Genomic DNA, 57,671 nt, shown 5'->3' with positions numbered 1-57,671 from the left:
GTCACAGTCGGTGTTTTCGACGATGGCGTCGACTACAATCATCTTGATCTGGATGGAAACTTCGACAGCAGCCTGAACCTTGTGACTGGCGGAACCAACTGGGACGCGTTTCCAAATGTGGGGGAAAATGCCCATGGCACGGCGATTGCAGGTATCATCGCAGCCGAAGCAGGGAACAACCGAGGCGGTGTCGGTGTCGCTTATGAGGCCACGCTAGGTGCAGTGGACGTCTTCGACGATATCTATCTCAACGGTCTCGACGAAATCACCGCAATGGAGCATATGCGCACATTCGACATTACGTCGAACAGCTGGGGTTATGAACCGTTGTTCTTCAGCTTCCAGAATTCTGGGGGCGGGTACGGAAGTCTTCGCGATCTTGCGGACGCCTACCAAGGCAATGCGGAACAGGGGCGGGACGGGCTTGGAACGGTCATCGTGCAGGCGGCGGGCAACGATACGCTGAACGTGCAAGGCACTGGTGAGCATACCATTCGTTGGGCGATCACCGTGGGCGCCACGGGAACTACCGATAATGTGACCGACTATTCCAACTTCGGAACGGGCCTGCTGATCAGCGCTCCTGCCGCGACTGTGACCACCGATATTTCGGGGAGCGATGGCTACAGCTTTAGCGATTACACGAGCACGTTCGGGGGTACATCCGCGGCCACACCGGTGGTTTCTGGTGTTGTCGCACTGATGCTAGAGGCCAATGGGGACCTTGGATGGCGCGACGTTCAAACAGTGCTGGCAATGTCGGCGGCCCAGACCGGCTCGACCTTTGGCAATGCCTATACGGGCTACGAGCAGGGCGATTGGTTCGCCAATGACGCAACCAACTGGAACGGGGGCGGGGCGTCGTTCAACCTAAGCTACGGCTTTGGCCTGATTGATGCGCTGGCCGCAGTCCGCATGGCGGAAGCATGGTCCTATATGACGCAAGAGGCGGCTGTTTCGGGCAATGAGTCTGCGGTGACGGTCTCAAGCTCGCCATTTGACACAATACCCACGATCGGCAGCGTCACCTCCACGCTCACGGTCACTGAGGACATCCAGATCGAGTATGTGAACGTCACACTGGACATTACGCACAGCTATGCCAGCAATCTGTCCGCATTTCTGGTCTCGCCATCCGGGCAGGAATATCTGCTGTTTGATGGGATAGGCTTTGACTACCTGATGGATTACGGCTGGGATTGGACATTTGGTATCGCGGCATTGCAGGGTGAAAGCTCTGCTGGCGACTGGAGCGTGCGCATCGACGACAGCACTTACGGCAATGGAGGTCGCCTGAACAGCGTTTCCGTGGAGTTTTACGGATCCGAGGCCAGCGCGGATGATATCCACCACTTTACCAACGATTTCATGGAGCTCGCCAACGCTGACTCCGGCAGGACGACCATTGAAGACACAGATGGTGGCACCGACTGGCTGAACTTTGCAGCTGTTTCGGGAAATGTGGTTCTGAACCTCAACACCGGGGTTTCCGTCCAGGGTGTCGAGTGGGCCAGCTTCAGCGCGAACCAGTTCGAAAATGTCACCTCCGGGGACGGAAATGACCGGCTGATTGGGAACGCGCAGGACAACGAGCTTCACGGCAATCGCGGCAACGATGTGCTGACAGGCGGCGGTGGCAACGACACCATCTACGGCGGCAATGGATTTGACCGAATCGATACCGGCAGCGGTGACGACTTTATTTATGGCGGCGCTGATTCAGCCGACTTGCGTGACGAGATTTCGTCCGGCGGCGGCAATGACTATATCGACTCTGGTTATGGCAATGACGAAGTCTATGCCGGTGCCGGCAACGACACGATAATCGGCGGCTTCGGCACCGACAGGCTCATTGGGCAAACTGGAGATGACGTGATAGCCGGCGGCCCTTTGAGCGATCTGATCTTTGGCGGCGACGGCGCGGACTTCGTGAATGGTGGTTTCGGCCATGACCGAATTAACGGCGGTGCCGGGGCCGACTCATTCTATCATCTTGGCATCCGCGATCACGGCTCAGACTGGATTCAAGACTACAACTCGGCTGATGGCGATGTTCTGGTTTTTGCGAATTCCGATGCGAGCGTGGATGACTTCCAAGTCAACGTGGCCGAGACCGCAAACGCCGGGATTTCGGGGGTCTCGGAGTCTTTTGTGATCTACAAGCCGACCGGTCAGATTATCTGGGCTTTGGTGGATGGCAACGCTCAGGACGAGATCAATCTGCAAATTGGCGGCACCGTTTTTGACATAGCCTGACCTCGCGGCGCGCTGGTATTATCCGGGAGTCGCAGGTCGCCGTTGCGGGGGCTTCTTGCCGAGCAGCATGTTTTCATAATGCTCCACAGCGCGTTCGACGCGTTCGTAGTAAAACAGACGGCCGTTTTCCAACACCGCGCCGGAGGTGCAAAGGGCCTTCATCAATTCCATCGAGTGGCTGACGACGATCGCCCCGGCGCTTTCCATTCGCTTTTTGAAGACCGCCTGACTTTTTGCCCTGAATGAAGCGTCGCCGACGCTCGTGACTTCGTCGACCAGATATGTGTCGAATGGGATACCCATCGAGACACCGAACGCCAACCGCGATCTCATGCCGGATGAATATGACCGGAAGGGTAGATGGTAGTGGTGTCCCAGTCCCGCAAACTTGCGCACGAACTCCACCAATGCATCGGAATCGACGCCATATATGCGTGCGACAAAGCGGGCATTCTGAGCACCGGTCAGGTCGGGGTGGAAGCTTCCGGCAAAGCCGACAGGATAAGAAACGCGACCATGTCGGATGATTTCCCCATGGTCGGGTTTTACTGTGCCTGCAATCATTCCGAGCAATGTCGATTTACCAGCGCCATTTCGGCCGAGCAGTGCGATAGACTCGCCAGATGGAAAAATGTGATTGAGGTTATTGGCCACAAATGTCGTATTCCGACGCCCATGATATGCCTTGGTAACGCCGCGCAGTTCAATCATCTGATCTACCCACGATCCCGGATGCTGTAATAGGCCAGCGAAAGTATGGTCCACAAAAGAAACGCAAAAACGGCGACCATCAGTAGCAGCAATGAGCGCTCCGGATATAAGGAACGTTCCGCCGCCGACGGTTTGAGGTATGCGGCCAGATAGCGACTCTTTCGTTGCGCTTCCGCGATGGAACTGTCGTAGGACGCCAAAGCTGCAAGATAGGTACTCTGGGCGAATTCCAAATCAACATTCAGACGTTCGAACTCACCAATAATTGTGACGTAGTCTTCTCCGCCTTCGATCGTACTGGAGCCAAACTTTAACCGCTCCTCAGTGATGCGTTCCTGGATGACCTTGATGCGGTTCTCGGCCTGCACAATGCGCGGGTCGTTGTCGCGCGTGGTTTCGCGTAAGAGGTCAAGCTCGATCAGAGCTGTGGCAAATTGTTGTTGAAGGTTGTTCAGAATGCCCATTTGCCCCTGAAGATCGGCCTGCGGATCCACGATCTGGGTCCGTGCCCGAAACTCTAGTATCGACTGACGCGCAAGTTTCAAACGGTCCACTGCCAGATCGAGATCTTCCTTGGCGTAGCGCGTGGCGTCCTCGCGGGCGATGGCGTTAAGCTCGTTTATCATCTCGGTGCTGTCGGTAACGATCGCATTCGCGATCTCAAGCGCTTCATTCGGATCGAATGCTTTCACACGCAACTCTATCAAGCCGGACCCGCTATCGTAGTAAATTTTGACCATACGCTCCCAGTATTTGGTCAGATCCTCGATCGTTCCCCCCGGCTTCAGCGAGAAGTAGAAGTCCTCGGAATAGGACCGAGAATATCGATTACGTAGGTCAAGCTTATCGTCGAGCGCTTTAACCAGTTGTTGGCTTTGAATAAACTCATACAGGATGTCTGAATCCGATGAGCTCGCCCCGGACAGGTTCGAAATACCACCAAGGATATCAACCGCAGAGCTGACATCCTCGGTCCGAACGGTGAATGCGACCGTCGAGGCATATTGGTCCTTTGCGATGGCAAAAAGGTAAACTCCGGTGGTCAGCACAGGTAGTAGGAAGAAAAGTACGAAGCTGATGATGAGCCAAAGATGGCGCGTTTTGATTCGGGCAAGCTCGACCGCCGTGTAGGGCAGGTTGCCTGATTGTGCTTGGGACATTTTTTATCGTACTCCATCCGGTGGCTGGCATTCACCGCCAGTCAACGTATAACTGGCTATCATCACGATGCGCAATGACGGCAAGGAGGATTGAATGGCTGACCTAACGCGTTCGCTCCGCCCACGCTTCCAGACTGCAAGAGCCACATTTGCGCTCATGCTTCGTGAGATGTCCTCGACCTATGGCAGGTCGCCCGGTGGCTATGTTTGGGCCATCCTTGAACCGGTCGCCGCAATTGCTGTGCTGTCGTTTATCTTCTCTTACGCATTGCGAGCGCCGTCGCTGGGCACGAATTTTCCGCTGTTCTATGCGACGGCCTATCTTCCTTTCATGATGTTCAACGACATTGCGACTAAGATGTCCCAATCCATCTTATTCTCGAGGCAGTTGTTGTCCTATCCTAGCGTGACCATCATAGATGCGATGCTAGCACGGTTCCTCCTAAGTACCTTTACGCATCTCATGGTTTTTTACCTGGTTATTTTTGGCATCCATCAAATATACGATGTTCGATTAATCGTTGATTTTCCCACTGTTATTCTGGCTCTCTTGAGCGCTGCGATCTTCGGACTGGCTGTCGGAACGATAAATTGTTTTTTGTTCACCAGATTCGTAGTTTTGCGCACAGTTTGGTCGATCCTCATGCGCCCGATGTTTATAATTTCCGGTGTTTTTTTCTTGTATGAAGATGTGCCGGTCGAGTTACAGACTTATCTTTGGTACAATCCGATCCTGCATTTGACTGGCATGATGCGGGACGGGTTTTATGCTACGTATGATGCGACTTACGTTTCTGTGGTCTACCTATACCTGTTAGCAGGAAGTCTGCTCTCTTTAGGTCTGTTACTATTGCGGCGGTATTACCGTGACCTTCTGGAGAGATAAGTCGCGCGGGTTGAGCCTTGTCACGGCAGGTGCTAACCAAACCCATTCATACTGCCGAGTATAGCCTCCCAATGACCAATACACTCTTTGCCAAACTGGCCAGCTTCCTGACGTTTTTCGTGCCTCGGCCGTTTATGGACTACTATGCATTCCGCGTGTGGCGAAGCGGGCTGTTTGATCGCAACTTCTATCGTGGCGTGAACCGTGGCGTTAATCCGATCTATCGCGCATTTCCGATCCGCCATTACGTCCGTTTTGGCGAAAATATCGGCTGGCAACCCAACCCCGATTTCTCGCCGGAAGCCTATAAGCGCCTGAACCCCGACCTTGCCGACCCACAGATTCTGCCCTTGCTTCACTACATTCGGTTCGGCAAGAAAGAAGGGCGTCTGATCAAGGACATCTCATCGGGGCCGCGGGCAGATGACATTTCGATCGCTGACCTTCGCAGTCTTGCAGCTTTGGCACCCAAGATTCCCAGCCGCTTTGCGGTGCATGCGCATATCTACTACCACGAGCTTTGGGACGACTTTTCGCGCAAACTGGTCGACCTGGATATTCCCTTCGATCTTTTCGTGACGATCACCCGGTTTGGTGAGAAAACCGATGCGTTGCGGACCGAGATTCTGGAGCAGTTTCCAACCGCCACAGTGGTCTTCATGCCCAACCACGGCCGCGATATTTTCCCTTTTGTGCATCTGGTAAGCTCTGGCCTGTTGTCGCGCTATGAGGCCGTGTGCAAGGTGCACACCAAGAAATCGCCGCACCGCAAGGATGGTGACATTTGGCGTGATGCCTTGATCTCGGGCCTGCTTCGGGGAAAAGACACCTCGGCCTATCTTGACCGTTTCCTAGCGGATCCGATGGCTAGCCTTTGGGTCGCAGACGGCCAGCACTACGACGATCCGGTTTGGTGGGGCAGCAATCTGGCTGTGGCGGACAGTTTGTTGCGACGGGTTGAAATGGTCGCAGATAAGGACCGCTTATCCTTTGCTGCGGGCTCTATGTATTGGCTGAAGCAAGAACTTGTGGCGACGATGCGAGGCATGTCTTTGACGGCGACCGATTTTGAGCAGGAATACGGCCAGGTCGATGGCACTGTTGCCCACGCGTTCGAGCGGGCGCTTGGCTACATGGCTGAAGATGGCGGCCATCGTATCGTCCAAACCAGCCAGCTGGAGGAGATGGCGCCTGTCGAGACTGCACCGAGGCCGGACTATGTGTCGGCTTTTTACCTGCCACAGTTCCACCGCGTGCCGGAAAATGACGAATGGTGGGGGCAAGGATACACTGAATGGGTTGCCGTTTCCGCCGCAGAGCCGAACTATGACTTTCACCATCATCCGCAGCTTCCGGGCCGGTTTGGCTTTTATGATCTCCGCCAAACCGAGGTTTTGGGCGAACAGGCCGAGCTGGCTAAGGAAATGGGCATCGACGCATTCTGTACCTATTTTTACTGGTTTGATGGAAAGCGTATCTTGGAAAGCCCGATCGATCGGCTGCTGAAGCACCCCGACGTGGATTTCCCATTCTACCTGTGCTGGGCAAACGAAAGCTGGCGGCGCAACTGGGACGGGCTGTCCGGTGAGGTTCTCCTTGATCAAGGCTATGCTGACGAGTTTGAAGAGAAACTTGCCAATGACACGGCGGTCTATATGCGAGACCCGCGCTACCAACGCCCTGACGGGACACGCCCCCGATTTGTTATCTATCGCCCAGAGGACATTCCTGACGCAAAAGCCAGCATTGCCCGCCTGCGCGACGCGTGGCGCGCATGCGGGATAGGGGAGGTCGAGCTGGGTGCCGTGCTATTCCACGTGGAAGGCGAACATCAATTCGATCCCGATCTGTTGGACTTCTGGGTAGAAATGCCACCCCATAATCTGGTCACGCCCGAGCAATATCTGCTGGGCGGGCCGGCCGATACGGAACTGGACTTGCACCCTGTGGCAGGGTTTAGCGGGTTGATTTATGACTATCGGGGCGTCGTGGCCAACAGCAACAATGCTGCATACACCGACAAACTGCCTCACAACACCATTGCGGGCGTGATGCCGTCTTGGGACAACACGGCGCGCCGTGGTGCGAGCGGTCACATCGCCTGGGGGTCAAATCCGATGACCTTTGACGCGTGGATGGCGCAAACCTGCACGCATCGCCTTTCCAAATCATACCGCACAGAGTTGTTCGTAAACTCGTGGAACGAATGGGCCGAAAAGGCTATGTTGGAACCCTCGCGACAGTACGGGGACGCCTATTTAAGGGTGCTCGCGAAATGGAGTAAAACCTGATGAAATGTCAAAAATCGGCCAGAGCTTCTGGCAAGGGGTGCGTCTGAGATGTCAAAGATCATCCTTCACATTGGGACGCATAAGACGGCGACCACGACAATTCAGAAGACCTTCGCCCATAACCAAGAGATCGCGCACCGTGCGGGGCTGGTTTACCCGGTTTTACCGCATCAGCATCACGGCTTGGTCGCAGACTGGATTAAGCTACCGGAGTTTTACCACTATCCGGCAGGGGCAAAGGCGCATTGGCAGAGTATAGCCGAGGTGAATGGTAACTCCGACAACACGGTTCTTATCTCGACCGAGGAACTTTCGCGTGGCTCCCCAGATAACAGAGTAAACTTTGCCGAGCTGCGCGAATGGATTGCCCCGTTCGACGAGGTACAGGTCGTCTGCTCGCTGCGCGATCAGCTTAGCCTTGTGCAGTCGGTCTACTTTGAAGTGTTTCGCAAGAACCCGAACTTCGATTGGCAAAAATTTCTCTCTGCCTGCTTCACGCAACGGCAGGCGACAGGGGTATTTTTAGACTACAACGACCTCTACGACATGTTGCTTGAAGCATTCACCGAGGACGAGATCACCTTCATCCCGTTCCGCCCGAACGGGCAGGGGGTGAACCCGCTCACCAACTTCCTTGACCATATCGGGTTCGGGCATCTGGCAGACTTGATGAAGCAAGAGGACGCCAACCGGTCACAAGAGGCACTTCAGACATGGCTTGCTGTTTTGGTCAATCGCCCAGATGGTTACGATCCAGAGTTGGCGGACGCGATTACGCCAATCTTTGAGGGTCGGCGTACCACGATGTATGCGCGCGCCGAGGCTAAGAGAATCCGCACCGAGTTTGCGCCAAACAATGCGACCTTTTTAAATCGCTACACCAAGCTGACAGACGCGGATCTCACCATGGTCGACTACGAGGAGAGCGACTACTTTTTCCGCGATGATATGACCCCAAAGCACTGGTTAAGCCTCGCTCAAGTGATGCGCCATTACGGTCAGACCTGATAGTTGGGATATTTCTGGCATCGTGTGAGGCGCGCCTTGGGTTGACACCCAGGAGAAAAACGCTCGACGGGTATCGATCCAACAAGCGCCAGTTACTGCGTTCCAGTCGCTTTTCGCCTAGCATGAAAAGCACTTTGCCGAACAGCGGGAAGCCGAAGCGGCTCTGTCCAGAACGGGCGGTAATGTATCGATTTGTCATTCTGGCAGCCACACCCCCGCTCAGGTGAAAGTGGCGACTAAGCCAAATTTCTTGATTTGCTCAACTTCCGAGGGAGCTTCGTTGATCCAACGGGCCTCAACGCGCGGTAAAGGTCGCGGCGCCAATCGAGTACAACACGCCGCTGCATAACGATTTTCGGAACAGTGGGATACACTAGCATTCAAACTGAACCACTGAGTTGGGGCTGCTCATCGGCTTTGCGACCGCACACGTGAGTTTCAAAGCACTATGCCCTCAGATTCGAGCCTGAAAAGCCTGTATCATTTCCTCAATGCCAGACTTGAGATCCTTTTCCGGGATCCAGCCCAAAAGCTCCCGCGCGCGCTGGATGCTCAACACACTGCGCGGCACATCAAATGCGCGGGCGTCTTGATATTCGACATCGGGAGAACAGCCCGCCAAACGAATAAGCTCAAGCAAATGGTTGAGGGAAACACCCTGACCGGAGCCGATATTGACTTCGGTGCCACGGGCAGTGCTATCTGCCGCCAGAACAAACGCGCGCGCCACATCATCAACATGGATGAAGTCGCGCTCGACAGTACCGTCTCCCCAAATTGAGATAGGCAGGTTTTGAACAGCATGGTGGCAAAACGTCGTAAGGGCACCCTGCGCCTTGCTGATATTCTGCCCCGGCCCGTAGGGATTTGCTACCCTCAAGGAAAGCGTCTCGATGCCACCGCTGTCGAGGAAACGCAGATAATGCTCGCTCGCCAGCTTAGAGATGCCGTAAGCCGTGATCGGACGCGTCGGGTGTGTCTCGGGAACTGGCACTTCAACTAGATTGCCGTAGACCGTCCCGCCTGACGAGGCGTAAACAATCCGCCGGACGCCTGACACCTTGGCCATATCTGCCAAGGCAATCGTTCCGAGAATGCTGCTTTCAGCATCGGCAAAGGGGTGCGCATTGGCCTCTTTTGGAAAGTGCGTCGAGGCTAGATGGAAGATACAATCAACACCGAACATCGCTTCGTGCAGCAGATCGTTGTTGGTGAAGCTACCCTGCCAATGTGTCAGGTTCTCGTGAGATATTTTACCCGCAATAAAATCAAGGTTCCGTACGCTCCAACCTGCGCCAAGCAACTGGGTTAGAAGCGCCTGACCGATAAAGCCGCCGCCGCCTGTGACCAATGCGGTACGGTTTGATCCGCTATTCTCGGTAGGAAGTTGTGTCCTAGGCATTTTTCTCAATTTTTGCGAGATTTGTCTTTGTTCCCGAGCAGAAAAACCCGAACGAGATGATGATGACCTATCCAGCAACAAGGTGTCAATGTGCGTTTGAGCCAGACAAGCGCTCTTGTAATGCCTGCATTCCCTGAAGAAAAGGAGCTCTTTTAGGTCGGGCGACTTTCACTGCCCTTCGGAACAGAGTACCCACAAGATGAACCTGCGCCTTGGGGACTAGTTTGGTTATGTATTTTACTTTTTGACTTCGATATATACCAGCCAAATCAAGTGCAAGTAATCTGCGACTACGAACCAATTTGGAGCCGAAATGTCTACTGTCATCACCTATGGAACTTTTGATCTTTTTCATATCGGCCATCTCCGTATCCTCGAGCGGGCGGCGCAACTTGGTGACAGGCTGATCGTCGGTGTTTCGACCGATGAGTTCAACGCCTTGAAGGGTAAAAAATGTGTTATTCCCTATGAGCACCGCTCAAGTATCGTCGGTGCAATCAAATGCGTTGATCTGGTTATTCCTGAGAATAACTGGGAGCAAAAATCCAGTGATATTGAACTGCATGGCGCAGATTACCTTGTCATGGGCTCTGACTGGGAAGGCAAGTTCGACAACTTTTCTAACAAGTGCGAAGTGAAATACCTTGAGCGCACGTCTGATGTGTCGACGACGAGCCTCAAGGAGGCGTTAAGCTCCGTAAGCGAAGAAAAGATTGCTGAAATACAAAAGGGCCTTGACCAAATACGTGGTGTCATCGGGCAACTTGGACAGTGATGGAGACGAGAGACAAATGCACTTGGATTTAGCCAAAACAGTATTTCCGGGTTACGGCTACTTTGGAAACAAGCCTTTCTCGACGCTGAAAATCGATGTCAATAGTCTGATCGACACTATCGAAATGGAAGTGCGCCAGAAGTCCGGCACTTATCTGAATCTGGAATTCATCAAGATTATCGACAAGAACGGCAAGTCTTACGATCTGGACGCTGTTATTGACGAATGTAAAATGTCGAGCTCCTTTACATCGTCCGACGAGACGGACGTGAAGGACCAAATCATCAAGACGGGCCCACTACACAGCGCCAAGCAACCGGCGCCGCGGCTGTCCATTACTCTCCAGAAGCCCATAGAGGTATCCAGCCTCGAAATCGGAAATCGTGGCGGTATCTACGGTGTCAGAGCACGAAACCTCACCTGCACGACATGGCTTGATGCTGATCAGAAAAGTAACTTCCAGAATGCACGGTTTGATCAACTCGAAGCTAAGTTGAACGAGCTCTGTGAAGCGATAGACTTCGACATTCCGAAGACTATTCGCGGACAAAACCACCTACAGATGATTGCCAACGAGATCAGGTCGTGTGCAAGGGCAGAGCTGCTGAAAGGCGACCTGGTTCTGGACAATAATTTGCTTTATTGGTTGCTGCCGGTTTTTGCTAGCGAGCCTATTGTTACAGAATCGACACTCACATTTATCGCGGCGCTTTGGCGCAATTTGGTGGCCTCGTATCCGACATTCGAAACTAAACACATGATTGATTTTCAGCGGATCCTGTCTACGGAAGAGAGAGTCGCCAAGGTTGAAGCCCTCACAGACGCAATGCGGGAGAGCGCTTCAAAGCCCAGCTCGAAAATCGTGGTTGGCAAGCACAATATCGGCACAGCCGCGCTCTTTGATCACAAAGAAGACTATCTGCATTCCATGAAAGCTGTTTCTGACATCCTGCGGGAAAACGGCATGGAAGCCATGATCTGCTACGGAACACTGCTTGGCGCGATCCGCGACAAGGGGTTTATTCCACATGATGATGACGTCGATATGCTATATGTCGACACGTCGTCAAACCGCGAAGAGATGATGCACAATCGCAAGGCTGTGATGCAGCTCTTCAAAGATCTGGACTACAGAATTTGGGACTCCGGAACCAATTTTCACGTGACACCTCCCGGCTTGCGCGGAGGCGTTGACTTATTCCCCTGCTACAGAGACGGCTCGTTGCTTCATCTGATGATGGAACGCTATCTGTATCGTGGTATTCCTGAAGACATCGTCATCCCGACAACTGAAGTCGAGCTTTACGGACGCACCCTGCCTGCGCCCGCCAAGCCGGAAAGACTCATGGCCGAGAGGTATGGCGAAACATGGCACACGCCAAATCCATACCACGAGTGGCCTTGGGAGCTTGGTACACAAGCGACACCCTTAAGTGACCGCGAATTGGCGCCCAAACCCAGCAGGACAATTCGTATCGCGTGGGGGCAGCACCTCGGACCAGGTGGGTACTCTCCGCCCAAAAACTCAGCCGCAGTGATTGAAGAAGCTTTGGAGAGAGGCTTTGACGCAGTAGAAATTGACATTCGGGAAGCTGCCGACGGCAAATTTATTCTGGCGCATGATGATCTTATCATTAACGGCGACGACAAGATTGTGACATCCGAGCATACTGCGGCCCGATTGAAAGAGTTTAAAATCGGAGAGCACAAGGGCAAGCCTCAGTACATTCTCGAGCTGTCCGAAGCGCTCGAGATGCTGCTCGATACTGTCGTGATGCTCGATCCGCGAATTCCTGTCACGTCGTTCAAAAAACTCAGAGCAGCTACCGATGCGGCCAAGATAAGTGCCGCTAAGCTGTTGTTCTGCGGGTATGGCATCGAAGCTATCCGCGAGATCCAGACCCACTTCCCGGAGAGCACAGTTCTCTACAAGTTTCATGCCTGTCACAGCGATCTGGATGACTGGGTTTTGCAAGAGCTTCAGGCGCAGCGCGTTGATGGCGTGATGCTATATTGGCCACTGCATTACGAAGACGTCACCGACTTTATGAAAATGATAAACAAACGTGACTTGAGTGCATTGTTCTATTGCCACGGCGGGTGGCCAAGTCGCGGTGAGCAGGACGACTCCGAAGTGTCGTTGAGAAAAATGATAGATGCGGGCGTTCACTTTGTGACAACAACAGCGTGTGATACTGAGAGCTTCAATTTCTTGAGTGATAAATAGTCACTTTCTCACACCTCTCGTGAGGAAGCATGAGGGCTTCCTTGAGGCTGTCAATCAGCTCGCTTGAAGCATTGCATTGAGTCTGTCTTTCAGCGAACGGTTTGCCTGCCATTTCAAGAGGTCAGCAGCTCTCGACGGGTCGCCCAATGACAGTCGAATATCTCCAGCGCGCTCAGCCTCGTGGTTAACGGGTGTCGGCGCGCCGTCTGCTGCAGCGTCCAGCGTCTGCGTTAGGTCCAGCAGTGAGGTCTGACCTGAGCCCTGAAACTCCGCCACCCGTTACGAGTGAAACTCTTTGCATACTATCTTTCTTACCGAGCGCGCAGACAGTGGGAAACCTTGACCAAACTGCATGATGGCTTCGCATTTGCCTAACGGAGTGAACACCACCACCGTATGGCTGGGAAAGCGTTCAGGCGCGCGCCCTAGCGCTTGGCGAACTTGCGTTTCTTGTCTTGAAAAAGATGATTATATAGGCCGTGTCGGGACACCATTACATCGGCTTGCACAGACTCCCGAACCAAAGAGAACTCTTTCTTCCGAACGAAATGGCAGGTTTCTGGTACAACTTTATGAACCAGACCCTTCGCGATCGTAGAACAGTTCCACGACCAATCTTCATACCCCATCCCTTTGGAGATTTGGTTTCTCACATAGGGGTTATCAACATAGACTTTCTTCCGCGCGAACGACAGGGCTGTCCAGTAGTTGATCACGAGCAGGTTCTCGACTTTAAAGTCAGGGCTGTCCATGTCGTGATGGTGGAAAAACCACTGATGGTTTTCTGCAAAATAGAGGTTCACCTCGGGGTGCCATATACACTCTCGCTTTTCTTTGCGCGCCGCTTCGACAGCGTTTAGCAACCAGTCGGCACCCCAGAGGTCATCACCGTCAATGAAAGCGATGAATTCGCCTTCAGCAAGCTTAACACCTTGGTTTCTTGACTCTGCCAAGTCGCCATTGTCGCCCTCTACTAACTTGACAGGAATTTCATCGAAATCGTTGAGTACGTCTTGTGTGAGATCGTCGCATCGGTCTGCGACAACCATCACCTCCACTGACAATCCACCTTCTTCAGCGCGTTGCACGGCCTTTGACACGCTTTTGAGTGTGCCCGTCAGGATGAGGCCCTCATTGTGGGCATTGATGATTGCTGTAACGTCTGTCTTCTTCATTTCGCCAGCTCTTCTTCTTGCTCTACCAGCTTGACGATGCTCTCAAACTTTTCCCACGAGTGTTGTGTATTCAAGCGTTGGAACATCGCCTCCCTGCGGCGAGAGGCTTCCTTGGATGTGAAGCAGACTTCTTGCAAGCAGCGCGCATACTGGCGCGGATCGTAAATGTCACTAACCAGCCAGCCTGTATCGTTGTCTAGTATTTCGCTGATGCCGCCGCTCGCTGAACCGACAATAGGGATACCGGCAGAGGCCGCGTCAAGCAGCACAGTCGGGATACCATCCCAAAGTGAAGTGTAGAGAAATGCATCATATTTTTCGAACGGTACGCCAACATCAGGATCATAGGGCGGCTCTATCTTGACGTTTGCGGGAAGCCCTAGGCTCTCGGTGCTAATATTACCCGGCACTGAATAGAGATGAAACGAGATACTAGGGCAAAGTTCTGCGATCTTGCCGATCATCTCGGGGAGCTTCTGGCGCGACATACGACCCGACCAAAAGACACGTCGCTGCGTTTTCTCTGCCCGTTCGGGAAGCTTTTTTTGCTCTACAGGTGTTCGCAATACCTGAAGCCGTTTTTGCTGGTTGGCAGGTATCGAGAAGTCTGAAATCAACTGGTCTACAAATGTTTGGTTGTCGATGAGAAAATGATCGATCAATGTGAAGGCCTGCGGAAATTCCGTAGCTGCGTAACCCACCGGAGCGCCCTCTGCCGTGTAGTCATAGCAGAAGAGACATGCCCTAAGCTTTGTGAAGTTACCGATCGCGCTCTTGGGTTTGATCATCACATCCCACAGCGCCCGCGAGTTAACGCAATATGTCGATTCCGGCTGAACAATCGAGATAAGTCGACGTGTAAATTGGGCGCGCGCTTCGCTGTCTGCATCTGGCAAGTAATCAGATATCACCAGAGTTTTTGCGTCTTCGGGTAGCCACTTCTCACCTTTGCCGCGCTCGCCGTCAGTCACCAACAAAATAGTTTTTCTGGTACCGTGCAGCTTGCTAAGCGCGCGGAAGAGGTTGATCCCGTAAAGCTCCGCGCCGCCAATTCCGAGTGATCCGGTGGCCACGAGTGAAGAGATCTCGGAGCCGATATCATTAAGCGCCTCTACAAGCGCTTGGTTAGAGGCGTCAAGATAGGACGGCGTGCTTGACGCGAGTGTACCAAGCCCCGAGATATCAAGCCGGTCCAACATTAGATCGATGCCTTGAAGCTCCCATGCTTCACGCATAACGAGTTCGACTTGCTTTTGAATGTCTCCGATACCGTCCCGATACCAGCGCGCGATCTTGCGGCCTTCGCGTCGGCCTGCGCCAACATAGTGCATCCATGGATCAAGATCGCCGATCGCCGGATAAGTCGCCAGATAAAAATCGCTATCAAACTCTTCTCGCAGTTTGATAAACGCGTCATCACCCTTTTTGCAAAGGAGGTTGAACCGCTTATTCTCGAGATAGTGCTGTCGGCAGTCGGCGTTTGTTGCGTTTTTGTTAAGGTAGACCCGCTTATACCAATCATAGTCAAACCCGTCGGCACTGGTCAGATTGCCGGCTGCCTTCCCTTCCATCGCGTAGTGCTGCAGGGGCTTTTTGCCCCCAAGAGACGAGGCATAGCGTTCAGCATAAAATATCGGGTCAAATTCTGGCGATGGCTGCCGGCCCTCACGCTCTCCAAAATTGATATAGTGGTCGAGGGCGTCAATGCCGGCCTCTCTAACATCAAAGTAGACTTCCAGATAATACTGCTCGTCAAAATAGGGTGCCAAAAGCTTGCGCAGCGGATCGCGTCTTGCAGTCCCCACCACGGTGCTCAGCACGTGCGAAGCCCTCGGCTGACTTGCCACAGTTTCCTCGGACTTGGCGACTTCACTTCGGCCCTTAATCCAAGATTGACCGATTTTGGATAACTTCATCCGGCATCTCTTTTACTTCTGCTTATTTGATCGGTTCTGGATTCGTCATGGGACAATCAACAATTCCGAACTAGCGTCTTTCCAATGAACTCTCGTGAAACAAGGTAGCACTGACTTGGAGGAGTTAATAGTCGAAGCCTCAAATGTGATGCAAGCACAACCTTCATATGCTTTCCGGCTTGCTCATGACTGTCTGACATGAGTGCCCACGTGCCGAGTGAAAGCAACGCAAGCAATATCGCGAGAAAGAAGCCACCCAAAGGCCACTCGCTCGAAGAAAATTCTCTCAGGTTTGCGTAATCACCTACTTTATCCAATAATTAGGAAGTAATTCGAGCGCTCCAAAGATGGCTAGTCTCTTGCTGTCTCAGTATCAGGTTTCCAGCGTTCGACACGGTTTTCAATAATCAGTGCTATGAAAATCGCGTTGTTCGCGATGATAAGCCAGTCAAAAGGCATTCTGAACCGAACGCGAGTGAAAAACACCGCATATGCAAGGCCAGCACCAATCCACAAACATAGCCCCAGTATCTCTATTGGTCGGAATGGGTGTTTACGCAATAAGGCGACACGGGCGACGAGGGGTAGGATAATGAGGCTATATGCAGCCAGCAGAATGACCTCACGCGTGCTTACATTCACTGTTGAGGCACCGCCTTCAACAGCAGTGTCGGACATGAGCCGATTGCTGAAATCAAACCAATGCAGAAATTTTCCAAAATATAGAGAAACTGTCCGTGCCGGGTTGTTCGCCATCTCACGAAAGGCTGCACGCTTGAAAATCCTGTCGCGTTCGATCTCGGTTTTTCCGGTGATCTCAGTGTAAACATAGTCGGGAAACTTCACATCAAGACTAGTGTTATACCGCGCGCCAGGCGAGTTCCCCGCAAGCAAATTATACCCGCCGCTAGTTGCCGTCAGGATGACGACTCCAAAGGCGTTGTGATTTCGTATACCCCAACCAGCTACAAGAAGCGCGGCACATGCGAGGAAGGCAACTAAGTGACGCATTGGTTTGTGAGATTGAAACCAGACCCACAGGACAAATATTGGCACCAGAAGCAAAACTATTGGGATTGTTAGGATCAGAAAGCCAAACGACAGACCAGCCAATGCGGCGGTTACCCTCGACTGGGTCACTGTTAGGCGATCTAGAAGAAAAGCCGTCAGCACTAACATGAATGCAGCAAGTGTCTGCGGATAAAGTGTGAGAGAAGCGTAAAGGATGACCGGCCACAGCGGAATCAGGATTACGGCCAATAAACCAGCAAGAGGGCCAGCATTGCGGCGAACCATGTGAAATACTAATAGGAGGCTCGCTCCTAACAGCAGGTTATTGACTAGGCGTAGCTCCATGAGGCCCGCACCCAATTTCACAAAGGGCGCGATTAACAAGACCAGCCCCGGTGCGTGATAGGCGGTTAATTCGCCGTCTTGGTGGGCATATACGCCATTAAGGGCAAGGTTTTCTGCAATGGCTAAGAAGTTCGGTTCATCGAGTGATCTCACTCGATCTCCACTTAGTATGGTTACGCTGGCCAGTGTTAAAACTACGAGTGCAATAATCGTGTAGGCATAGAACTGTTCGCGACCAGCCACGCCATTTCTTATTGAAGATAGAAAACGCACTGGGCACCTCGCGCGACACTGAAGCTTACAAACGGCAGTCTAGAATACTTACCACAAGACCCGCGAAAACGTGCGCCTTTTTTGAGCGCCAATAGCCCGCTTAGTTTTGCTGCGGCACGCCAGTCCGGCTGTATCGAGTCACGACATCCCAAACAATTTCCTGCATAAGCTTCGCAGCCTCCGGTCCCGGATCGGGTGCGGGCGTTCCGTCAAACTTGACCAGATTATGGGGAAGTCCGACCGGAGACGTCTGATACAATACCGCAAAATGAGTGAGGGCGACTAGATAAGCACCATAAGCGTTGAAGTGAATCGTGTCTGAGAACAGGTCTGTCCGAGATTTGATTGGCCCAACCCCACCGCGCTTTTCAATTTCACGCACGAATCGTGCCATAACTTGACCTGCCGGGATCACGTAGATCGGTTGCGGGTTATCATCAAGGTTTAGAGCAGGGCGCAGGATTGCTCCTTCCCAATACATTTCTAGGTCTCGATCGAGGCGCTCCAACCAACCTTCCGGATCATCGAGGTCGTGCCAAGTTTCGTAGAAATAAACCCTGACGTCAGGATTATTGGCCCGCGCCTTGGTCGCCCAGTTATGCAACATTTTGGCGCTGTCCATGTATTTGATGGAGTCGCGGATTTCGACGGCTTCGGTAAGGATGATGGCATCATATTCACCCGAAGCGATAGCTTCATGTGCGTCGCGGAATTGCGGGTGACCATTTGAATCCTCAAACCCGTTGATAGGCGTGTCCGGATCCCAGTGGGCTTTCAAAAATGTCCCCCAGCCAAGTTGGCTGTTATAGTGATAGCGCCCGTCAGAAAGCTGAACGAGCAGTTCGGGCATATCGTGCGATACAAGACTATGGCCCAAGTGCATCGCATTCATTGTTTGGGGCGGCTTTGGGGCAGGCGCTTCGTACAGAGCGTCGAAAGCTTCTTGACCCAGTGGTTTGTGGCTGCTGCTGCGCCAGACATAAAGCGCGCTAAGAACTGCAATGGTCACTGCAACTACGACAAGTGCTTTAGTCATCCCCAAATTCCTACTAATCTTTGACTTGTGAACGAGGATAAGCGTCAACTGTAACAACGCAACGCAGAATTGGAAGGCGCTTAGGTTTAAGTGTATTGAATGTGAACTCTAGGTCGCGACTTCTTCTCATCGCCCCGGCGCCGGTCATTCCCACCGAAAACGGGTTTGTCATGGATGGCAAGTTTTTGACCGGAATGGCTTTGCACCAAAAGTTTTGGAACGGGGAAGTCGACTGTCTGCTGCGGGAGGGGGCTGAGAACATTCCCTTTGGTGCGCAAGAAATCACAACTGATCCAGGATTTGGGCTTAAAGTCCTGAAACAAGATCAAGCTATTTCAGCGGAGCATCTGGATGGTTACGACGTCGTGCTATGCAGTGTCGATGACGCAGAGAACTTGGACATTCCTAACCTTGAGATCCAGCGGCCTCCCAAGTTTTTCGTCACCATGGAATACACCCTGAAGACCCGATTGCAGGCGGCGTGGCTTGATCCTCAGCACGGGCTGGCAAAGCGATTATACACTATGTTGTGGTTGGTTAGAAAAGAGGGGCTGCGCAAACGGTTTATTCGCAAAGCTCAAGGGTTTCAGTCGAACGGGTACCCAGCTTATCAAACTTATGCGCACTTGAACCGCGATCCGCTGCTTTACCTGGATAACCGTATGACACCCTCCTTGTTCGCGACAGAGGACGAACTAAAGGCACGCGCGGAACGTCTCAATTCTGGCCAACCTTTGCGACTGATCTACTCTGGTCGACTTGAACAGATGAAAGGGGCGCATGATCTGTTGCCAATAGCTTCAAAACTGCGCGGGCAGGGAGTGCGTTTCCACCTCGATATTTTCGGGGAGGGGGGGCTCAAACAACAGATTGCCCGAGGTATCGCGTCTCAGGGCTTAGAGGACAGCGTGAAATTGCACGCGCCGGTCGATTTCGAGACCGAGTTGGTCCCTCATATTCGCAAAAACAGTGACATCTATCTTTGCTGTCATCGGCAATCAGATCCATCATGTACCTATCTGGAGAACATGGGGTGCGGCGTCGCCGTGGTTGGGTATGGAAACCAGATGTGGGCTGCTTTGAACCAGGCAAGCGGCGCAGGTTGGACAGTTCCGATGGGAGACATCACTGGCATTGTGGACGTGATAGCGGAGATAGATAAAAAGCGAGCAGAGATAGGTCTGAGATGTGACAAAGCGTTGGAATTTGCTAAGTCGCACGACTTCCTGATCGAGTTCGGCAAGCGCATGTCACATGTCGATCCGGACAGATCCTAACAGGTAGTCTTCGACTAACCGCAGCTGCCCAGACATGCTTTGAATTGTCAGGGTGCTGGGCAGATCAGCCGTGAAGTCTACGCCTTCAAACTGAATATTGACGTCCTCAAATCCAATCATCTGGCTCGTTACCAGATATTGCGCTTTATATACGGCTTCTTTGGCGCTGAAGATTTTCCTGGCATTAAGCCCGCGATCATTGATGGGAAGAGTTTTCAGCCAATGACGCTCCGTTGGGGTGCAGACAATGCGTTCCAAATCGGATGGAAGCGGCACTGCGGGTTCAACATCTAATCCGATGCTGCGATGGGTAAGGCTAACAGCAGCAATGCACAGCGTGTTGCAATGAGCAATAGAACCTACCAGCCCGTGCGGCCAAAGTGGTTCCCGCTGAGTTCCCGTTAAAATCGGTGCTGGTGGAAGCCCTAGTTCAGTCATGGCGGCGCGAGCAGCCCGACGGCCAGCTGCGTATTCGCGTCGACGTTTTGGCACCGCACTTGCAATGGCTGGATACTCGGCTTCAAGCAGACCCTGCTCTGGATCACGTGGATCAGTGATGCCTATCCCAACCTCGTCACCAAGCATCTCGCGCAGAGTAGATCGTATTTTTTCTGTCACGTCCGGTTTTGTCGCCGCGCGCGCATTTCGCGACGCTTGGCCATCGCTGCGCTGCGAGCATTGTCAGGCTCGGGTCGGGCGGGTGGCTCAGAAGCCGCCTCTGGTTGAGGGGGCGCCGCAGTAGGGGCTTTGGGCATTGCTGTAACACCTGCCTTCTTCGCGACGATGGCCGACAAGGCACTTAGAGTTGGCGCACGGAAAATGTCGGTGATCGAGAGCTTTTGCACATTCAACCGTTGGCGGATCTCGCGATGCACTTGAACCGCCAGAAGGGAATGCCCTCCAAGATCAAAGAAGTTATCCTTCGGCGCGATGTTGGGAATGTTCAACGTATGCGACCAAATGGCAGCGATTGCCTGGGTGACTTCTTCGTCTGAGCTCATGTTGTTCGGAGTGGTAGATGCGTCCTCTGCTTTCGCCGCAGCATTTGGGGTGGAACTGCTTTGGGCTTGCACTTCAGACGGCGCGGGCAAAGCGTTGCGGTCCACCTTCTTGTTCGGGGACAATGGGAAGGCGTTCAACGTCACGAAATGATGTGGCACCATGTAGTCCGGTAGGGTGTCGCGCAGATGGGTGCGCAAAGCATCTTGGTCGACGTCGTCGTTGGACAGCATGTAAGCGACCAACTGGCCGGGGCTGTCTTCGCGTGTCACCACGACTGATTGCTTGATACCTTCGAACTGGTCGATTGCGGTCTCAATCTCACCTAGTTCCACGCGATAGCCGCGCAGCTTCACTTGGAAGTCAGCACGGCCTAAGAAATCAAGTGTGCCATCTGGTTGCCAACGCGCGATATCGCCGGTGCGATACATCAAGCCGGCACCAGCCCTGTCGGGATCGGCGTCACTAACGAATGGATCGCGAACGAAGCGTTCGGAGGTCAGGTCAGGGCGCTTGAAATAACCACGGGTAACCCCGGCGCCTGCGATATACAACTCTCCTGGCACGCCTATTGGGCGTGGTTCCATGTTGTCATCCAATACGTAAACTTGGGTATTTGCGATTGGAGTCCCGATAGACACCACGCCTTCGCCGCCAGTAGCGGTCTGGGTCGTGGACCAAATAGTTGTCTCGGTCGGGCCATACATATTTTCCACGTGACCGCCCGTGAGTGACTTCAATTCGGCGGCCAACGCGCCAGACAAGGCTTCGCCACCCACCATCATCACATCCAGTTGGGGCAGGGCTACACGGGCCTCGTCTGTCATCACCAGCATTTGCGCCATAGAGGGTGTGCATTGCAGATGCGTAACTTTGTGGTGCTGAATTTGGGCTGCGATGGAATAGTCATGTGCTGTCGTCGCGACGTCTGCATTTGAAAGCTTCACCACCTCAGCCAGAGGTCGCAATCCTTCAAGGACCTGCTCCACATTGATGCCGTAGTCGATAAGGCAGGCGATTTCAGTTACGCCAATGGCTTTGACCTCCTCGACCCGCTCCATGGCCTCCTCGATGGTGCCGAACAGGCCGCTATCGTTGAAATAGCGCTCAAAAGCGAAATCCAAAATACCTTCCAGCTCGTCCTCGGTCAGAGACCCAAGATCGAGCTGCATGGGGTTTTCTACGCCCTTTGGCTTCTTGAAAGCCGGGAACGCCCATGCGTATTGCTTGATCAATCCCGCAGCCGCGCGAAGATAGTCCTTCATTGGTTCGCGTGCGATTTCTCGCGCCTGCTCGCGAGTCTCGGCCAAGAAGGAGTGCAACATCAAAGTGACTGTGAAATCATCAGGGTTATGACCAGCATCACGTAAAGCTTGATGATAAAGAATGATCTTCTCACCGACTTCACCCACGCTTTGACCTAATAGGTGCGTCAGCACGTTGCAGCCGTTGGCACCCGCTTCTTTCCAGGTCTCGGGATTGCCTGCGGTCGTGACCCAAACATCAAGCTTCTTTGACACCGGCCGAGGCTGCGTAAGGACGTTGTGCATTTCGCCATTCTCGCGCGGGAAAGAGATCTCTTCACCGGACCAAAGCTTGCGCAGGTCAGCGATTGCTTCGAACATCGCGGGCTTGTTTTTGGGTGGAGTGTTCTCTGGACGCAACACGAAGTCATCAGGTTGCCAGCCGGATGCAATCGCCAGGCCGGCTTTCCCGTTCGTGAGGTTGTCGACCACCGCCCATTCTTCGGCAATGCGGGCGGTGTGATGGAGTGGGGCCACGCAGGAGCCAGCCCGTACGCCAATATTCTGGGTCACGGCCGCGACCGCCGCACCGGTGACGGATGGGTTAGGGTAGGGGCCGCCGAAGGCGTGGAAGTGGCGCTCCGGGGTCCAAACTGCACAAAATCCGTTTTGATCCGCGAACTTTGCACCTTCAAGAAGCGTGCGGTACTTGTCGCGACCAACGCCGTCGTCGTTACCCCAATAGAAAAGGCTGAACTCCATACCTCCAACAGTGTGCCCTGACGGGCTATCTGTCGTCCCGAGAGTTCGATTATCATCCGAACTGATGACAACCTTGAAGCCGCGGCTGAGGGTCCAGAATAGCTCCAGCACCGATATGTCAAACGATAATGACGTCACTGCCATCCAGACGGAACCGTCTTCGTGGGCGATGCGCCCATCCATACCAGTAAAGAAATTGGCGACGTTGCGGTGTTCAACCATCACGCCTTTAGGCTTGCCGGTCGATCCGGACGTGTAGATCAAATAGGCTAATCCTTCTCCGATCACGCCACTTTCGGGGTTTTCCGAAGGGGCAGAATCCAGCGATGGGGCGTCATCAACACACAAAACTCTGGCGGCATGCTTTGGCAACAAATCCGCAAGAATAGTATCTGTGATGATTACTTTAGTTCCGCTGTCCTCAATATAAAGAGCGGTGCGATCTGTGGGGTAACTTGGGTCCATTGGCAGATAGGCGCCGCCCGCCTTCAAGATGGCCAACGCGGCAATGACAAGATCAGCGGATCGGGGCAAATGTAGGCCGACAACTACCTCAGGTGCTACTCCCATGTCTGTTAACACATGGGCCATTTTATTTGCACGGGTGTTAAGCTCACTGTAGGTCAGTGTCTCGCCTTCAAACGATAGAGCTTCAGCGTTGGGCGTTTTGGCGACTTGGGCTTCGAACGCCTGGTGGATGCAAAGGTCCTCTGGGAATTCGGTGGCAGTCGCGTTCCAGTTGTAGAGAACTTGCTGGCGCTCTGCTTCGGGCAGTATCGTTGGCGCTTTGCCTGCCGCTATCTGATGGATCATGTGAGAGAGCCGATCACCCATCAAGTCTACCGCCTCTGGGCCGGTCTTTCCGATGTCCGCGAATAGAGTGCCATCTGACGCCAATGTCAGCGCAGTTCCTTCCAAATGCGATTGCTTTGACAGACCCAATGCAGGTGTTGCGGGCCTGGCTAGGCTGGGGATGCGTGCAATAAGGTCAGAGGCAAATGGCCCCATAGCCTGCGCGGCGGCAAGATCATCTTCGATATTGGACGCTAGGACAGGGCCCCAAGGATTCAGATATCCGGTGTTATCTGTCGTGAGTTCAGCGGCGATTGTGATGCCTTCGTCATCGCTTAGATGCAAAGCAAGGGCGGTCATCGCTGATTTAAGGTGCGTGGGGGTGAACCCTTCGGGTAAGTCTAGCGTGCGGGACCTGATTTCACCCTGCGAGGCTGATGCATCTATTAGGGGCAATGTAGCCACGGTTGCGGCTTCAAGTCGTGCGCGCCAATTGGCTTCGGACTTAAGGGTTCTTTTCAACCCATCCGACAAGGCTTTCGCCACAGCCGCATCGGGGGAAGGCAGCACATCGCCCAACTTCGCGATGTCCGCGGGTTCTGCCGCTGCACCGTTAAACTTGCGAAGCCCTTGCAGGGTCACAGGGGCCGTGCCGGTGGCGACGGTTATGCTGTCCTCGCTAACGTCAAGAACCGTACCAGCGGGGCTGTCAGATGCAGCTTTTCCGGCTGTTGCCTGTGATACCAGCCAAATTTTGCCGTTCGCATTAATTTTGGGGCAGGTGAGGGGGTTCCAATAGCCGCCATGATCCAGCGCGCGGACCAATGTCGTGATGCTACGCGCCGAGCGCGAGAAGTCGAGCCGACCCGCAGCAGGTGGGCGGTCGTTCTTGGCAAAATAGCTTCGTTTGGAGAGGTCTTGTTTCGTCAATAGCGGCTGTTCAGTGGCCAATTTATCTATTACGGTCGAGAACCCTTCAATCGCGGCGCCATAGCATTTGGTGTTCAGGGTTAGGGTCGTCTCGTTCGGAGCGATGTCAAAAAATTGCTGAGTTAGCAAATCGCCTTCGTCGACGCCGCCAGCGATCATATGCCAGCTAATTCCATATTCGGTTTCACCATTAATCAACGCCCAAGCTGGGGCGTTTAAACCAGCGTAACGGGGTAGTGGGCCATCGTGGAAGTTTACCGCGCCACGTGAAGGGATCGCGAGCACGTCGTCGGGGATCATGTCGAGATTGGCGATGGAAAGCAGCCAGTCGAAAGACATTCCGTTCATTTCCTCAGCCAGATTGGCGTCCGCAGAAATGGCCTGAATGTCCGCGCCCTTTGCCCAAGCCGAGATATCGGTGTTACGCGTGACTACTGCGGATACTTGGTGCCCCGCCTCAAGCAACATTTCCGCGCACTGAATGGCGAGGGATTCATTGCCGATGACAACCGCGCTGAATTGAGACATGGGATCTACTCTCCGATTTTAGTGTCGAGTTCAGGTGATTGGTTATGGGTCGTGCCCGTAATAGAGCCGATAATGTTGGCAAAATCGTGTTTTGCCATGGAGCGCAGGAAGTTTGGGGACACATCACGCGTTTTTCCGGTCAACCTGCAGCGCAGCCAATGCAAACTTCCCGCACTGAGGTGAACCAAAGTGGCGAAGCCAGCATAGGTGAGGCCATAGTTCTTTTGGAAATAATGAAAACGGGATTCAAACCAGTAATCTGGCACGCGGTCCCACGTCTTCATACCAGTAGACACGGAGCCCAAGTGCATTACCCGGCTTTCATACACATAGTGTATAGAATAATTTGATGACCGCGCGCGCGCGCACAGATCAGCTTCTTCAAAGTATAGAAAGAAGGTCTCATCAAAGAGCCCTATTTCATCAAGCACGCTTCGGCGCATCATCATGCTGGCCCCGGCAAGCCAATCTACAGATGCTGTCCCTACAATATCTTCGCGTGGAACCCTGTAAGACTTTAGCAGCTTTGTAATAGGACCGAAGCGGATGGCGCTTTCAAGTTCGCTGAGGATTGAGGGAAACCGGAATGTAGTTGTGTGCCGATCACCGTCTTCACCAAAGATATAGCTACCCACAAAGCCAGTTTTTGGGTGGGTTTGCAAAAAGTTGTAAAGTTCAGTGATCGCTTCGGGTTCGGGAAATGCATCAGAATTTAGAATATAGATGAAATCAGGTGCTGTGCCATCCGACATTCCCGCACGGATTCCAACATTATTCCCGGCTCCGTATCCGCCATTGTGCCCTGATTTAAGAACACGGATGCCTTCCCATTGCTCGGCCTCGACATGGTCGCGAATCTTCTCAAAAGACCCATCCTGACTGTCGTTATCGACTATTGTGATTTCGCCAGGCAGACCCTGCATGGCGATCCGTGCCGCTTGAGCCGAACGCAGGGTCATATCGGCGGTTTTGTAATTAAGAATGATCGTCAAAACAGTGGGTGCTGGCATGGGTATTTACTCTGCGGCTTGCTTGGTCGGTGCGGCTTTCTTTGAGGTATGTGAGGCACGGCTCGCATCTTCGAGCACCTGTTTAATACGAGCTGCTAAAACGCGAACATTGGGTTCTAGTACCATTGAATCGTGATCGCCTGGCACTTCGAACACCTCGACCTTGGGAGCAAATTTTGTCCAATCGTTGTCACTATACAGATATGTCCGATATTCGCTGACCAGCTTGTCACCAATGATCCAAGTCGGAACCAATGGTGGGCGAAATAAGGTCAAAGGCCCTGACCATGGGGCGATTTCATACGACCCGACGCTTTCAAGGAAGGCGTCTTGGATGGCGACATTGTGGAACTGCTGGCCTTCCTCGGCGGCGTCATCGTTCCCGCGACGTTTTTGGATTTCCCATGCGATGCGGTCTTTGGCCCAATTAACGATGTAGGACACGCCGCCCTTACGCAGGTCCATCCATTTGATGCGCATTTTATCCGCCCGAGAAATGGATGGTCGAATGGGAAGAGGAGTGTCGAGCATTACCACGGCGGAGACGATTTCACCTGCAGCAGTTAACTGGTGAGCAATCTCATACGCGGTAATCCCGCCACCAGAGAACCCGCCCACCATATAGGGGCCTTCGGGTTGAACTTGCCGCATTTCCGCGATGTAGTCACGCGCGGCCTCAGTGATCGTACGGTGTGGTTCTTCGCTGCCAAACAATCCACGGGCTTGTAGGCCATAGAATGGCCGATCATTTCCAACCAAATGTGCCAGATGGCGCAGGTTTAATACGTTCCCAAACATGCCCGCGACCAAGAAGAATGGCGACTTGGTGCTGTTTTCGCCGGTATGCATTGGCACCAGATGGGTGAAGCGACGTTCCGGCGAGGCTTGGGCTATATCTTCGCTGTCGGCATCCGTCTCATTGTTAACCCCCTGCGCCGCAATGAGCGCAGCGCATTTGCGGATTGTAGGGGCCTCGAACAGGACCGAGATCGGGAAGTCTACCTGCCAAGCTTTGCGTATTTGTGCAAACAGGCGCACGGCTATCAATGAGTGGCCACCTAAATCGAAGAAGCTGTCTTCGACACCGATTTCATCGACACCCAACAGGTCTTGCCAGAAAGCGGCCAGCCGCTCTTCGATTGGGCCCTCTGGTTTTATGAATTCGGAATCAAGTTCAGGGCGTTCAAATTTTTGCCCCCGGCCTTGAGCACCGTCATCAACTTGTCCAGCTTGTTCTATGAGCGCATCCAAATCGAGGGATGAGACAATGACCTGACGCTGCGGACTCGAGAGTGCGCGCAAAAACAGCGCCGCGCCTTCATCCGCGCGAATGCCTTGGGTCAGATTGTGTCGTAGTCGCTCCTCAGCTGGGGATAGTGGCCGCATGCCGCCATCGGCCGGGGCCGCTGAAGCGGTCGAGAGAGGGGTGATCGCGAAGCTAGCATCTGTGTCCATCCGCCGGATTGAGAAGTCGTGGATTTCAACGCATATTGTGCCGTCGGGCGCAGCGATAGTGATGTCAAAACTCGCCGTTTCGCTATCTGCCCGATTGTCCGCGCTATTGCGGACCCAAGAGACAATATTTGACGGTAATGGCCCAAATACCTTTACTGAGCGATAAGACACTGGCACCCAGAGATGCGCCGCCTCGTAGCCTGCGATCAGATTCATGGCCCAACCCGTTGCAATATCCATCAGGGCAGGGTGCAGATAGTAACCTGCTTTAGCATCACCTGCTGCAGCATCTGGTAACGCGAGTGTCGCGAGACCTTCACCGTCGCCTAGAGTGGTTGATTGTAATACGCGCCAGCGTGGGCCGAAGTTAAGGTGAACTTCTTGCGGTGACGCCATCCAACCTGCATCTCCGGCGTCGACCTTGTTCGAACAGCGGGCCTCGATGGCGGCGATATCTAAAGGGGCGGGGGCGGAAACTGGTAATAACGAGAGACTGGCTTGCGCGTTTTGCTCAAATTGCCCGAGTTCGCCACTTTCTACACTCAGGTCATACCCAAGATCGGTCCGTAGCAGACCCACACGAATGTCGCGAGGCGCATGATCGGAGACAGTCAACGGGCGCAGGAAGTAGAGATCACGGATCTCAAAAGCAGAGGTCTCACCTTGCGCGCGCAGAGCTTCTGTTGCCAGCTCAAGGTAACCCGTTCCAGGTACCAACGCATCACCTGCTTTTGTTCGGTGATCATCTAGGAACCAGCGCTCCGAGACGCGGTATTCGGCTCTAAAGCAGCGGTTTCCAGCGGAATCAAACGTCGCCTCGTCCAACATTGGCGCATTGATCGGGGTCACCGGTGGCGGGGCCGCTTTGCCCAACCGACTGTCCATTGCGTCCGCCGCCATGCCTACATCAGCCCAGATGCCCCAATTGATGGCTAACACGCGGGTTTGCCCACCGCTGCGCGACTTGGCATAGGCGTTGAGGTATTCATTTGCAGCAACGTAATCGACCTGACCGATCGGGGCCGTCGCCGTGGAGCTTGATGAAAACAGAACTATCCAATCCAAGGAGCCATCGGGAAAGACTTCGTGAAGAACCTGCGTGCCATGAATTTTCGGCGCAAATACGTCCTCAATCGAAGTAACTGTTTTGGCCATGATCGGACCGTCATCTATTTGACCAGCAGCATGGATGATACCATCGACTTTACCGAAGTGTTCTTCCAGCGTGGACTTTGCTAGCCGCATATCTTCGACATTGGACACGTCGGCAACTAGCGTCAGGACTTCGCCGCCCATAGCTTCTAGCTCGCGAATACCTTCAATTCGGCGAACTATGGCGGTACCCGGGGCGTTGTTTTGCAACGCCTGGTCCCAAGTGTCGCGAGGGGGCAACGGGCTGCGAGCAAGCAGCGCTATTTTGGCGTTACATCGCTCGATCAACTCGTGCGCAAGGGTCAGGCCGATGCCACCAAAGCCACCCGTCAGCAGGTAGACACCGCCGTCTTTCAGAACGGGTAATTCGCTATCAAGAACAGGAAGGTTGGTTGTCTGATAGCCAAGCGCATAGCGTTTATCGTTGCGGATCAGGGCAGTCCCGCATGTCGGTGTTGCAAGAACCTCTTCCAAAATCTGACCTACAATACGCGATTGGTCGGTCTTGTCAGGTCCGCGCCTGAGACGCCCTTGACGAAGCGGCTCGATATCCAGTTGCGACACGGTCATTCCAGAGAACTCGCGCGGTATAACACGCACAGGTCCTGCGACCGTTGCTTTTTCAGGGTAGGGGAGTTCTTCGTTCGCGCGTTGCATTGCGCCCGAACTAAGCACGGTAAGGTGTATCGGCATCGGCAGGTCTTCGCCCCCAATCGCCTGTGCTAGAAATAGCAGACTATAGAATCCTTGCTCCTGAACGCGGTGAAAGAAGCTTGATCCCGGTCGGAAGCTTTCGTCCTTGGTTATCGTCCAGGCATGGACGATGCGCGTTGGAACCAGGTCGCGCGTGTTTAGGTCATGGATTAGCGCATCATAGCTTTCGCGACCGCGTTCAGGGGCGATGATGTAGCCCATTTCCCCGACGCGCGCGAAAGTGTCACCGGGTTTAACGGTCACCACTTTATGATCTGCCGAGCGCAGTTTGGCGGCGACATCTGCTCCAAGCCCTGCGTCATCCTCGAAAATCAGCCATGTTTGTTTGGTGGCTTCCGATAAATCACCTTTGACGTCGATATCGCACTCCGCGTAGCGCGGGGTCCACGCAGGGCGATAGCTCCATTCCTCAACGTCGTCCGTTCGGCTTAGCCATTGTGCATCACTGTCTAATGCAGGTTTCCCCGGCTCTATAAAATAGGAGGATTGCTGGAAAGCATATGTTGGTAGCGGTACGTGTAATCGGCGTGCCTCGCCCCAGAACTGGTCCCAATCAAATTGGCCGCCGACGGCCCAGATACGACCCAGCATGGCAAGGAAATATGCATCGTCAGGCGTGTCATCGTCAGGATGACGCAGGCTGGAGATCACCTGATTGGCGGTAACCTTGCCGTGTTGGCCGGCCAAAGATGACAACGCCTTCCCAGGTCCAACCTCGATGAAAACGCGCGCGGGTGGTTCGGCCAAAGTTGTCAGGCAATCGGAGAAATGTACGGTGCCGCGTAGGTGGGCCACCCAGTAGTCAGGATCTTGAGCCTGCGCGTCCGTTATGTAATCGCCGGTGCGGTTTGACGTGAACGGAATATTCGGTGGGTTCAGGGGAATTGATCGCAAGTAGTCGCCAAACTTTTGCAAAATCGGCTCTAACATGCGCGAATGGGCCGCGATGTCGATCGGGATGCGCTGAAAGTCGATGCTTCGTTGGATCAACCGCGTTTCCAATGCGTCCAACTCGGCTTGTGGTCCAGTAGCGACGCTTAAATTTGGCGCGTTCACCGCTCCCAAATCAAGATCATCACCTAACAGAGGCTCCAACTCATCAGCCGATAGAACGATGGACAACATGCCGCCCGCTGGCACCGTGTCGAACAATTGGCCGCGGAGATGCACAAGGCCAATGCAGTCCTCGAACGATATCACTCCAGCAACGCAAGCGGCAGTGTTTTCCCCCATGGAGTGACCAACCAGTGCAGAAGGCTCAACCCCCCAAGACATCCAAAGCTGCGCCAACGCATATTCGGTGATCATGATGAGGGGCAACTGCACGGACGGTTTTTTCAACGTCGTGTTTGCGGCCTCAATCGCGTCCAATTCCGGCAGCCAAAGCGCACGGATATCATAATCTAGTTTTGATTGAAGAACGTCGAGACCACGATCCATCCATTCGGCGAATACTGGTTCCGTCTCATAAAGATCGCGTGCCATTCCGGCATATTGTGCGCCACCACCGGGGAACATGAAAACGTAATCAGGGTCTTCGCCAACCACGGTATGCGAAAAGGCGCGGCGCGGATCGTTATCTTCCAGAAGTTTGGCGGCGTCGGCGTGGGTTTCAGCCACTACAACCCTACGGCGTTCAAATCCGCGACGGCGTTCTTTCAACGTCCAAGCGATATCCGCGAGGGGTTGATCCGGGTTGGTGCGTAGGTAGGCGGCAAGATTGGCGGCGTTGGCTTCAAGCGCAGCCTTACTGCGCCCCGATACGGTCAAGATTTGGAACGGCCAATCCGATTCTTCAGAAGCAGCGCGCTTGGGGGCTTCTTCCAATACCAAATGTGCGTTGGTGCCCCCGACACCAAGTGAATTCACTCCTGCGCGGCGCGGTCCATTGTGAGAGATCCAAGGGCTAAGGGTGTCATTGACAGAGAATGGTCCGCTTTCGAAATCAATCGCAGGGTTTGGTTTCTCATATCCCAAAGATGGTGGAATCTCGCGGTGATGAAGCGAAAGCGCCGTTTTGATCAATCCGGCCGCGCCAGCCGCGGTGTCGAGGTGTCCAATGTTGGTTTTAACAGACCCAATTTTGCAAAACTGGGTCTCATCTGTGGTTTCCTCGAAGGCTTCGGTCAACGCCGCCACTTCGATTGGATCGCCCAAATATGTTCCTGTACCGTGGCATTCGACGTAATCGATCGTGTCAGCAGTTATATTTGCCATGGACTGGGCCTCGGCGATCGCTGCCGCCTGACCGTCGACTGACGGGGCTAGGTATCCTGCTTTGGCTGCCCCGTCATTGTTGATGGCAGAGCCTTTGATAACCGCCCAGATGTGGTCGCCGTCTGCGATGGCATCCGTGAGACGTCGTAGGACCACAACACCGGCCCCTGACCCGAAGACGGTACCTTCCGCGCGGTGATCGAATGCGTGGCAGTGCCCGTCTGGAGACAGCACTTCGCCTTCCTTGAATATGTAGCCGCGATCTTGAGGTAGCTCGATTGTGACACCGCCAGCAAGCGCGGTATCGCATTCGCCTGTCATCAAGGCCTGTGCCGCATAGTGGGTCGTAACCAGTGATGTAGAGCATGCGGTCTGCATGGTCACTGACGGGCCTTTTAGGTTCAGAACGTGGCTCAAACGGGTAGACAGGAAGTCCTTGTCGTTGCCGGTATGGCGAAGTAGGAACATGCCCACATCGTTAACAAGATCTGGGTTCGAGCAGATGTTAAAGTAGAAATAGCTTCCCATCCCGCAGCCGGCGTAGACCCCGATTGGGCCCTTGGCGTTTTCGGGCATATGTCCGGCGTTTTCCAGGGCTTCCCAAGAGACCTCCAGAAAGCGCCGATGTTGCGGATCCATGATCGCGGCTTCTTTGGGCGAGAGGCCGAAAAACTCTGCATCAAAATGTGCGAACCCATCCAGAGGGGCCGCTGCTGGGACATAGTCGTCACGATTTATGAGGTGTTGGGCTTCTCCAGCCCCGAGCAATTCTTCGGCGGTGTAATGGCGGATGGACTCAATTCCATTTCGCAGATTTTGCCAGTACTCATCTATTGTGTGAGCGCCCGGAAAATGTCCGGCCATTCCGACGATGGCTATGTCGCTCTCAGAGATGAGGTTCTCGGGGTCAAAACTCATTACAAAACCTTAACGCATTTGGCGCTTAGAAACTGCTAAAAGATAAGATTTGGTTATTTGGCGGCGAATATGGGAAATTTAAACTGGATTGTTGCACAATAACCTGATGATTGCGCAGTATTTTTACAAAAGAAAGCCTAGAAATGTATGCAGAGCGCGATTATTGCTGGATAAGCATATAAACCCATCTGGAGAGATACCTACTACGGCTCGCAGGATAGCAAACTAGCCGGATTCTTGGCCGTGAGGCTTTGCATGCTGCGTGCGAACCAATATCGAAAAAGCGTTATACTACGCTTTTTGCGGCAAGCCGGTCTGGGTAGGGACCAGAATGCGACGCCTGCCTGCAAGATGTGTAAGCCCTAGGCCCGCCAAGGCAATCAGAAGGAACGACAAGCTCGTTGGTAGCGGAACCGGAGATAAATCACCCTCATTCCGCATCACGTCAATATCGGACCGGAAGCCGAGATCACCCAATATGCCGCCACCTAGCAGCATCGAGAAATCTAAGGACATCGTCGTAAACAAATCACCAACTGGAGAATCGCCCACCAAGTTTACTATCCCAGTGTAGGTTGCCGTTATCGCCCCTTCTAAGTTTTCGTACCCAGAGTAAAGCTCAAACGGGAAACCGAAACTGGATCCCTGAGTAGACTCGCCGTTCGGGTCGTTGTCGTCAAAAATGAAGGTCGTATCAAATACGGCACTGGCTGGTGCCAAATCGATGGAAAGAGATGTAAGAACACTGGTCGTGGTCATCTCAAACCCGTCCCAACTCATGAACAAATCAGTGTCCGCCCCACGCGCCCAGCCATTGATGCTACCATAGGTGCTACCGTCAGGATCAGTGTAAATCCGAGGATCACCTTCCCAAGTGATTTGCTCACTGGTTCCGTCCGCGTAGGTCGCTGTTATCATGGCGCCATCAAGATCGGTGCCATCTGTTCCGGTATCATCCCGCAAACCATGGGTCGATTCGATGAGCTCAGCGCCACTACGAACAATATCAATTGTCGCCGCTTCAACCGCATTAAAATTCAATGAAAACACCGCAGTCGCGGTAAACGTCACTGTCAATAACCTAAATATCACCACTTACTCCAAATACTACAGGACGCGAAACTTGAGCAGATTATGGCCTAAATTTGCAAATCTTTCAACTTTTTGTGGCATGAACTGTTTTGAGATAATCAGTAGCGAGACAGATCAGCGCGGTGTTATTCAAGCGACATCGTGTTCTAGCCCGATAGAACTGCGTGAAAACAGGTCTCTTCTCCGATCTTTTCGAATGGAGTTTTCTGCGTTAAACCTGCGTCATGCATCCAACGGATCATTGCGTTGGAAGTGGGGTAAACAGGGCGTGATGTTGAAAATCCATTTCGATTGCCAATAATGCGTCGTCCCACTGCTGTGTAGCTTAGGGAATTCACCAGCGTAATCGCTACAGCCTTCGGACCCTCGGAATTCAACGCATAATCCACTGAGTGCCGCGCGTAGTCAGAAAGAATCCCACCAATTATGACAAGTTCCCCCCCTCGTTTAAGAACGCGGGATATTTCATGGAATGCGGGCATAATGTCGAAGTATTGATGAGCAGAAACACATAGCACGAGATCCAGCTCATCATCTTGGAACGGCAAGCTCTCCGCCCCCCCAACACGGGTTTCTAAAGTGCTGATGCCTTCGCGCGTACAGAATATTTCACCAAGTTGAATGTAGGTTTCTACGGGCTCAACCCCGCAAACACGACCGGTTCGATGAGATAGAGACATCAAATTTGCCCCCATGCCGGATCCAATTTCTGCGACATACTTGCCTTCGAAAAGCGTGTCGGAAAGATGGGGTAATCCGTTCTCGAATGGCAGGGCTTTGTGCCTCTCTTGCCAGAATAGGTATTCACGGCAGGAGTCACTGACCAGAAAACCAAGTGACGTTCGGGCCTCCGATTTAGGGAGTGTCCAGCCGCAATTTTGGGCGATTTCTTGTGCTTGTTGGGTTGGGAGAATGCTATCGATCGCAACGCTTTGGCCCGCCATATATCGAATGACTTGGTCAGAGTGTTCGCCAAGGAGAGCCGACCGAGCAGCATCTAGTTGTTTTGCATTAAGTTTCATTACCCAAACCCGTCAATTCTTACGTTTCAGAACATCAAGGTTGCGGACCGGATCTTGAACAAGCACTTCGAAACCATCAGAGAATGCATCGTTCCCGCGATTGTTCGTTGTCGTCCAAGCTGCGATGCCATGCCAGTCCGCCAGGTATTCAATCTGGCTGTTCAGCACATAATTTAACACGTTGCCTTCAGTTAGAATGGCGTCCAGTGCGTCGGGATTAACCTTGCCATCGAGGTTTATCGTTCGGTCATGCCAATACCCCAGCGTTCCAGTTTGAATAGCTCCGGCCCAGACATCCTTGGGTACGTTTTCGGTCACCCAATCGACAACTTGAAAGTGGCCTTGCTCTTTAACTCCGGGGATCAGTAGCCGGCCCAATAATCCGAAGCAAAGTACCAGGCTAGCCACACCAAGACCCCTGACGATAGTTTTGCCGTGGACAGGAGTGACCCGCGTGAGCAGTGACAACGCAACCGAAAGCGTTGCGACAATGAAGAGGGGTGCCAAAGGCGACAAATATCGGCTTAGGAACCAACCAGCGCCGAAGTAGAACCCATAGTAGGCGACCATTACAAAGGCGAAGATCAGATAAGCTAGGATGGCGTATCGTACCGCGCCCTCACGTCGCCAAACTTGAATGAAGAAGGTACCACCTATCAGGACTACTATAGCGGAGGCGAGTGTCTGGAAGATCGGATTGAACTGCAGCGCGTGCGGTATTGGCAGCATCGGGAAGAAGTATTCGAACATCACCGCTGGCACCAGATCGGCATTCTTCGCGAAGCCGCCGCTTAGGGCTTGGGCGGTGCCGCTGACCGGGATGATGGAGCCGAAATTGACATAATTATTGATCAACCAAGGCGCAGCAATTATGGCCGCCAACAACATCGGAGCAGCAGCTTCCTGTGCTATTCGACCACCACGCTTACGAGCTACAAATATCTCGTGAAGGATCCAAACGATCGCAATTACCAACAACAGAAAAATGGCGTCGACCCTAACTAGAAAGGTAATACCCCCAGCGGTGCCTAAAAGCATTCGATCGCTAAACTTGGCGTCTTCCCCCTTGGCCAAAAGTCGTGTGAAAATCACCAGTGTGGTCGTCACGGCAACTGCATAAAGCCCCGTTTCCAGCCCATTCATCGTGTGCAGCAGCACATGCTGCCCAGAATACCAAAGGGCGGCAACCAACCATGGCCAAATGTGAGACTTGTCCTGAGGCATCAGAGCTTCCCGCGCAAAGGCGCGGACCGTGAAAACCCCAATCACAGAGATAGCGGCCCCAATCAACTGGACCCCCCAAAGCCCCGATATCTTATCTCCGTCAGTCAGCCAGTAAGGAACCGCGAATAAGAAGGTTGCTATTGGCTGAACCCCATTACTGGGAATTGTCCCGTCGGAGACGGACATGCCCAATCCAATTGCCATATTGCGGGCCACGGTAAGCATCAGATACCCATCTTCGGTCATGAAGGCAGCAGACAGTACGCGGTCGCCAGAAATGAGCGGATACAGGCGGTAAAACGTGGCAAGAACCAAAGCTACGACAACCACACGGAAAACAGACTTCTCGGACAGGTGCTTCATTACTAAAATCCAACCGATTGAGCGCAAATACATTCAGTCAAAGTCATAGCGGAGAACGGCATTTCACAAAATCTCCGCGGGGAAGTTTGTTTGAAAGCGTGACAATACACTTCATATTTCTATCAATCGCAGTTTGAAACGCGCAAAGCTGTCGTACCGCCCCACTCCGATTCGCGGCAACGATAGTGCCGGTGCATCGGTACGCATCAACCGGTCTTCGAGAATAGTCGCGGAGGCAAACCCCTCCTCCTTAAGCATCGCCATCAACGCAGGAGTGTAATTGCCATTTGGATAGGCGAAATGGTGAACAGGTTGTTGCGTCCAAACCTGAAGCAGCTCACGAGAGCGGGCAACCGAGATGCGCGCCGCATCGATCGAAATTTGGTCAAGAAGTTCATGGCCGTGGCTGTGGGCGCCAATGGTCACCAACGGGTGGGCCGCAAGTTCCTTAAGTTGTACCAACGTCATGGGGTGCAATGGAGTGAAGCCGTCAGTCGCGGGACCAGCTTGCGTTACGACTTCGGCCGCGAGTCTGTCACGATCAGCCATGGGTGTTGCCTTTAAGGCTTCAAGAACCAGTCCAATTTGCACCCAGCGGGTTTTGCCTCGTGCAGGACCGATTTTCCACTTGTTCAAGCCGTGGTCTGTCAGGTCGATTAATGTTTCACCGGCGCCCTGCAAAGCGTTCATGACCTGATCGAACCAAAATGGCTCATCGCGCACGAATTGTTCCGTTGCCAGGTACACTGTAACTGGCAGGTCTTCCTCTTCCACAATTGGGAGAAGATGATCGAAAAGACCGCGCTCCCCGTCATCGAATGTCAGGACTGCACGAGGGCGCCCTCGGCTCCCCAAGGTCAGTGCCTCGTCTAGGGAGACGATATCATAAGTCTTCCGGAGCAGTGTGATCTGATCTCGAAAAGCGCTCACTCCAAGGGTTGTCCACGCATCCAAGGGTTCGGTGTCTGGCCGCAGGGTGTGATAGCAAAGGATCGTTATAGGATCGTCCTGAAGCGCACATTTACGCAGCAGCGTATAGACTGGACCCGATGTTAGTAACATTAGGGCGATCCGTTTTAGTGCAGCCTTCATTACGTCGAATGCGCGCTAAAAAGCGCTTTAAGTTTTGCTGCTTCCGTCATGGCATCGTGTCGGGCTAATACGCGTTCGAAACAAGCTGTGCCCATGGCGTTCATTGCATTGTCGCTGGTTGCGGCACAATCTCGCAAAACAGCGGCTAACTCGTCTACCTGCCCCGCTGGAACCAACCACCCCGTTTTCTTGGGTCGCACAAGTTCTGGAATGCCCGCGATATAAGTGGAGACGACTGGTCGGCGCTCTGCCATGGCTTCCATGATAACAACGGGCAGTCCTTCGGAGAAACTCGGGTGAACAAGGGCGCGGGCTTTGCGCAGTTCTTCGCGGACCTGATCGGAAGTAACCCAACCTGTAATGCGGACCACGTCTGTTAGTCCAAGGACAGCTATTCGGGCTTCGATCTCAGTTCGCATCTGGCCATCCCCTGCCAGAACCAAGCGGGCATCCGGGGAATCTGTATAAAGAGCCGCAAAGGCTTCCAGCAATATGAGGTGACCCTTTTCAGGGCTGAATCGTCCTACGCTTAGAAATACAGGGTTGTTGGGCAAAGGCGCAGGGTCGCCTTCAAAGGCCGAAGGGGCAAGACCACAATGCACGACCTTTACCTTATCCCAAAGCTTATGGGGAATGCTGTACATCAACTGGCTGCCGATATAGGCGCAGGAGGTCACTGCAAATTCTGCCCCATCAACCTTCAACGGCAAAGCGTGATGGATCGGCACGTCGAACACCTCTGAGCCATGGATTGTGAAGCTGTATTTTGGTCCACCTAGGGCGTGCACTAGTGCCGCGATCTCGGCCGAATTGGTGCCAAAATGCGCGTGCATATGCGTGGCACCTGACCCCTTCAGCCAATCCATGATCTGGCACGCATGGGCGAGATAGATGAGGTGGAAAGGCCAAGGTCGCGCACCTTTGCGAGACATGGCCAGCGCCAGTTTCAATCCTGTCCAGAATGCGCCCGGTTTGCGTAGACCAAACCGCATGGCACCCAGTAGTAACGGGGCCAGTCCGCCTTTTAAAGTATGGCGCGTTTTGGTGAGTTCTTCGAGATCGAGCGGGTCGACAAGTTCGCTGTCCCAGCCCCGTAAGGCAAAGCGGTCGACTGACACGCCTTGGGCTTCCAGCGCATGAATCTCGCGGCGGATGAAGGTATGGCTAACGGCAGGATACTGGTTGATTAGATAGGCGACATGCATCAGTGGGCAGCCTCAGGATAGAGCTTTTGACTGAGCCGCGAAAGCCCAGTTGCTGGCGCACATGGAGCGCAGATCGTGCTCTGCTTCGAAGCCTAAAAGATCGCGGGCACGGGTGACATCCGCATAAGAGATGGCCGGATCACCGACGCGGCGAGGCGCAATTTCAAACGGGATATCGCGGTTCGAAACCGTCTTGTAGGTCGCTATTACCTCTAGGACGCTATACCCACATCCCGTGCCAAGATTGACCAGATGGCTCTCATCGCGCTCAAACAAGGCATTGAGAGACAGAACATGACCACGGGCCAAATCTTCGACATGAATATAATCGCGAATGCCCGTACCATCGGGCGTGGAGTAGTCATCGCCGAAAATTTTTAGCGAAGGCATATCTCCCGTCGCGACCCGGGCGATGACCGGCACGAGATTGCCGGGGGGCTGGCTGGGGTCCTCGCCAATCAGGCCAGAGCTGTGGGCCCCGACGGGGTTGAAATAGCGCAATAGACCAATCCTGAAGTCCGGATGCGCATGGGCAATTGCCTGAAGATATTCTTCGCCGAAGGCTTTCGTGCGAGCATAGGTGTTTTCCGGAGCGACGGCTGTGGCTTCGGAGATCGGCATCTCGTCCGCGTTACCATAGACGGCAGCACTCGAGGAAAACACAATCCGCCTTACATCCGCCTGTCGCATCGCCTCGACCGTGTTCATCAGGCCTGCGCAATTGCTGCGGTAGTAGCTTGCCGGATCAGTTTCCCCATCGGGGACACTTTTAAGCGCGGCAAAATGCACTACGGCATCGAAACCCGCATTGAGCACGCCTTTCATAGCAGCTGCGTCCCGGACATCTGCCTTGATCACGGATACAGGCGCACCCGTAATGCGTTCGAGCCTGTCAGCCACATCCGAATGAGCGTTTTCAAAATTATCAAGAATAGTGACGCTATATCCGGCCTCTATTAGGGCGACATAAGTGTGTGACCCAATAAATCCGGCACCACCTGTCAGAAGAATATGCCTGCTCAAAATATGCTCCTAGTTTGCGTCCACTTGTTCCGTATACAGTTGACAGTAAATTACACTCGGGAAGTACGGTAGTGATGTATTTGAAATGAGGTAAGTTTTTAAAACTACAGTGTATTATTAGGTCTGTAGGTTTGGTTGCGATCTGGTCACTCACTTTGATCCAAAATACGTTCCCTCTACATCCGCATGGCGGCAACTGTTCAACACGATGCCTAGTACATTGGTGTATTCCGCAACCTGACGTTCACAGGTATCGAGCTGAGCCATCGTGGTGTGTTCGGCACGCGCAAGAATGAGAGCGCAGTCTGCATTTTTGAGAAATGCCCGCGCATCGTCGGCGGCAAACATGGATGGCAGATCGAAAATCATGAGGTCAGGGGCAAAATCGGCCTGCACTTTATCCAACATATCGGCCGTGTGTTTTGACAAAAGAAGCTGTGTCGGATCGGAGATGGCCATGTTGCCCAGCGAAAGAGCTACATTGCCTCGGAGGCACAGCAACTGATCCTTAGGGGGCACATCCCCCGTCAGCATGGCTTTGATGCCATGATTGGGTTTGCGACCCAGCATATCTGCCACGGCCGGACTGCGCAGATCAAAGTCGAACAGCATGGTCCGGTTCTCGCGTTGTCGCGAAAACCCGATTGCCAGATTGCAGGCAGTTGTGGTTTTGCCACAATCCTTGTTGGGCGATGTGATGGCCAATCGCGTCCAGCCGTTCTCCTGCATTAGCAGAAAAACCTTGGTGCGCAGGACATCGAATGGGTTCGCCTCAGCTTCGGAGTTGAGTGTTAGGATCCTGTTGCGCAAAAGCAGATCTGGATTGGGCTCATAAGGGGTCAGATCGTCCCAAAGAGAGAGGGGCGCTTTTACGGCTGCGCTCGCGGTTTTCCCGCGCCGCTGCGACTGTTTGGAATGCGACCTAAGATCGGGCGCTTTTGTGCCACCACGCTGCCCTCGCGCTTTTTCCAGTGCTTTTTGCAATTTTTCCATCAGTCTTTTCCAGCTCGAACAGAGATCAAGTTAGGCGGTCTTTGATTTTCTCATAGAGAAGATCAAGCGGCATATAGTAGGTATCGATAGCCCAAAGCGCTGCAGGGACAGCGGCGGTGACGATCAATATCGAGATCATCAATTTGGCGCGCCGCCAGCGTTTGTCGGCTTTGGTCTCAATCGGTGGCAGAGTTGCCAATGGTGTCACGTTAAGTGCCCGGATAATGTCGCCGGGCCGCCGAATGGATTGGTTTAGAAATTCCAGCAAAGCAAAAAAGCCAGCGGCTAAGCCAAGTCCGATCAGGATGCCAAGCGCAACGATTTGGGTCCGGTTGGGGCTGGAGGGAGAACTGGGCACTGACGCGGCTTCAAGCACGGTGATCCGTTCGCCCTTGGCGGAAAGCTCGACGCGTTGACTGGCTTGAGCCTGGGCAAGGCGTGAGGCCGCCGCGTTATAGAGAGCTTGAGTGTTTTCGTGTTCGCGCTCCATGCTGGACAGGACAATGCCGATGGATGGGGTTTTCTCAATGCTCGCCTGCAGAATTTCTAATTCTTCGGTTGTGTCCTCAATATCTTGCACTGCATTTGCAAGACGACCATCGATCTCTGCAAGACTGATCGTCAGCGCCGCGGATTGCGGATTCAGATCGTCGCTTTCATCGGGACCCCCATCTCGTGGAGCAGTCGCCTCAAGCTGAGCGCGCAACGCATCAACCTGCACCTGCAGATTTCTCACACGTGGACTGGTTGCGGCATAGACACTGCGGGCGACACGCAATTCAGCTTCCAGCTGATTGAGCTGCGCCTCTTCCGGAGATAAGGGCGTGTCGCGGGGATTGTTGACAATGCCGGTCGCCTCATAAATGCGCTGAATATTGGCACGTTGCGCTTCAAGGCTTTGCTTCTCGCGTTCGGAGCGTGATAACCGTTCCTGAAGTAGAGACCGCCGATCAAGACTGAACTCTAGATTTTCTGGCAACGCATCGGCGTTCGCGTTTTTGAATTGAACTATTTTGGCGTTTTGTAGCCCCAATTCGTCCGAGAGGCGCTGCCCTTCCTGTTGAAAAAACGCCAAAGTGTCCTCGGACAGGTTGGTGCGGAAGGCAGAGTTCGTCTCAAGCCCGATGTTGACATATTGGTTGACGACATCGGCAACAGTTTGCGGAGTACCGGCCACGAAACTGATCACCATCAGGGTAACCTGATCCCGCCCAATCGACAGGCTGATGTTTGTTGCATCGCGCATGCCTTCAACAATTTCATCGGGCGTCATCGTGGATTGTTCGGGGAAGACGCGCACTTGCCTGGCAATGTCGAGAAGGTTCGAGCGGGTCAGCAACCTTTGCTGAATCACCTGCAGTTGCTCGGAAGCTGTGACCTGCACGGTCGAGCGCACCAAATCCTCAGATATCTGTGGAGACTCCACCAATAGCGTCGCTGATGTGGAATACATCGGCGGCAAACGCTGGGCGATAATCACGCTTGCGATGGAGGAGACAAGAAACAGTACGACCATGACCGGCAGTCGCCGCGGTAAAAGACTTAGATAGAAACGTACGTCAGAGATCATTCCGCTGCCTTGTTTAACACGTTCCCGATAGGCTTCTTCATCTGGACAACTTCACCGGATATTTCTGAATTGATGAACAGACCATCGGCCAGAAGCTCCCGGATCAGATTAACCCCTACGCCCTCGCGTTCTTCACTTGCAGCATAGACCAGTGCAAGATCGCAAATCTTGTTGATGAGCCGGGGCACGCCCCCAGTTTCCTGATAAATTGCTTGGATGGCCATGATTGAGAATTCTTTTCCACTCCCCCCGGCGTGTTTGAGGCGATGACAAATGTAGTCACGCGTCCCAGGCCCATTCAGGTTTGTGAGGTGGTAGGTGGCAGTCACGCGCTGGGCGAATTGCACCAGTCCGGGCGCTGAAATCAAATCGCGCAATTCTGGTTGCCCAACTAGAATCAACTGCAATAGTTCGTCCTTGCCGGAGTTGATATTCGTAAACATGCGTAATTCTTCAAGCGCCTCCATGGAGAGGTTTTGCGCCTCGTCGATCACCAAAATCACGTTCCGACCTTGAGCATATTCTTCAATAACGAAGTTCTGAAAGCTCTGGAACATTGAGATATAATCATCGCTGGGATCTGAATTGATCCCAAGTGAGTATAGCACCCAATGCAGAAGATCACCCCGCCCACCTTGTGCATTCGAGATCAGACCAATTGTAATGTCCTTTTCGGCGTTGCGCAAAAGATGGTGGATCAGAGTGGTTTTTCCCGCCCCGATCTCTCCGGTGATCACCGTAAGCGGCGCGTGAGTCATCAGGCCATATTCCAGAACGGCCAGCGCTTTCTTGTGGTTATCTGACCAGAACAGAAAATCCGGATCGGGCGACAGTGTGAACGGTCGCTCGGTGAAACCGAAGAAATCTGTGTAGAGTGATCTGCTCATTACCGCTTATTACCTTTGCGCACCTAACGTGGCGCGCTTGCACAATTACTATTCCCACCGCATTCTAACACATGACCTTAGAATGACGTTACCCAATATACAAAGTCACTGTATATCAGGGAAAAATGGCATCAATGAGAAGCTAAGCGCGTCGCACGCCCTTCGTGGAGCATGCGAAAATTCGACAAGCAGTGGCTGTTTTAGACAGAAGCGAATCGCATTTGGGAGCTGTCCCGAACATTGTGTCATTGTTGTGAAGCCTTCTTTGGAAATGCAATCCAATTCACCAAAGCCCCAGTAAATAGGCGATTTTTTGCGAAGGAAAGACTCGCAAATATCTTAATATTTTGTTAATATTGTGTTCTGCCAGGTGCCTTAAGGGGGGGATTGGGCAGTTTACCCGGCAACAACTGCCATGTTTTTGTTACAGAGTTATGGAGTAGGCCCTTGGGCCAATAAAACCGCCATGCAAATTGATTTTGATATTGTTAAATTCGACGTAAATTCTCAATCACGTCATCTCACCACGCACACCTCTCACCAGAGCATTTCATTCTACCGTGCATACGTCAAACGCGCAGTGGATTTTGTGCTAATACTCGTGGGCTTACCGATTATTTTGCCCCTCATGATCCTCTCGGCTCTTTTGGTTGCGCGTGATGGATATAACCCGATCTACACGCAGTGGCGGGTTGGCAAAAATGGTAAGCGGTTTCGTTTCTATAAGTTCCGAACCATGGTGCCCAATGCAGACGCTGTATTGGAAAGCTATCTGGCGACCAATCCATCGGCTAGAGCCGAATGGGATAGGGATCAGAAACTGAAAAATGACCCTCGCATCATCCCTATGGGCCACTTCATGCGGAAAACATCTCTAGATGAATTGCCGCAACTTCTTAACGTGCTTCTGGGTGATATGGCACTGGTTGGGCCACGCCCGATGATGGTGGAACAGCAGATCATGTATGAAGGTGACGCTTACTACGAGCTTCGCCCGGGGCTGACGGGCCTTTGGCAGATATCCGACCGCAATGACTGCGGGTTCCGTGATCGGGTCAAGTACGACGATGTTTACAACGACATCGCTTCCTTCCCGATTGATATGGCTGTGATTATTCGCACCTTCCGTGTGGTAGTGCGGGGAACTGGCTATTAAATTCTATGCGTGACCTCACACGTTAGGCACAGACAAAACTGGAACTGGGCTTGCTGGCTGCTATGCTAGGCAGGCCCCGTTTATTTTTGGGATCGACCAAGTGAGCTTTTCATGTCGCTGACGTCTAAACTTTGCAAAAAAGCTGTGATCTTTGGGTTGTTCCTTGCACTGTCTGGCTGTTTTGAGTCGTCTCAAGAACGTGCGGAGCGGCACTATCAAAGCGGTTTAACGCTTCTTGATGGCGGCGATCTGCCCCGCGCGATTGTTGAATTTCGCAACACGCTACAATTGGATGACGCCAATCTTGGAGCCTATCGCCATATTGCAACGTCCAACCGTTCTATGGGGCGTTTGGGCGAAGCGTATCGCGATTTTCTTAACCTCGTGGAGCGTGCACCCAACGACATTGACGGCCGCATCGCGCTAAGTGAATTGGCGTTTTGGTTGGGTGATTGGGATGAATTCGCGCGCCATGGAGGAATGGCGGTCAAACTGGCTCCAAATCGTTCTGAAATTAAGGCAATCGATCTTGGAATGAACTATCGTACTGCGCTTATCGAGAGAAAGAGTGCCGAGCGCGCAGGTCTTGTGTTCGCAGCGGAGGCTTTGGCAACTGAGTTGCCGAACAACAGCATTTTGCGTCAAATTCTGCTTGATGCCCGCATCGCTGACCGCAGATTTGATGACGCACTTGTACTTGTAGCTGAAAGTATCGCGGAGGCACCACAGTCGATGCGGCTGTATACCCTACGTTTGGAGCTATTATCGCGGTTAGGAAAACACGCCGATCTTGAGGCGGAACTGCGCAATATGCTCGATGTGTTTCCGGATGAAAAAGGTCCCAAGGAAACCTATTTACGATTCCTGATGTCGCATAACCGTTCGCAAGACGCTCAAAGCTATCTTGAAGACTTAGTTCTCTCGGCTGAACCAGAAGAATATGATGCAGCAATGGTCACGCTTTTGCAGTTCATTCAGCAGACTGAGGGGGCGGATTCTGCACTAGCAAGGGTAGATCAGCTGTTGGCCGGAACTGAGGCTGACAACGGATTTCTGCATGCGTTCCGTGCCTCGCTGATGTTTGATATGGGGCATCGCGAAGAAGGGGTCTCCGCGCTCCACGAAGTTCTGAGTTCCGAGACATTAAAGCTAGATGATGCAGCGCGCCTTCAATCCAAAACGGCTTTAGCGCGGATGCTTGTGGCGAGTGGAAATGAGGAACTCGCGCGCGTTCAAATTGCTGAAGTCCTACAAGCTGACGCCCGTAGCTCGGATGCGTTGATGATGCGTGCCAACTGGTCAATTTCCGATGACGACACAGACGCAGCTATTGCCGATCTACGAACAGTTTTGGATGACAGAGCGGGGGACGCAACTGCGATGGTTCTGCTCGCAAGAGCCTACGAGCGCGAAGGCAACCGCGATTTGATGCTTAGTTTTCTGGCACAAGCAGTCGAGGCCTCAAACAATGCGCCGAAATACGCTTTGCGATATGCGCGCGCTCTTGTGGGGGATGGAAAACTTTTCGCCGCTGAAAGCATCTTGATTTCATCGCTGCGAATTGAGGCTGGGAATTTCGATGTCCTTTCTACGCTTGGGGATGTCTATCTGCGGATGGACGACATGCCGCGCGCACAGAAAGTGGCCGAAACCCTCGAAAAGTTAGGTGAAGCTCGGGGAAGTAGCGCAGCTAATTTGCTTAAAACAGAGATACTGGCACGTCGAGTTGGACCGGCTCAGGCTGTGGAGTTCCTTGAAGGGATTGTCCTACGTGACGGTGCTCTGGTGCCTAAAACTGCATTGATACAAGCACAGTTAAAGGCAGGCCAAACCCAAGCAGCGCTGTCCTTTGCCAAAGCTGCTGTCGAAGACGCGCCTGACAATCTAGAGTTACGCGCGGCTCTTGCTATGACGCTTGCTGCCGCGCGTGATTTCGAGGCAGCCGCGACAGAAGTAGAAACCATACTAGACCACACACCTGAAGCTGCAGGCCTCTATCTACAGTTGGCCCGCATACGAGAGGCCCAGGGGGACCCAGAAGCAGGACGTGCTACTATTCAACGGGGCCTTGATGCAGTCCCTGGTGCGCCAGATCTGTTGTGGGCGCAAGCATCGTATCTCCAAGCTGCGGGAGAAATCGAGGGGGCTATTGGTATCTATGAGGCGCTATATGCTCGCAATTCATCGAACCCCATTATCGCAAATAATTTAGCAAGCCTATTGGCTACACACCGCGATGACGTGGCAAGTTTGCAGCGCGCGGAAGCGATAGCGCGTCGTTTAAAGAATGATGCCGTGCCGGCCTTCCAAGACACCTACGGTTGGATTTTGTACCGAACTGGGGCAGTCAGTAATGCAATCCCCTACCTGGAAGCGGCGGCCGCCGGATCACCCAAAGACGCGCTGATTCATTTCCATCTTGGGCAGGCCTACGCCTCGAATGGAGATAGAGAGCAGGCACTTAAGCAAATGGTTAGCGCACTGGAGGGGGTGGGGCCGGTTGGCGACTCAGACCTACGGCAGGAGATTGAGACTGAAATTGCTCATCTGACTTCGGTATCTGCACAAGAGTGAAACGAAGCCACATTCACCCACGCTGGAACGATCATAATCTTGAAAAACCCTAGTTGTAGCCAAGATGAGCGATTTTTCGTGTTACTTGAGGTACAAATCTGCATCTGGTGAGTTTTTCCGACGGTTTTTCTTCTCCAGCGGCTGGATTTGCGGCATTATCATGATCACTTTTGGTGAACTCTGGAGTATCAGGTTGAGCACGTTTTTGTGAGCGTCTGAAATTGAGGTTTGGTATGAAACAATTCCTGTTGGCCGTTTTTAGCCTTCTTTTAGCAGTATCTGCAGCACACGGGCAAAGTGGCTACCGCGTAAAATCCGGTGATACACTTTCGATTGAGGTTCTCGAAGATGCCTCGCTTGCGCGCAATGTTCTTGTGTTGCCGGGGGGCACTTTTGACTTTCCTTATGCGGGCACGGTTCGTGCGAGCGGACGAACCGCTTCGCAAATCGAATCTGCTATTGCGCAAGGAATCGCGAGCAACTTTGCGAATTCCCCAACGGTGTTTGTTTCCGTTGTATCTTTGCGGCCGCCAGTCGAACGACGCGACCCACCGCCACCGAGAACCATGTCGGTTTACTTACTAGGTGAAATTAACACGCCGGGTATCAGAGAAGTGTCGCCTGGCACGACCTTCCTGCAGGCCCTTTCGCAGGCGGGTGGTTTTACCAACTTTGCAGCTAAGAAACGTGTGCAGTTGCGTAGAACAAACCCTAAGACAGGGGCGCAAACCGTAAGTGTTATCAATTATAAAGCACTGTCTCGCGGGGCGGTTCAAAACTTGTCCGTCAAACTTCAAGAAGGAGATGTGATAGTTGTTCCGGAACGTAGGCTGTTCGAGTAAATTTACGCGGCAAAAGGTGGACTTTTCGTGGCAGTTGAAAACATAGGCGCGAAAAAATACGCATTACAAAAAACCTATCTCATCGGGCTCTTGGCAGGGCCGCTTCTGTTATGTCCGACTGTTCTGCTGGCGCAAGAGACGGATGCTGGTGGGGTCATTGCGACATTGGAAGTTGGTCAGCGCTTTCAATATATCGAAGAAGACGGTTTTTCAGGTTCTTCCAGTGATGAAGGCTTGAGGTCCCTGACCTCTGTCGCGTTTAGCGTTTCCAGCGAAACACATAGCCAATATTTGGCTTTCAATCTTTCCACTGGTATCGCGCAAAACCTTACAAATGGTGGTTCAACAGAGTTTGAAAGCACGCGGGCGTCGCTTGACTACAGGATATCCAATCGCAGTACAGAACTAACATTCGGCGGGTTCTATCTACGTGATGAAGTCGATGATCTAGCTTTTGATACCTCGCTTGAAGATGACGCCATCACTACAGGCGCCGGTCAGCGCGAAGTTTTCAATTTGACCACGGGCCTGACCGTGGGTCGGGAAAGCCCGATAACTGGTTCTTTGCGCCATGTTTTCGAGAAGAGTGAGTATTCAGACACAACAGATCCGTCACTTAACGACAGCCTTACGCAACGCGTCGAAGGTCGCCTTAGCTTTGAAGTTTCTCCAAATCTTGAAGCCAGCGTTTTTGGCAGCTTCAGCACAGTAGATGAACAAGGCGCAGGTGCTACCGACCGCGAAACATCTCGGATCGGTATTGGCGCCACATACGAGGTGACGCCTTCGACGACGCTTACCGGAGAGATTGCCTACAGCACCGAAGACAGCCGCGGCACGGTTGTAGATGAAACCGACGGTCTGAACTACGCGTTCTCACTCGCACACGCCCGCCCGAACGGCGAAGTTTCGCTCCGGTTCTCGGAAGACGACACTCTAAATGGCAAACGCCGCCAGCTTACAGCTGGTCGCAGTTACCAACTGCGACGTGGCGAGTTTTCATTCTCACTCGGTGCGACCAAAACCGATGGGTTTAGCCCGCAGCCCATCGCCAACGTGCAGCTTGACTACCAAATCGACCGCAACAGCACCTTTGAAGTTTCGCTGCAACAGTCGGGTGGGATCGATGGTGGCAACAACGAGGTGATCAACACCCGCCTCGATATGTCATATGCTCGCGAATTGACTAGTCTTTCGCAAATCAGCGCAGGGCTTGCATTGGTTGAGGAAAACGTTCTGAACGCAGGTGGGGTTGATCGCCGTTCAGTCCGCTTTAATGTCAGCCATGCCTATCAGTTGGCTAGGCAGTGGGATCTGGTTTCTGGGTTCTCGCATTCATCGGTTCGCGAAGACGCGCAGCCAACGCGCAAACGAAACACTGTGTTTCTAGGTATTCAGAAAAGCTTTTCTTACCGACCGTAGGATTGATCGGTCACCTATTTGTATTCGATCAAGCTAACACGTTTCCCGCGCCAACGGTCGAAATAGTAGCCCAATATTCCCTGCGCCTCCGGAAGCTTTCCAAGTGTTAGGAAGAAGGCTCTGGAAAAGTCACCATCCCTAATTCCTAACCGGATAACCTGCGCGGGCCATGCCAGTAGCAGGCCCAAAGCCCACGTCGAAAGAAGTGATCCTAGTAGTGCGGTCACTGGGATGCCGACCCCCCAAATCAATGCCGACCTGGTTTCTCGTACGCAGTGTTTCTCGGGCGGACGGCCGTGCATGGCGACGCCCTCGCCGTAAGCGTGTCCCGCGCGGCGATTTCGCTTCCACCATTGGGATAACTTGGAAATTGCGGCGTCATGCAAAGTCATTTCCGCATCCAAGCGGCATATGGTCCAGCCATCTGCACGCATTCGTACGCAAAGCTCCGGTTCTTCTCCGGCGATCAATTCGGGATTAAAACCTGATACATCTTGGAAAGCTGTAACCCGCATCATTGCGTCGCCACCGCAAGCCATGGCTTCCCCTACTGGTGTGTCCCATTCCTGATCAATCAACCGGTTGTAGATCGAAGCGGTTGGATGTCTTTCACGCCTGCGACCGCAAGCAACGGCCACGCGAGGATGCTCGTCTAAATATTTTTTCGCAAGTGCGACCCAGTCGGAATTCAAAGCGCAGTCACCGTCAATGAACTGAACATACTCAATCGCCTCATCTTTTGTGGCCAAGTGAGTAAAGCCTTCATTGCGCGCACGGGCGGCGGTGAAGGGCAGATCCATATCCAACGAAATCACGTCCGCCCCTAATTCCTTTGCCGCAGCCTGGCTGCCGTCAGATGAGCCGCTATCCACGTAGACGACGATGTCTGCCTGTCCCGTTACCGAACTGAGGCACCTGATGAGACGCACGCCTTCATTTCGACCTATGATTACGACACCGACGGTCATTGCGTCGCCTGTCCTTTCGTTTGGGAGAGGGAAACAGCTGACGTCGCAAACCGAGTATAGGCGGGTCGTTTCGTTTCTTCAGACAGCTTAACAGATGCGTCATCGGCATTCTCAAGCCTACCTAATTCTATTCGCCCCCAAACGGCCCCTGCCACCAACCATGTTATTGGAGTAATTGTCGCGTTAGGGATCAAATCAATCAGGTTGGCAGATAGAATGAGGAGAAGAACTGAAGTCTCCAGCCCGTATTGATCTTTGCGGATTTTGAGAAAGGCGAGAATAGCAGGCAGACATAGTAGGCCGAACTCTGAAGCGAAGCGCACCCAACCACCAATTCCGACCGAATAAACCCAATACCCATCTGTAACAGCGGCATCGAAGCCCGCTTCGTTATACAGCAAATTGCGGCCAAACCCGCCCCAGCCAAAGAGCGGTCTCTCCCGAGCCTTTTCCAGCAGTATGTCCTCGTTGAAAAACCGAAATGACAGAGAGCCGGCGCGCTCTGGGTCGATAATCTGGGCCCACCCCAGTATTGTTTCAGTCGGGATAAGCTCTCCGCCTCGTAACGCAGGATAAAGCAAAATCGTTGATGCGATGATCGCGCTGGCGAGGATCTGAGTGGGAACGCGAACGAATAATACTAATGGCAACAACATCATGGTGATTGCCAGCGCACCCAAGGATTTTGACATGATTAGAGCGAACAACAGCCAAATTCCAAGCACGGTGTACTTTATCTTTCGATTAGCACTTTGAGCTCGAGATAGGCCGAAAGCTGCCAGTACGGCCATCGCAAAGAAGATCGAGAGCCAAAGTCCGTGATTGAGAAACACAATCGGTCGGTACCCATCACCGCGGATATGTTGCAGAAAGCTATGAGGAAAAAAGCCGTAGAGCATGTTGTTGAGCTGTGGCGACATCCGCACTTCGTAAAGCGCCAGAAATGCATAGAATGCGCCAGCCACGGCTAACGTCATTAACACCGCCCTTTGTTGCTCAGGATAGGCCAGATATTTACGAGCTAGAAAGAAGGGTAGCAGGCTTACGAGAAGGCTGAGAACGGTTGAAAACGCGTCAAACGGGCGAAGCGCAGGAATAAACAGCGGGCCGTAAGACAGTGGGTCACTATTCGTGAGTACGGTTAGAAAACTACCAGCAATCAGTCCCAACATCAGCAATCGAACTACAGCTACCTTGGGCAGCCATCCAGAAAGATTCCTGTTTTCCAAGCTTGTACCAATCATGAGAAGAATGAGGAATGCTGACAAGGCGGGGATTGTGTGCTTCTCCAACGTAGGCAGAATGGGGAGGTTAAAGAAAAGCTGCTCTGGTAGAAGGAGGTAGCCAACAATAATGGAGGCCAAGATTGCCGCGTGTCTGGAGTACATTGAAAATAAGATGGCGACGACAAACGGCCAGCCAAACAGAATAAAGTTCCCAATCATTCCTTTTTGCCTTCGCGGGTTTTGGTGTTTGAATGGAACAACTTAGGCATGCTTATGTCAAACCCCGCGCAAGGCAGTGACCAGTAACTCGTTCGCCGCAGGACTTAGCCACAACGCTAGGGCCATGATCGCTACACCAATCGACAACAGCAACACATCCAACCCGGGGTGCCACCCGCGATAGGGGCGGATGTAGTGGACCAGCAATGGATAGGTCACGAGTTCGGAAAGGAACGGCGCAATGATCGCTCCGACGATGCCAAATTTTTGAATCATCACGACCAAGAGCACGGTCTTAACAACGGCTGAAATGACGATGATGATCGTGAAATCGCGCGAGTTCCCATTTGCCAGCAATACACCCTTGTACCCATCTAGCAAAAGCGCAGGAATAACTGACAGGCTGAGAAGAACCAGCATAGGACCAGCTCTATAGTAACGAGGGTCGTATAAAACTTCGATTAGATCTTCGCCTAGCAATGATAACGCCGTAGAAATTGCCAGAAAACCCAAGAGTAGAAGCATTCTTGCGCGTCTGATTTTGCGAAAGTTATTCTCGCTCTCGGCCGGTGGCCGCTGTTTAAACAGTGGGATAAGTACGCGCGAGTTGAGTTGAATAGCGAGAGTCAGCGGCAGGCTTCCAAAGAGGAAGGCGATAGTGAAAATCGCTAGCTCCTCTAAGGATACGTATTTGCCTAAGATCAAGCGATCCCCTTGGTTAACCAAGTAACCCGCGATCGTCGAAATTACGATGAATTTGCCAAAGTGGAAGATCTCCCAAGCGGCCGGTTTGCTCCAGGCCAATTTGTTGCGGCCACCATCTAGTATCAGATGCGTGAGCATCGTGTGGATCGTAACGCCGATGAGTGACCCAATGACGAGCGCCCAGACTGACTGAAGCCAAAGTGCCACTAAGATGAGAATAATCGTTCCGGCAACTTGTGCGATCAATTCCACTGCAGTCACACGGCCAAGAGTCAGACGTCGACTGGCGAGTGAATAGTTGGTCGATCTGAAACTGGAAATGACGGTCGTGAAGGCCAGAACAGGGATCATCTGGATAAGCGCGTCTTGACCATAAAACTGCGCTGCAGGCGTGGCTATCAGGCAAGCGATCAGCCACAAAAACAGACCACGTATAATCTGCATGGTCCATGCAGTGTTGAGGAAATCGCGATCCTCGCCGTTCTTGCTTTGGATTATGGCCGGATGAATTCCCATGTCCGAGAACATTTCCAAACCGGTCACTACGATTTGCACCAGTGCCATCAGCCCGAAGGCTTCTGGAAACAAAATGCGTGTCAGGATCAAGTTTGAGATGAGCCGGATAACTTGCCCGCCACCGAAGCCGACAACACTCAAAGCGGTGCCACGAATAGCGCGTGCTTTCATCCCGTTGTCGCGAAGCGTCGACAAAAAATTTGTATTCATTCTAAACGACTCAACAATATTCGGGCAAAACCACTGTTCTGCACATAACGCATTCTGGCCGAACAAGCGAGCAGCAGCATTTGGCCTCAGAAAAATTGGCCTTGAATTCAACTCTCTAGACGGGGCCACTTCCATCGTTCGGCGGGTATTGAGATCGTTGACACTTTGCCCAGACTCAGATGGATTCTTGAGGAAGTCGAGTTCCATCTAGATGATCAAATCAAGGCGTGAGAAGGTGACAGCGTGATTGCTGCCACGACAATCTTCTCGGAAGCGACTGGGCAAAGCAAAGGTGCTTGGAAGCGCAGATCATGTGAGGGCAAGGCGTCACCGGGACCGCAGTTTCCCGTGGAACCCAAGGGGTGTATATTCATGCGTGCAAGTTGATCAGATGGCGTTTGGTTCAAGGACCGGGGCGACCAATTTCTTCCATTTGATGCAGGAAGATGCTAGTTAAAAACCAGTATATAGTATTCGACTACGGGTGTAGCAGTGGCAAGCTCAAATGCGTCAGCGCAGATCGTAATATTCAACCGATCTGGCCTTGAAGTCGTACCGGAAGCGATTTCTATGGAAGTTGAGGTCGCAGGCTTTGACACTTCTGGTCCAGCCAGCGGAACGGTTTACAACCCACAGTTGCACGAGCTCTATTATTTTTGGGATTTCGACGAAGAATACACGTTTTCCGCCCCCGACAACCTTGCTGACGGTCATACAAGTTCCGGCGTCGGATATGGTCCTGTAGTAACCCATACTTATCGCACGTCAGGGACGTACAACGTATCTTGTCTTGTGGTTGAACCCGCCAGCGGAAAATCTACCACCGCCAATTTACAAATCACCATTGGCAATTCAGACACCGCCTTTCCCGGCATTCGAACCATCTTCGTTAGCCCATCTTCGAATTTCGCTGATGCCCCTGCGGGTGCACGCCTTGCTGCAGATATTAACCAAGCCTTCGACATGTTTGCTGGTAATGACCGGATTCCTACCCGCGTCATGCTTAATCGGGGAGAGACCTATCCGTTTGGTGGCCGAAACTTCGGGATGAATGACGGAACCAGCCTTCCTTCGACACATGTTGTAGCCGGACCCGGATCCGCGACGAATCCGATTATCGATATGGCCGGATCGTTTGACTGGAATGACAAATCAACTTCCGGCTCTGGGACGGACAAGGATTTTGTCTGGCAGAACATCGATTTCAAAGGCCCTTGGGATAGTGTGACGGAAACCGGCTCAAACGTCACCGGCTTTAACCACTTCGACCGATCTCCACGCATCCACTTATTTGACGGCTGTTCTTTTGATGGGTTGGATATTGCGATCTATGCCGCGTCGAATGACCCCAACATCGCACACCGATTTATCGCGTTGAATGACTGTTCGGTGACCAACTGGCGCAGCTACGGTCTTCTTTATGCTGTTGGTGTCGGCCTGTCGCTCGTGGGTACTAAAGTGGCGTGTCACCCGCAAGCTAGTGCGGGTGGGCCGCAAGACGGAAAGCACAACAATCAGGGCCCCTTGCGTTTCCACCGGGGTGAGCGCCTGATCATCAGCAACTGTGATTTTTTCAACCGCATTGGCTGGTCTCACGTCGGCTCCTATCAGTCCATTCAACCCTGCCTTCGCCAAAATGTTGCCGGTGATCCAGGCTTCTTCTCGACAATTCAAGCAACGTCCTTGGAGGCTGGTGCCGGCATTCTTGAATATACAGTGGAAGAAGGGCTTACTTCGGGCCCAATCAACGCGTTGGTCGAGAAATGCTATTTGCTTGGCAACCACCAGACATGGGCCGGTGTTCGATCTCAGATGGGCGGGGTGACGATCCGCAATAACGTGATTGTTTTTCCGGGTGCCGCAAGGGATGCCACGATCCTGAATCCCGCGGGTTTCATCGAGATGATGTACTTGGCTGGTGGCATCCCGGAGACCTATTCCGCCCCTATTAAGTTTTACAACAACACGCTGGTAAATTTGATGCAGGACTCCGACTACTTCAACTATCCTTCAGCATTGACAGAGGCGATCGTTGCCAGTCAATTCTCAGATGTCTTCGTTGGAAACAACGTGATCCATCAACCGAACTTGTCGGTTCCGGTGAATAGTGATGGTCCTTTGGAGACTTCGCCCGTCTTGTGGGAAGCAAGGGATTTGGGTTACAGGACCCGTTCTGTGAAATTGATTTCTGCCACAGCGACACCCACTAACACAGTAGCAAGCTATGCTCCGCTCGTTGGATCACGAGCCCTTGGCGGCGCGGTTAGTGGTGATGTCGCGCACGATGATTTTTACGGCAACACGCGACCACCCCACCCATCTCGCGGTGCGCACGAAATTTCGAAGTCGTAAATAGAGAACATAAAACAGCCCTAAGTTCCGGAGCTGTTTCTGCGGTTATGGTTTCCAGAGGTGAGCATGGGCATCTTCTATCTGAGTGACCGCATTCATTTTCCCTCTGAACAACGCCTTCCATTGGTAGGAACGGATAAAGCGACGTAGATCTGGATCATTATGCCGAGTGGTGCCCTTCAGCATTGCCCCAAAATACCCTTGTAGCATCGCGAACCCGCCCAATAGGTAAGGTGGAACACGCGATTTGTTGATTGCCGAGGCGATCATAAAGACTGGATGAGTTCCCATGTAATACTGGCCAAAACCGTGACGTCGGCGGCCAGTATAGATAGAGTTCTGGCTTGAGCCCATGGGGCGTAGGTGATCGAAACGTAGCTCGGGTTCATCCCAGCTGCGGGGTGTCCATCCCAGTTTGCGAGCTTTGTGGCAATCAATACCGTCCCACATGACTTCACGGACAAATCCACCAATCTCCTGAAAACACCGCACTGAGAACATTTTAGTCATGCCCAAAGACATCTCATCAGTGATGCCTTCGCTTTCCATTTTCCCTTTTGAGTTTTTGAAATAAGCCTTGCCCGAGCAGGTCCCGATGCGCGGGTTCTCAACCAATCGATCCATCAAAAGCTCAAAATAGCGAGGTGGCAAATCGAGATCGAGATCAAGTTTGCAAAGGTATGAGAAGTCATCAAGGTTGATCGTTTCCAAACCGACATAGAAGGCCTCAATAACCCCGGGACCTACGGCGCGGTGACCGCGATCTGGTTTTTGAACAACGCGGATCCAGTCATGTCGGGCTACGTATTCCGCAAGTATATTTGGGGTTTCATCGGTCGAGCCATCGTCAACAATAATCCATAAGTTGGGTGTCTCGCTTTGCGCGACGACACTGTCGAGGGTGCGGCGCATATACTCCGCTTCGTTCCGGCACGGGGAAATCAATACATAGGGGCGGTGGGCATTGGCCATGTGAAAACCCTTATTACCTAAAACTGAACCATCAACTCGTTGGAAGGTATCAGTGACGACGCTTGCATGGGACAAAAAACTTGCAATTAGTCTAGATTACATCGGCGTCATTAGGCAAAATAGTTGTGTCAGAGCCTCCGAAGCTGCAACTATGTCCGTAAGTACATTGATTAAGTTTACTAGTTCCGGATTCTATATGATGCGCCCCCGCGTTCTAATAATTGCCGATGACTGCAATCCAGAATGGCCCTCTCTTCCTGTGGTCGGGTATAAATATGCCCGTGCATTAGCCAATGTAACCGACGCGACTGTCGTCACGCACGTTCGCAATCGCGAGAACATCGAGAAAGCCAACGAGATCACTGACAAGGTGACCTATGTTGACAACGAATGGATTGCACGGCCGATGGGCAAGCTCTCTACTTTTTTACGAGGTGGGGACCAGCGGGCCTGGTCGACCAATCAAATCATGGCGTATTTGCCCTACGTGTTCTTTGAGCGCGAAGTTATAAAGGCCTTCCGAGGGGCTCTGGATGCGGGCGAATTTGATATCGTGCATAGGATCACACCGATGTCTCCCGCCCTGCCGTCCTATGCTGCGGGCCGCGTTCGTCAGCCCTTTGTCATCGGGCCACTGAATGGCAGCCTGGGCTGGCCAAAGGAATTTGCAGAGGAACAAAAGCGCGAAGGCGAAGCTGCGCGAAAGCTGCGTTGGCTATACAAATATATGCCTTACTCTGCGTCCACATACCGCAAAAGCGACGCCGTGTTGGCCTCCTTCAAGCATACCATTGATGACATAAATCGTACGCCCAAAGAGCGGATAATTCCGTTCCCAGAAATTGCCTTCGATCCGGACATCTTTCACACCAAAGGTCGAAAAGCGCCCTTTTCCGGTAGCGGTCCCAAACGGTTCCTTTTTGCCGGACGGCTCGTCCCTGTAAAAGTAACTGAGGCAGCGGTTCGCGGCTTCGCAACGTCTCCGAAGCTAGAAGATCACTTTCTACACATCTTAGGCGGCGGCCCCGAAGAAGAGCGTTTGCGTAAAATTGTGACAGACTATGGAGCAGGCGAGCGCGTGATCTTTGAGGGGCAGAAGACGCAAGCTGAAGTTGCCGACTTTATGCGGCGTTGCGATGCGTTCGCTTTCCCATCGATCAAAGAGTTGGGGGCCGGTGTCGTGATCGAGGCGATGGCCTCCGGCATGGTCTGCATTGTAGTGAACTACGGTGCTCCTGGGGATCTGGTCGGGGCTGATCGAGGTGTAAGAGTTGAACTGCAATCCTTGGAGGGCATGGTAGACGCATATCGCTCAGCGATGGAACATTGTCTGGAAGACCCCTCTGAGCATGCTGAAATGGCCAAACGCGCAGAAACTTACGCCAACGAACTTTATACTTGGCCCGCGAAAGCAAAATACACCGTGGGAATTTACAACGCGCTATTACGCGGCGAGGATTTGGGGAAATTCAATGCCTACGTCTGATCAGTCAGATCAGGGCCGGCTCCAGAAGATCATCCCGCCTATGAGTTTTCCATCTAAAGTTCATGGATGTTTTTCTGTCTCC

General features: G+C 52.8%; 37 protein-coding genes (1 of these 37 only partly in view). 13 read left to right on the top strand and 24 right to left on the bottom strand.

Annotated features, from left to right (window positions below):
• Nucleotides 1-2,256: the 3' portion of a S8 family serine peptidase gene (locus BDE40_RS16325; RefSeq protein WP_134016366.1), read on the top strand. The gene continues 93 nt to the left of window position 1, outside the view; only the last 2,256 of its 2,349 coding nucleotides appear in the window; the start codon falls outside the window, past its left edge; its stop codon occupies nt 2,254-2,256.
• Nucleotides 2,257-2,274: 18 nt separating this feature from the next.
• On the opposite strand, the gene BDE40_RS16320 is transcribed toward BDE40_RS16325, so the two are convergent.
• Nucleotides 2,275-2,967: an ABC transporter ATP-binding protein gene (locus BDE40_RS16320; RefSeq protein WP_134016364.1), complete on the bottom strand. Its 693-nt coding sequence runs from the start codon at nt 2,965-2,967 to the stop codon at nt 2,275-2,277.
• A 5-nt stretch (nt 2,968-2,972) separates the two neighbouring features.
• The gene (locus BDE40_RS16315; protein ID WP_134016362.1) at nt 2,973-4,127 is read right to left on the bottom strand and encodes a KpsE/RkpR family capsule polysaccharide export protein; all 1,155 of its coding nucleotides are present in this window, start codon (nt 4,125-4,127) and stop codon (nt 2,973-2,975) included.
• A 94-nt stretch (nt 4,128-4,221) separates the two neighbouring features.
• Here BDE40_RS16315 and BDE40_RS16310 point away from each other — a divergent pair, with 94 nt between their 5' ends.
• The 3 genes from BDE40_RS16310 (at nt 4,222) to BDE40_RS16300 (ending at nt 8,312) form a co-directional block, all read left to right on the top strand.
• Nucleotides 4,222-5,013 (top strand): ABC transporter permease, encoded by a 792-nt coding sequence (locus tag BDE40_RS16310; protein ID WP_134016360.1) that lies wholly within the window; start codon nt 4,222-4,224, stop codon nt 5,011-5,013.
• Between the two features lie 71 nt (nt 5,014-5,084).
• The gene (locus BDE40_RS16305; protein WP_134016358.1) at nt 5,085-7,304 is read left to right on the top strand and encodes a glycoside hydrolase family 99-like domain-containing protein; all 2,220 of its coding nucleotides are present in this window, start codon (nt 5,085-5,087) and stop codon (nt 7,302-7,304) included.
• Between the two features lie 48 nt (nt 7,305-7,352).
• Nucleotides 7,353-8,312, top strand: coding sequence for a hypothetical protein (locus tag BDE40_RS16300; RefSeq protein ID WP_134016356.1), 960 nt, complete (start codon nt 7,353-7,355; stop codon nt 8,310-8,312).
• A gap of 454 nt (nt 8,313-8,766) precedes the next feature.
• On the opposite strand, the gene BDE40_RS16295 is transcribed toward BDE40_RS16300, so the two are convergent.
• Nucleotides 8,767-9,663 (bottom strand): NAD-dependent epimerase/dehydratase family protein, encoded by an 897-nt coding sequence (locus BDE40_RS16295; RefSeq protein ID WP_162848114.1) that lies wholly within the window; start codon nt 9,661-9,663, stop codon nt 8,767-8,769.
• Between the two features lie 364 nt (nt 9,664-10,027).
• Between BDE40_RS16295 and BDE40_RS16290 the strand changes: the two genes are divergently transcribed.
• Together BDE40_RS16290 and BDE40_RS18450 are read left to right on the top strand one after the other, a co-directional pair.
• Nucleotides 10,028-10,489: an adenylyltransferase/cytidyltransferase family protein gene (locus tag BDE40_RS16290; protein ID WP_134016352.1), complete on the top strand. Its 462-nt coding sequence runs from the start codon at nt 10,028-10,030 to the stop codon at nt 10,487-10,489.
• 22 nt (nt 10,490-10,511) lie between these two features.
• Nucleotides 10,512-12,716: a LicD family protein gene (locus BDE40_RS18450; protein ID WP_162848113.1), complete on the top strand. Its 2,205-nt coding sequence runs from the start codon at nt 10,512-10,514 to the stop codon at nt 12,714-12,716.
• A gap of 425 nt (nt 12,717-13,141) precedes the next feature.
• On the opposite strand, the gene BDE40_RS16280 is transcribed toward BDE40_RS18450, so the two are convergent.
• The 4 genes from BDE40_RS16280 to BDE40_RS16265 all read right to left on the bottom strand — a co-directional run bounded on the left by BDE40_RS16280 (nt 13,142) and on the right by BDE40_RS16265 (nt 18,472).
• Nucleotides 13,142-13,891, bottom strand: a complete 750-nt coding sequence (locus BDE40_RS16280) for a glycosyltransferase family 2 protein (RefSeq protein ID WP_134016348.1) — start codon at nt 13,889-13,891, stop codon at nt 13,142-13,144.
• On the bottom strand, nt 13,888-15,807 hold the full coding sequence (locus tag BDE40_RS16275) for a glycosyltransferase family 4 protein (protein ID WP_134016346.1): 1,920 nt from the start codon (nt 15,805-15,807) through the stop codon (nt 13,888-13,890). Before BDE40_RS16275 ends, BDE40_RS16280 begins: the two co-directional genes overlap by 4 nt.
• 351 nt (nt 15,808-16,158) lie before the next feature.
• Nucleotides 16,159-17,406 (bottom strand): ArnT family glycosyltransferase, encoded by a 1,248-nt coding sequence (locus BDE40_RS16270; RefSeq protein WP_162848112.1) that lies wholly within the window; start codon nt 17,404-17,406, stop codon nt 16,159-16,161.
• Between the two features lie 130 nt (nt 17,407-17,536).
• The gene (locus tag BDE40_RS16265) at nt 17,537-18,472 is read right to left on the bottom strand and encodes a hypothetical protein (protein WP_134016342.1); all 936 of its coding nucleotides are present in this window, start codon (nt 18,470-18,472) and stop codon (nt 17,537-17,539) included.
• Between the two features lie 170 nt (nt 18,473-18,642).
• Here BDE40_RS16265 and BDE40_RS16260 point away from each other — a divergent pair, with 170 nt between their 5' ends.
• Nucleotides 18,643-19,749: a glycosyltransferase gene (locus tag BDE40_RS16260; protein WP_134016340.1), complete on the top strand. Its 1,107-nt coding sequence runs from the start codon at nt 18,643-18,645 to the stop codon at nt 19,747-19,749.
• Here BDE40_RS16260 and BDE40_RS16255 read toward each other — a convergent pair.
• The 13 genes from BDE40_RS16255 to BDE40_RS16195 all read right to left on the bottom strand — a co-directional run bounded on the left by BDE40_RS16255 (nt 19,723) and on the right by BDE40_RS16195 (nt 42,941).
• Nucleotides 19,723-20,367: a 4'-phosphopantetheinyl transferase family protein gene (locus BDE40_RS16255; RefSeq protein WP_134016338.1), complete on the bottom strand. Its 645-nt coding sequence runs from the start codon at nt 20,365-20,367 to the stop codon at nt 19,723-19,725. The two genes, BDE40_RS16260 and BDE40_RS16255, sit on opposite strands and share 27 nt — an antisense overlap.
• Nucleotides 20,364-25,004 carry a MupA/Atu3671 family FMN-dependent luciferase-like monooxygenase gene (locus BDE40_RS16250; RefSeq protein ID WP_134016336.1) on the bottom strand — a complete coding sequence of 1,547 codons (4,641 nt, stop codon included), beginning with the start codon at nt 25,002-25,004 and terminating at the stop codon, nt 20,364-20,366. Before BDE40_RS16250 ends, BDE40_RS16255 begins: the two co-directional genes overlap by 4 nt.
• A gap of 5 nt (nt 25,005-25,009) precedes the next feature.
• Nucleotides 25,010-26,014, bottom strand: a complete 1,005-nt coding sequence (locus BDE40_RS16245) for a glycosyltransferase family 2 protein (RefSeq protein ID WP_134016334.1) — start codon at nt 26,012-26,014, stop codon at nt 25,010-25,012.
• Between the two features lie 6 nt (nt 26,015-26,020).
• Nucleotides 26,021-32,470: a type I polyketide synthase gene (locus tag BDE40_RS16240; protein WP_134016332.1), complete on the bottom strand. Its 6,450-nt coding sequence runs from the start codon at nt 32,468-32,470 to the stop codon at nt 26,021-26,023.
• A 291-nt stretch (nt 32,471-32,761) separates the two neighbouring features.
• Nucleotides 32,762-33,511 (bottom strand): hypothetical protein, encoded by a 750-nt coding sequence (locus BDE40_RS16235; protein ID WP_162848111.1) that lies wholly within the window; start codon nt 33,509-33,511, stop codon nt 32,762-32,764.
• 197 nt (nt 33,512-33,708) lie between these two features.
• On the bottom strand, nt 33,709-34,584 hold the full coding sequence (locus tag BDE40_RS16230; protein ID WP_134016328.1) for a class I SAM-dependent methyltransferase: 876 nt from the start codon (nt 34,582-34,584) through the stop codon (nt 33,709-33,711).
• Between the two features lie 12 nt (nt 34,585-34,596).
• The gene (locus BDE40_RS16225) at nt 34,597-36,204 is read right to left on the bottom strand and encodes a hypothetical protein (protein ID WP_134016326.1); all 1,608 of its coding nucleotides are present in this window, start codon (nt 36,202-36,204) and stop codon (nt 34,597-34,599) included.
• A 78-nt stretch (nt 36,205-36,282) separates the two neighbouring features.
• Nucleotides 36,283-37,263 (bottom strand): polysaccharide deacetylase family protein, encoded by a 981-nt coding sequence (locus tag BDE40_RS16220; protein WP_134016324.1) that lies wholly within the window; start codon nt 37,261-37,263, stop codon nt 36,283-36,285.
• Nucleotides 37,263-38,468, bottom strand: coding sequence for a glycosyltransferase (locus BDE40_RS16215; protein ID WP_134016322.1), 1,206 nt, complete (start codon nt 38,466-38,468; stop codon nt 37,263-37,265). Before BDE40_RS16215 ends, BDE40_RS16220 begins: the two co-directional genes overlap by 1 nt.
• A 12-nt stretch (nt 38,469-38,480) precedes the next feature.
• Entirely contained in the window at nt 38,481-39,491 is a 1,011-nt protein-coding gene (galE, locus tag BDE40_RS16210) for a UDP-glucose 4-epimerase GalE (RefSeq protein WP_134016320.1), read from the bottom strand.
• Nucleotides 39,492-39,641: 150 nt separating this feature from the next.
• On the bottom strand, nt 39,642-40,220 hold the full coding sequence (locus tag BDE40_RS16205; protein ID WP_246030500.1) for a tyrosine-protein kinase family protein: 579 nt from the start codon (nt 40,218-40,220) through the stop codon (nt 39,642-39,644).
• 289 nt (nt 40,221-40,509) lie between these two features.
• A complete protein-coding gene (locus BDE40_RS16200) occupies nt 40,510-42,054 on the bottom strand; it encodes a GumC family protein (RefSeq protein WP_134016316.1) in 1,545 nt (514 codons plus the stop codon).
• Nucleotides 42,051-42,941: an ExeA family protein gene (locus BDE40_RS16195; RefSeq protein ID WP_134016314.1), complete on the bottom strand. Its 891-nt coding sequence runs from the start codon at nt 42,939-42,941 to the stop codon at nt 42,051-42,053. The genes BDE40_RS16200 and BDE40_RS16195 overlap by 4 nt, the downstream gene beginning before the upstream one ends.
• Before the next feature lie 415 nt (nt 42,942-43,356).
• On the opposite strand from BDE40_RS16195, the gene BDE40_RS16190 reads away from it, so the two are divergent.
• From BDE40_RS16190 to BDE40_RS16175, 4 genes are all read left to right on the top strand, one after another.
• Nucleotides 43,357-44,097 carry a sugar transferase gene (locus BDE40_RS16190; protein WP_134016312.1) on the top strand — a complete coding sequence of 247 codons (741 nt, stop codon included), beginning with the start codon at nt 43,357-43,359 and terminating at the stop codon, nt 44,095-44,097.
• A gap of 111 nt (nt 44,098-44,208) precedes the next feature.
• Nucleotides 44,209-46,671, top strand: a complete 2,463-nt coding sequence (locus tag BDE40_RS16185; protein ID WP_134016310.1) for a tetratricopeptide repeat protein — start codon at nt 44,209-44,211, stop codon at nt 46,669-46,671.
• A 233-nt stretch (nt 46,672-46,904) separates the two neighbouring features.
• Nucleotides 46,905-47,513: a polysaccharide biosynthesis/export family protein gene (locus BDE40_RS16180; protein ID WP_134016308.1), complete on the top strand. Its 609-nt coding sequence runs from the start codon at nt 46,905-46,907 to the stop codon at nt 47,511-47,513.
• A 27-nt stretch (nt 47,514-47,540) separates the two neighbouring features.
• Nucleotides 47,541-48,935, top strand: coding sequence for a porin family protein (locus tag BDE40_RS16175; RefSeq protein ID WP_134016306.1), 1,395 nt, complete (start codon nt 47,541-47,543; stop codon nt 48,933-48,935).
• 14 nt (nt 48,936-48,949) lie between these two features.
• Here the strand turns inward: BDE40_RS16175 and BDE40_RS16170 are convergent, their stop codons facing one another.
• Genes BDE40_RS16170 through BDE40_RS16160 form a run of 3 tightly spaced genes read right to left on the bottom strand, consistent with a single transcriptional unit; the run spans nt 48,950 to nt 52,986 of the window.
• A complete protein-coding gene (locus BDE40_RS16170) occupies nt 48,950-49,903 on the bottom strand; it encodes a glycosyltransferase family 2 protein (RefSeq protein ID WP_134016304.1) in 954 nt (317 codons plus the stop codon).
• The gene (locus tag BDE40_RS16165) at nt 49,900-51,348 is read right to left on the bottom strand and encodes a hypothetical protein (protein WP_134016302.1); all 1,449 of its coding nucleotides are present in this window, start codon (nt 51,346-51,348) and stop codon (nt 49,900-49,902) included. Before BDE40_RS16165 ends, BDE40_RS16170 begins: the two co-directional genes overlap by 4 nt.
• A 57-nt stretch (nt 51,349-51,405) precedes the next feature.
• Nucleotides 51,406-52,986, bottom strand: a complete 1,581-nt coding sequence (locus BDE40_RS16160; RefSeq protein ID WP_134016300.1) for an oligosaccharide flippase family protein — start codon at nt 52,984-52,986, stop codon at nt 51,406-51,408.
• A 285-nt stretch (nt 52,987-53,271) separates the two neighbouring features.
• On the opposite strand from BDE40_RS16160, the gene BDE40_RS16155 reads away from it, so the two are divergent.
• A complete protein-coding gene (locus BDE40_RS16155; RefSeq protein ID WP_134016298.1) occupies nt 53,272-55,131 on the top strand; it encodes a PKD domain-containing protein in 1,860 nt (619 codons plus the stop codon).
• Between the two features lie 45 nt (nt 55,132-55,176).
• Here BDE40_RS16155 and BDE40_RS16150 read toward each other — a convergent pair whose 3' ends face one another.
• Nucleotides 55,177-56,103 carry a glycosyltransferase family 2 protein gene (locus BDE40_RS16150; protein WP_134016296.1) on the bottom strand — a complete coding sequence of 309 codons (927 nt, stop codon included), beginning with the start codon at nt 56,101-56,103 and terminating at the stop codon, nt 55,177-55,179.
• A 151-nt stretch (nt 56,104-56,254) separates the two neighbouring features.
• Here BDE40_RS16150 and BDE40_RS16145 point away from each other — a divergent pair, with 151 nt between their 5' ends.
• Nucleotides 56,255-57,589, top strand: coding sequence for a glycosyltransferase family 4 protein (locus tag BDE40_RS16145; protein ID WP_246030489.1), 1,335 nt, complete (start codon nt 56,255-56,257; stop codon nt 57,587-57,589).
• Nucleotides 57,590-57,671: the final 82 nt, after the last annotated feature.

The sequence above is a fragment of the Litoreibacter halocynthiae genome (assembly GCF_004365635.1).
In the GTDB taxonomy this organism is placed as follows: Bacteria; Pseudomonadota; Alphaproteobacteria; order Rhodobacterales; family Rhodobacteraceae; genus Litoreibacter; species Litoreibacter halocynthiae.
Note: the sequence above shows the minus strand (reverse complement) of the source record. Positions and strands in the feature narration are given on the sequence as shown.

Excerpts from the sequence above, each read along its gene's own strand:
- BDE40_RS16215 (WP_134016322.1), bottom strand. The coding sequence starts at position 38,468 with ATGCATGTCGCCTATCTAATCAACCAGTATCCTGCCGTTAGCCATACC.
- BDE40_RS16300 (WP_134016356.1), top strand. The coding sequence starts at position 7,353 with ATGTCAAAGATCATCCTTCACATTGGGACGCATAAGACGGCGACCACG.
- BDE40_RS16260 (WP_134016340.1), top strand. The coding sequence starts at position 18,643 with ATGGATGGCAAGTTTTTGACCGGAATGGCTTTGCACCAAAAGTTTTGG.
- BDE40_RS16275 (WP_134016346.1), bottom strand. The coding sequence starts at position 15,807 with ATGAAGTTATCCAAAATCGGTCAATCTTGGATTAAGGGCCGAAGTGAA.
- BDE40_RS16265 (WP_134016342.1), bottom strand. The coding sequence starts at position 18,472 with ATGACTAAAGCACTTGTCGTAGTTGCAGTGACCATTGCAGTTCTTAGC.
- BDE40_RS16280 (WP_134016348.1), bottom strand. The coding sequence starts at position 13,891 with ATGAAGAAGACAGACGTTACAGCAATCATCAATGCCCACAATGAGGGC.
- BDE40_RS16320 (WP_134016364.1), bottom strand. The coding sequence starts at position 2,967 with ATGATTGAACTGCGCGGCGTTACCAAGGCATATCATGGGCGTCGGAAT.
- BDE40_RS16220 (WP_134016324.1), bottom strand. The coding sequence starts at position 37,263 with ATGAAGGCTGCACTAAAACGGATCGCCCTAATGTTACTAACATCGGGT.
- BDE40_RS16180 (WP_134016308.1), top strand. The coding sequence starts at position 46,905 with ATGAAACAATTCCTGTTGGCCGTTTTTAGCCTTCTTTTAGCAGTATCT.
- BDE40_RS16240 (WP_134016332.1), bottom strand. The coding sequence starts at position 32,470 with ATGAGTTTTGACCCCGAGAACCTCATCTCTGAGAGCGACATAGCCATC.
- BDE40_RS16225 (WP_134016326.1), bottom strand. The coding sequence starts at position 36,204 with ATGTATTTGCGCTCAATCGGTTGGATTTTAGTAATGAAGCACCTGTCC.
- BDE40_RS16290 (WP_134016352.1), top strand. The coding sequence starts at position 10,028 with ATGTCTACTGTCATCACCTATGGAACTTTTGATCTTTTTCATATCGGC.
- BDE40_RS16170 (WP_134016304.1), bottom strand. The coding sequence starts at position 49,903 with ATGACCGTCGGTGTCGTAATCATAGGTCGAAATGAAGGCGTGCGTCTC.
- BDE40_RS16150 (WP_134016296.1), bottom strand. The coding sequence starts at position 56,103 with ATGGCCAATGCCCACCGCCCCTATGTATTGATTTCCCCGTGCCGGAAC.
- BDE40_RS16230 (WP_134016328.1), bottom strand. The coding sequence starts at position 34,584 with ATGAAACTTAATGCAAAACAACTAGATGCTGCTCGGTCGGCTCTCCTT.
- BDE40_RS16250 (WP_134016336.1), bottom strand. The coding sequence starts at position 25,004 with ATGTCTCAATTCAGCGCGGTTGTCATCGGCAATGAATCCCTCGCCATT.
- BDE40_RS16205 (WP_246030500.1), bottom strand. The coding sequence starts at position 40,220 with ATGCAGGAGAACGGCTGGACGCGATTGGCCATCACATCGCCCAACAAG.
- BDE40_RS16185 (WP_134016310.1), top strand. The coding sequence starts at position 44,209 with ATGTCGCTGACGTCTAAACTTTGCAAAAAAGCTGTGATCTTTGGGTTG.
- BDE40_RS16245 (WP_134016334.1), bottom strand. The coding sequence starts at position 26,014 with ATGCCAGCACCCACTGTTTTGACGATCATTCTTAATTACAAAACCGCC.
- BDE40_RS16195 (WP_134016314.1), bottom strand. The coding sequence starts at position 42,941 with ATGAGCAGATCACTCTACACAGATTTCTTCGGTTTCACCGAGCGACCG.
- BDE40_RS16315 (WP_134016362.1), bottom strand. The coding sequence starts at position 4,127 with ATGTCCCAAGCACAATCAGGCAACCTGCCCTACACGGCGGTCGAGCTT.
- BDE40_RS16310 (WP_134016360.1), top strand. The coding sequence starts at position 4,222 with ATGGCTGACCTAACGCGTTCGCTCCGCCCACGCTTCCAGACTGCAAGA.
- BDE40_RS16190 (WP_134016312.1), top strand. The coding sequence starts at position 43,357 with ATGTTTTTGTTACAGAGTTATGGAGTAGGCCCTTGGGCCAATAAAACC.
- BDE40_RS16200 (WP_134016316.1), bottom strand. The coding sequence starts at position 42,054 with ATGATCTCTGACGTACGTTTCTATCTAAGTCTTTTACCGCGGCGACTG.
- BDE40_RS16145 (WP_246030489.1), top strand. The coding sequence starts at position 56,255 with ATGTCCGTAAGTACATTGATTAAGTTTACTAGTTCCGGATTCTATATG.
- BDE40_RS16160 (WP_134016300.1), bottom strand. The coding sequence starts at position 52,986 with ATGGAACTCGACTTCCTCAAGAATCCATCTGAGTCTGGGCAAAGTGTC.
- BDE40_RS16165 (WP_134016302.1), bottom strand. The coding sequence starts at position 51,348 with ATGATTGGGAACTTTATTCTGTTTGGCTGGCCGTTTGTCGTCGCCATC.
- BDE40_RS16305 (WP_134016358.1), top strand. The coding sequence starts at position 5,085 with ATGACCAATACACTCTTTGCCAAACTGGCCAGCTTCCTGACGTTTTTC.